The sequence below is a fragment of the Phycisphaerae bacterium genome, from assembly GCA_035384605.1.
Classification (GTDB): domain Bacteria; phylum Planctomycetota; class Phycisphaerae; order UBA1845; family PWPN01; genus JAUCQB01.
This window is the reverse complement of the sequence record DAOOIV010000007.1, coordinates 1-57,671: the sequence shown is the minus strand read 5'-3', so window position 1 is coordinate 57,671 and position 57,671 is coordinate 1. Positions and strand designations below refer to the sequence as shown.

The window sequence follows — 57,671 nt, the reverse complement described above, 5'->3', positions numbered from 1 at the left end:
ATGCGATCCAGCCGATTTGAAGATGAATGGCATAGGCAACGCCGGCCCAGATTGCCGCGCCCAGCATCGCTCCAAGGAAGCTCAACAGCGTGCCCAGCAACAGCGCGCCGCTCGACCTGACGGCCGACCCGAGTACTCCGCCGACGGCGGTCAGTGCGCCGCTTCCGCCCCCGCTGATGGCCGTATCCTGCATGCGACGTCCGGTCTTGGTGTCAAAGCCGCACGCCACACACAGTCGGGCCTTCGCAGGCATGGTCTGGCCACAGTTCGGGCACAGCTTGTATGCCGTGCCGATGTCTGCGGCCGGCTGCTGCGACGCCTCGGTCAGCAGGGAACCACCATCGTCCGACCATCCGTAAGTACCATCAATCCTGCTTTTGGTATTCCTCTGGCAGAGGCGACTCCGAAACCGGAGCGGGCTTCGGCGCCGGTTTCGCCGCAGGTTCCGATACCGGTCCCGGTTGAATCCCAACCGTGGGACTCGCGGCTGCATGACCGATGACGAACACACCCTCGCAGGCCGGACAGCGCGCCTTTCGGCCGGTTGTGTTCGCGGGCACGCGGATGTGCTTGCCACACGCCGGACAACCCACCATGACGGTCTTCTGGCTCGCCGTTGCGGGTCGGGACTCCTGCTTGGGCATCCCCGGGCTTGGATACGCGGGTGCTGCGATGCTTGCGCGACCGTCAGTTGCTGGTATGATGAAGGATCTGCTGCACTTGGGACACTTGGCCTTGTGCCCGGCAAAAGAGGCCCGCAGTCCCAGCTTTGCGCCACACTCGCACCTCACGGTGATACGCTCTGATTGCGTGTCCTCCATAGTGCAACGACCTCCGGGAAGTGAAAAACCGCGGAAGTCTTCCTCTGCCGCTATTGGGTGCAAGACGCGCCCAAGACCGATATGGCCCAGATTGCTGGCCCATGCCGCGACGCGGCCGCACGTCGAGAGGCTTCCGCAAGCACTTCATGGCATATGCTAACCGAAATAACCCTTCCTACCAAGGTGGTAATTCAATGGGTTCGAGAGAATTCTGGAGCTGCCGCTGGCCGCTTGTTTGCCGGTACCCTCTGCCCGCCGGGCCTGCTCGGTCGGACGAACCGCCCGTGGCCCCCAAGGTATGTACACGCCGAATGCCTCGCGGAACCGTGTTCGCCTTGCGTCTGACCCGTCCTTCGCGGTATCGATCGCTCGGGATTGTGAAAGAAGGGCTACAGCGTCACGGATCTGGCCGCTTATGGAAACGGTCCTCGGCGGTATGTCATTTGGGTTGGGAGAGGTAGAATTAGAACCTTACGGCCAGACATCTGTGCGACTTGCGCGCATGTTTCTTGATCGCAGAGCGCTTGGGTTGCGGTCCGCAAAAAGGCGGTCCGCCTTAGAACCTTATGGCTGGATGTCTGTGCGGCTTGCGCGCATGTTTCTGGATCGCAGTGCGCTTGGATTGCGGTCTGCAAAAAGGCGGTCCGCCTTGGGTAATTGAGCCGATCCGGCACCGGTTGACAGGAACACCCTATGCCTGACAAGAGATCGCATCGCGGCCCTCACCCGGATGATGCCCGACTGTTTGCCGAGTCCCAATGGCCGATTCTTCGAGCTGCCGTCGGAGACCTGTCTTTTCTGCTTGGCAGGGGTTATGCCGAGAAATCGGCCCTCAAACTGGTTGGCGATCACTTCGGACTGACGCAGCGGCAGAGAATCGCGGTGATGAGGTGCTCCTGCTCCGATGACGCATTGGCTACACGGAGGCAACGCGAAGTCCCGCCCGGGGCAGTGAGCGCGAGCGAATTGGCTGTTGATGGATACAACGTCCTGACAACTGTCGAAGCCGCTCTGGCCGGCGGGGTCGTCATTCAGGGACGGGACGGCTGCTACCGCGACATGGCCAGCATGCACGGGACCTTCCGCAAGGTCCGAGAAACCGGCCCGGCACTGGGCCTGATCGGCGAGACCGTAGCCGCCCTCCGGCCCCAACGCTGCCTCTGGCTGCTCGACAGCCCCGTCTCCAACTCCGGTCGACTGCGGAGCCAGATGAGGGATCTCGCGGCCAGGCGGGGGTGGACCTGGGAAATCGAACTCGTCACGAACCCTGATACCGTGCTGGCCGATTCCAGCGCCATCATCGCAACTGCCGATAGCGTCGTCCTTGACCGATGCCGTTCCTGGCTCAACCTCGCTCGCTTGGTGCTGACCTTTCACTTACCGAACGCTCGCATCATCAACCTTGCTCCGGAAAACCGCTGACGCTCGGGGCAGATCACCTTCGTTGCCATCCTGGCGGCTGCGCGGGCTTGGTCCTCATCTCCACGAGCCGAAGACGCCGCCCACAGGTCTTCGCAGAAGCTCTCGGAAGCCGCTTACCACAGATGGAGCACGTGCAGCGTCCACCGGTAGTGTCCCTGAGTCTCCAAATGAGGCTGCTCGAGAACGTAGCCGTCCTGCATGAGCAGACGGACGTTCTGGACGGACTGAACAGGAAACAGTGGTAAATCGCTGCTCTCGTCCGGGCAAACCACGGTTTGTTGTCCGCTGGCATACCAACTCTCATTGAGGCGCAGGTTCAGCCAGGGTTGACCCATCTCGTCGGCCTCCAGTTCGCCCTCCACCACGACGTTGATCGTAAAACTGCCGGTGATGGTGCACTCGTCCGCAGCCCCCGTGATCGTGCCGTTCACAGTGCCTTGGCCGGTTGCCTGCAGCGCCCCGATGTCACCGACGACGTAGATCGGCAGCGAGAAAAGGACCTGGCCGGTGACGTGGATGTCGTGGCTGTACGAGGCGTAGTCGACCGTCTGCAAATAGTCGTACTCGATGGCGAACCGGTTCGTGCACTGGTTGAGCAGGTGCGTCACGGCAGTGTGAAGATCTTGCATCAACTCCGATTCCTCGTCGAAGCCCAACAACTGAGCCTGGCCGAGGTAAGCCAGGGCTTCGCGCACGTAATCGTCGTCGCAGATGTCGATCGGTACGACATGACAACCCGGATCCAGGAAACACTCGATGGCCTCACGCAAGCGTTCCTCGGCTTCTTTGAACGAATCCTGAGCCTCGCTCTCCATGCCTTGTGACTGGAACCATTCGCCCCACTGCAACAAGCCGCCGACGTCATCAAGCGTCGATTGCCAGTGGGATGAGCCTTGCGATTGACCGGCGGCTTGGCCGGCCTGTTGCGAGGCCTCGTTACCGGACGGCGATCCGCCCAGGTAACTGCTGAAGTGCCGGATCTTCCCGGAAATCACGCCTCCGTTCACCTCCTGCTCCGAAATCGGCACGACGAAGTCCGCCTGTCGCAGATGGAACAGGAGAGCCCGCGCGTCAACCGTTCCCTCGGCCGGCGAGACCTTCAATGTGGCGGCTTTCAGCAGCATCAGACCGTCCGGTGCCAGATCAACGCCAGGAAACACGTTCTCCCCGATCGGGTTGGCCGGCGGCTCATCCAGTGGGTCGACCGAGATGTCAACAGATCCCGACAACGCGCCCGACGGTATCTCCAGGCGGATCGTGTCACCGCGGCTGTTGATGGCCTCGATCACGCCGCCCTCAGATCCGATGGTTTTGCGCACCGTCTCACCGGCGCGGTTGCCCTTACCTTCGTCAGGCGTTGTTCGGGGCAGGCAAGCTCCGCCTTGAACACAGATCACTACCGCGAGCAGGGTCAGCGACACGATGCTCCGGTGCGGATTCAAGCCGGCCATGTGCGGTCTCCTTGTCTTGAGATGAACGCCGAGACAGACGCTTCGTACTCTATCACCGGCACCGGTGTCGATCAATGTCTTCTCTCGACCGCGATATGGTCTGGCCGACTGACAGCTACACTCTGGGTCGCATTGGCCGGACGATCGACCATCCCAAGAGCAGGGCACACCGCAGCGCCGTGAACCGTCACTACCGCCGGCGCTTTTTTTCAGGAGGCAACGGAACCGGCGGCGGTTCGCGAGGCAATCAGCCTCTTCGCGTGGCCGACCAGGTGGAACGAACCGGTGATGCAGATGATATCCTCGCGAGTCACCGCTCGTTCCGCGATCTCCAGGGCTTCCTCAAGGGTATGGGCCACCTGGGCCATCTTGCCGCATCGCTCGATGTACTCGGCGGCAAGCTCCCCCGGGTCTGCGGCTCGCGGAATGCCTCCTTCGGTGAAGATCACCTTGTCGGCTCCAAGCTGGATATGGTTCAGCATGCCGCTGATGTCTTTATCAGACCGGCAGCCGAAAATGACGACCATCGAGTCGTATGGGATGTTCTGACCGATCGCCCGCATCAGTGCCTCGACGCTGGCTGCGTTGTGGGCTCCATCGACCATGATTCGAGGGTTTTCGTGGATGGTTTCCATGCGCCCCGGAAGCTTCGCCTTGGCGAGCCCTTCGATGACCGACTGATCCTCCAGCTTAAAGCCTCGCTCCTTGAGCGTCGCCATGACACTGAGCGCCAGCCCGCAGTTGATCGCCTGATGCTCTCCCATCAAGGGTACCGGCAGATGCTCGAAACGGCTGTTTGCCGTGATGAGGCTGACGCACGTATGCGGCCCAATCGGCCGTGTCGATTCGAAGCGGTAGCTGAACTCAATGTCCTTGCCGGTGAACAGCAGCGGACATTTCACCTTGGCTGCAACGCGCTGAAGAGCCGCCTTGGCCTCAGGCGCTTGGGGGGCGCTGATCGCGGGAATTCCTGGCTTGAAAATGCCGGCCTTCTCCTCGGCTATCTTGTCCAGCGTGAGCCCAAGCTGACCCATGTGATCGTAACTGATGCTCGTGATAGCGCAGACTTCCGGTCTCAGCACGTTAGTGGAGTCCAACCGCCCACCCATGCCGGTCTCAACCACCGCTATGTCGAGCTGCTGCTCAGCAAAATAGAGAAACGCCAGAGCGGTCAGGATTTCAAAATAGGTGGGTTCGTCCTTACCCAGACGGCGAACCACCGGTGCGATCCGGCCCATGAGGTGGGTCATGTCCTGCTCGCTGATCATCTTGCCGTCAATCTGGATGCGCTCTCGAACATCCAGCAAGTGCGGCGATGTATACAGCCCCACTTTGAGATTGCAATTGGAAAGCATCGCCGACAGCATCGCTGCGGTCGAGCCCTTGCCCTTGGTTCCGGCAATGTGAACCGACTTGAACTCCCGATGAGGATTGCCCAAGCCCGATAACAGCCGGGTCATCCTCGCGAGGTTGAAGTTCCGTGGTGTGTACCCCACCCGGGTCATCTTCTCGTGGTTTACCATCGAGTCCAGGAAGGTTAATGCTGACCGATAGGTTCGGATGGAGCCGGAAACTGCTTTCTTTGCCATTGTCTTTGCCGTCGTGGACCGAGCCATAGGCCGCCATACTATCAAAAAGCCCGATCCCAGTCAAATCCCTCGCTATATACCGAGCACAAAATCACAGGGCATCAATTCTCGTATCTATTTATTTGGATTGAGCTTAGAGACTTATTGCATCTTCTTGGGTTTGCTGTCGGCCTGGGGTCGGCCAACGCTGGGCATCGACACTATTCCGGGCAGGTCGGGGCCTCGTCCCAGGCTGGCCTTCAGTTCGCTTGTCAAACCTCACCCAGACCCGAGGATCAGCCGCCAATGGCTGTCGTCTAACTTGCTTTTTGACAATCGGTTACAGAGTGCGGCTCTCCTTGTTTCGCATCCGCCGTCCAAATCCGACACCTGCCTGCCGACAAGCCGCGCGAGTGACGGTAGACGCCTTGCCGAGAACTGCCGCGAATTTGCAGTCAGAGAAAGCCGAAATCACGAACCGACGTGATGCGAAAAGGGACCTTCGGCGCCGAGACTCGCCAGAGGTTTTGCACCTGTCTGACGCCAGGTGCGGCATTGCCGATGTCTAGGTCGTATATATAATTAAGCTTTTGGGGTTGACGACGCCTGTCCGGGGAGAGCTAGTGCCACCCCAACGAGCCGCGCGACAATCCGTCCTGGCGAATCTCGGTTCCGCCAATCCGGCCGATGGCACGGGCGGCAGCTCGGTCCTGTAGGCCGGCCAACCTGCCCTGGCGCGATGACCGCAACCAGGGTGAATGTGAATCTGAAGGAGTGCTGATGAAGCGCCTGCTCAAGACGTCGACGGTGTTGTGGTGTCTGCTTGCCACAGGTCTGGCGGTGGTGCGCTCGCCGCGAGCATCCGTGGCGGACACGCTCGAAGAAAACAAGCCTATCGGTACCGCAGCTCAGCAACAGCAGTGGATCGAGGGACTCGGCCTCGTTGGCTTGGGCAGGATCGACAAGGCTGCGGAGATCATCAACAGCCTCGCGACAACCGGGGTAAGCGACGAACGAGTCGCCCATGTTCGCGATTGGCTGAGCGAATACGGTGATTTTGAGAAAAGTCGCCGGGAGCGAGTCGGCAAGGACTACCACAAGTACGTTTCTTGGGCCAAGGAGGACGTCGCCGCCGGACGCCGTCACCAGGCGCTGGTGAGCATTTCGTTGGCTCACAGCGTTGCGGACAACCCGGACGACTTCCTCAAGGAGGCTTGGGTCGTCGAAGCCCTTGAAAACGCCGTCAAGGCCGCCCAGGAGTACGAGGCCAAGGGCAAGTGGTATGCGGCCGCCCGCGTCTACGTCCGGTTGCAGGATCTCTATCCCCTCAACAGGGATTACCGAAAGGCTCTGGAGCGGTGCCAGGACCATATTCGCCTGGAACTGACTTACGAACCGGAGTCGGATTGGGAGTCGGCTGTCGCAGACATCTCTAAGGACATGGCATACGATGCCTTTCTCAAGATCTCCACCGACTACCTCAAGACGCCCGATTTCCGCGAGGCCGTGCTGGGAGCCCTGCGCCAAGTGCTGCTCATGACCAAGACGCCGAAGCTGCCCAAGGTCTTCGAGAAACTCAACGACAAGGAGGCGGTGTCTGATTTCTCCACCCGCGTCGAGGCCAGACTCAGGTTTGCGGAAGCCAAAGATTCGCTCACCGTGCATGAGCTGATAGCGCATTTCGAGCGGGTTCTGGAAATCAATGAAGAGAACGGTTTGTTCCCGCAACCCGTGCTCGTTCGCGAGTTCACCTATGGAGCACTGCAACCGCTGGACAAGTTCAGCGACATGATCTGGCCGGCCGATGTGCCCGAATTCAACAAACACACGCAAGGCCGCTTCAGCGGCGTGGGCATCCAGATTCGCAAGAACGATGGCGAACCCATCCTGGTCGTCTCGCCGCTCAAAGGTTCGCCCGCATACCGGGCCGGCGTTCGCCCCGGTGATCTGATCACCAGGATCAATGGCAAGAATGCCGCCAAATACACGATCACCAGGGCGGTTCGGGAGATCACCGGTCCGGTGGGCACCACCGTGAACCTGACGGTCAAACGGCCCGGGCAGGAGCAGGAGTTCGAACTCACGCTCGAACGTCAGGAGATCAACGTTGAGTCGATCAAAGGGTTTGATCGGGATGATCACGACGCATGGAAGTACATGCTCGATGAAAACCAGAAGATTGCCTGCGTCCGCCTGACCAACTTCACGGAGAATAGCGCCGACGAGTTGAAAAAAGTCCTCACCGACCTGACCAAGCAGGGCCTGCGGGGCCTCATTTTCGACCTGCGGGACAATCCTGGCGGCCCGCTCAAGGCGGCGGTGGACGTCTCAGGCATGTTCCTGCCGCCCAACAAGCCCATCGTCTCCACAAGGGATAGAAACAGCTCCCCCTGGGAGGTCTCATCTCCCGGCGACGTCTCTTACACCGATTTCCCTATGATTGTCCTCACCAGCCGCTACAGTGCCAGCGCCTCGGAGATCGTGACCGGTGCTTTGCAGGTTCACAAGCGGGCCTTGGTCTTGGGAGAGCGAACCTATGGCAAGGGCAGTGTGCAACAGGTCTTGCCGTTGAATCGAAGCCGTATGGCTTTTCTCAAACTGACCACGCAGCTTTACTACCTGCCCGACGGCCGCTGCCTTCACAAAGATGATGACTCGGTCACGTGGGGAGTCGACCCGGACATCTCCGCGCGGGTGTTCCCCAAGGAGCGATTCAAACTCTACGAGCTCCAGCTCAAGAGAGATATTCTCAAGGGCAAGGATCAGGGCGAGCTGACCGACGACGACATCCAGAGGGTGACGTCCTACCGCAACCTCGCCGCCAGCCAACCGGGCAAGGGTGAATCCGGGAAGGGCAAAGACGATACCGGCGATGAGACTCCGACCGCAAGCTCAAAACCGGCTACCCAGGCAGAAACCGGCGAAGGCGAGGAAACGGAGGATGAAGACGACGCTGCCGAGGACTTTGTGACCCGCGAGGATCCAAACGACTACCCGGAAAGCGATCCGCAACTGGACCTCGCGCTTCTGCTGATGCGCATCCGGCTGGAGACAAACGAACCCTGGCCGAGCCGGGCGACCCAGATGGCCGCGACTCCGGCTCCCGCAAACGCCCAGCCGTAATCGCACTCGCCGCACAACCGGCGCACAAACCCCTTGCCTCTCGTCTTCGGGGCCGCTGAAATGACGGGTCCGCCTGGAAAGCCGGCTCGTAGGCAGTCGATCGAGGGCAAATGGCGGTCTCAGGCTCGTCAATGGCCGCACAAACAGTGTCGGCAAGAGACATCTGCTTGGCCTTGAAACAAATGTGTCATTCAGTTTCATTGGGCCAAGGTTTGAGTTGCTGATCGGGTCTTCTGTTGAAAGAGCGGCCATCAATCATGGGGGTCTTCTAAGGCGGCTAAGACAGGATGCTGACGGCGTTGTGGAGTGATATGATCATCGGGTGCATGGACGCCAAGTCCCTCAAGTGCGTTTTGAAACGTTGTGTGGCGGGCTTCCACGCTGTCATGACACCGGCTTCTTGGACGCGCAGCTATGCACATGCTTCCTCAGCTTCCAGGTTTTGCTGAAAACGTCGAACGGCGGGTCGACCATTCAACCCGGCCTTGCCCGGCGGCGTTGGGGAGTATGCCGGCCAGGGATGAGGATGCGGCATGAGGATTCTGCAGGTGATGCCGTGGTGCCTGTGTCCCGCAATATGCTGCGGCGCCTGCACGGCTTTTCTTCCGCAGCGAACAGCCCCACCCGAGGGCCCGATCCCGACGAGATTCACCCTCGGGAATACCGATGTCGCCGAGAGCAATCGCTGGTGGCAGGACTTTGAGAGCGAGGAACTGAACCGGTTGATCGACGTCGCCCTGCGGGAGAACCTGTCGCTCCGGCAACTCTGGGCCCGCCTCGAACAAGCGGGCTGTCAAGTGGTCATGGCGGCCTCGGGATTGTATCCCCAGGTGACGGTCGGGGCCGATGCCGCTTACAGACGCACGGTCACGAAGGTCGACAGCGAAGCGTCGTCGTTGAAGTCCCGGCTTGGAGAGACTGTGGCCAACGAAGTCTCGAAAGGTATCAGCAAGGCACTCGGCCAGGACTCAGGAGCGACTTCTTCTTCCGGCAGCGCCCCCGGCACGCAGGAACAGTCGTCGCCCTCGCGATTGATCAGGGAAACCAAGAGTTTCGGGCTGTCGCTGGCCGCCAACTATGAGGTGGACGTGTGGGGCCGTGTTGCTTCGGCTTATCGTGCCGCTCGGTTCGACTTTGCCGCCTCGCGCGAAGACTTGGAGTCGACCGCGATGACACTGGTCGCCGAAGTGGCCGAGCGATGGCTGCGAATCCTGGAGCAGCAGGAATTACAACGCTTGCTGTCGGAGCAACTGGCGACCAACAAGATCTATCTGGAGCTTGTTGAGCTTCGGTTTCGAAAGGGCCAGGTGTCAGCCCTCGATGTGTACCAGCAGCGACAGGCGGTCAGCGAGGTTGAACGTTTGCTCCCCCTTTCGGAAGCCGAGGAACAGGTGCTTCGCCACGATCTGGCCCTATTGATGGGCAAGCCGCCCACGGCCGACTTGACCGTAGGTCTCTACGATCTGGCCTCGGTGCCGGATCCGCCGGGGACGGGCATCCCGGCTGAACTGTTGGCCCGTCGACCCGATGTTCGCGGGGCCTTGTCACGACTGCATGCCGCGGATCACCGTGTGGCGTCGGCCCGGGCGGACCGCCTCCCGGCGATTCTTCTTAACGGCGGCATCGGCTACGACACGGGGGACATTGCCCACCTGTTCGACGATTGGTTCTTGAACCTTGCCGCCGCCTTGACGGCGCCTTTATTTGACGGGTTTCGCCGTCAGGCCGAGGTGGATCGGACGCTGGCCGTCGTTGAGCAACGTCTGTCCGAGTATCGGTTGGCGGTCCTCACTGCGATCAAAGAAGTGGAAGATGCTCTGATCAGAGAGCGAAAGCAGTGCGAGCACATCCAGGGACTTTCTCGACAATTGGAGGATGCGAGAAACGCCCTGCGCGAGGCATCAGGGCGGTACCAGGCCGGATTGAGCGATTACCTGCCGGTGCTGGCCGCCCTGGAAAGGACGCAATCACTGGCCCGGACGCTGGTTGTTGCCCGACGCGAGCTCTTGGTTACGCGAATCGATCTGTACCGCGCATTGGGCGGAACATGGACACAGGAGCTGGAGCCGCCTGTCCGAGCAAGCGACGAGGCCGCCGAGCCGAAGGATTCAGAATCATGACTGCCGACGACGTACGTCTTTCACACCCTCGCGAACGGGCACCGGATGATAAGCCCAAACGAGGGATTCTCCTGCGACTGATCCGCGGTCTCGCCATGTACCTTCTCCCGGTGGTCGTGATCGTCGCGGGCATCGCGGGTGCCGTTCACCTGATCAGGACGGCACCGCAGGCCCAACGCCGTACGCCGGAGAACCCCGCAGCACTTGTTCGAGTTGAAATGGTCCGGCGGGTCAGCGCGAACGCCGTTGTTCAGGCCCAGGGCACGGTCATGCCGTCCCAGGAAGTCCTGCTCCAGCCCAGGGTAAGCGGTGAAGTCACCGAACTGAGCCCCAAGTTGGTACCCGGAGGACGCTTCAAGACCGGCGAGTTCATTCTCCAGATCGACCGGCAGGACTACAAGCTCGCGGTGGAAAAGACGAAGAGCCAGGTGGCCCAGGCGGAGTATGAACTGAAGCTCGAACAGGGCCATCAGGAGATCGCCAGACGCGAATGGGAACTGCTGGATATGAAAGAACAAGCCGGCGCTCTGGACTTCGAACTGGCCTTGCGCAAGCCTCATTTGCTCAAAGCCACTGCGGCGCTCGAAGCGGCAAAAGCGGCCCTTCGCGAGGCAGAGCTGAACCTCGACCGGACGACGATCCGGGCCCCTTTCAACTGCGTCGTGAGATCGGAGAACGTCGACCTTGGCGCCCAAGTCGCGCCCCAGACCCAACTCGCGATCCTGGTCGGCACGGACCAATATTGGGTGCGGGCGGCCGTGCCCGTGGATCACCTTAGATGGGTTCTTTTTCCTGATGAACATGGCGAGGGCGGTTCAAAAGCTGCGATCCGACAGGAACTCGGTACGGGTCCTCAGGGGGAATGGTGCGGAATGGTCGTGCGATTGCTGAGCGACCTTGAACCGCAGGGCCGTATGGCACGGGTCTTGATATCAGTACCCGACCCGTTGAATTTGAACGAGATGAACAAGCGTTCGCATCCGTTGCTGATTGATGCCTACGTGAGCGTCGACATCGAAGGGCGGGAAGTGAATGATGTTTTCGCCCTGCCAAGAACCGCCCTGCGCCAAGGCCGGCAGGTCTGGATCATGAACGGCAGGAATGAACTCGAGATTCGGGACGTGGACATCGTTTGGGGAAACCGCGATACCCTGTTGGTGCGATCGGGGATGCAGGAAGGCGAGCGCCTGGTCGTCAGCGACCTGCCCGCCCCGGTGGCCGGGATGGCCTTGGCGCTGGAGGAGCCCCCCCCCGACCCAATGCCGCGGACGGCCGTGATTTCCGAGAACGTGCGGACCGCCCATGGAGCAGGCAATGCCGGATCTGCACAATAGCCTTGAACAACGCGGCGCGATCGCCTGGATGACCCGGCACTCCGTGGCCCCGAATCTGCTGATGCTCTTCATGCTGCTGGGCGGCCTGTTCATGGCTCTGCGAATCAAGCAGGAAGTCTTTCCCGAATTCGATCTCGACATGGTGATGGTGACCGTCCCCTATCCCGGTGCAAGCCCCGAGGAGGTCGAGCAGGGGATCATTCTGGCAATTGAGGAGGGCATCCGCGGAATCACCGGCGTCAAGGAAGTCACCGCCGTTGCTCGCGAAGGCTCGGGCATGGTTACCGCAGAGTTGGAGGAGAACACCGACGCCCAGCGCGTTTACCAGGAAATCCGGCAGGAGGTCGACCGCATCACCACATTTCCTGAAGATGCCGAAGAGCCCGACGTCGTCCTGATGACGCACCGGCGCGAGGTGATGGATGTCATTCTCTATGGCGATGCGGATGAATGGATCTTGCGAGAGCTGGCCGAACAGGTACGCGACCGGTTGCTGCAGGATCCGAACGTGACCCAGGTGGACCTGGAACCCGCGCGCACCTTCGAGGTCAGCATCGAGGTGCCGCAGGAAAACCTCCGGGCGTACAACCTGACCCTGCAGGCCATCGCCGAGCGGATTCGAAGCGCCTCCATCGAGCTTCCTGGCGGCAGCCTCCGAACCGATTCGGGCGAGATCCTGCTCCGGATGAAAGAGCGACGCGATTGGGCCAGGGAATTTGAGAACATCCCGATCATCACCTCCGCGGACGGAACTCAGTTGCTGGTTCGCGACCTGGCCACCGTCCGGGACACCTTCGAGGAGGAATACCGTTTCGTTACATACAACGGCAAGACGGCGGTGAACCTGGAGGTGTATCGCGTAGGCAAACAAACGCCGATCGGAGTCTCCAAGGCGGTGTGGAAGAAGCTGGAGGAGATCCGGCCCGCGCTGCCGCCGGGAGTGTACATCGACGTCCGCCGCGATGAATCGGAGATCTATCGCCAACGGCTCGATCTGCTGCTGCGAAACGGGGCCATGGGCTTGGCGCTCGTCCTGGTGTTTCTCACCATCTTCCTGGAGTACAAGTTGGCTTTCTGGGTCGCCATGGGAATTCCGATTTCGTTTCTCGGGTCCTTTCTCCTCCTGCCGGCCATGGACGTCACCATCAACATGATCTCAATGTTCGCGTTCATCATCGCTCTTGGCATCGTCGTGGACGACGCCATCGTGGTGGGGGAAAACGTCTTCGACTATCGTCAGTCGGGCATGGGACGCTTGGAAGCCGCCATCCGAGGCGCGAAGGAGGTCGGCGTCCCGGTCACCTTCAGCATCCTCACCAATATCGCTGCGTTTGCCCCATTGGCGTTCATGCCCGGGACGATGGGCAAGATATGGCGCGTCATCCCACTGGTCGTTTCGTCAGTCTTTACTATTTCTCTGCTGGAGTCCATGTTCGTCCTGCCCTCTCACCTGGCCCACACCAAGAAGGAGAACGCCACCAGCTTGGGGCAAGTCATTCACCGGGCCCAGGACCGCGTGAGCAAGCTCATATCACGCATGATTGAGAAAGGTTTCGGCCCGCTGCTGGCCGCAGTCCTGCGTTTTCGTTACCTGACGGTGAGCCTCGGGGCGGGAATCCTGGTTCTGGCTCTCGGTTACGTTGCCAGCGGGCGGATGGGCTTTGAGATGATGCCCAAGGTTGAGGCTGACGAAGCCGATGCCACGGCCATTCTGCCTTACGGTTCTCCGCTCTCGAAATTGCAGGAAGTCAGCGACCGTCTGGTCCGGTCGGCCCAGTCCGTAGCCGGCGAAAACGGCGGCGAGCGGCTCATGCGCGGAGTACGGGCCTACATTCGCGAAAACGAGATCTTCGTGACCGCTTACCTCTTGGCACCCGAAATCAGGCCGATCAGCACCGCTGAGTTCGCCCGTCTCTGGAGAGAGAAGACCGGTGTCATCGAAGGACTCCAATCGCTTCGTTTTGAATCGGACCGACGCGGACCCGGTTCCGGGGCATCGATGACCGTGGAACTGGCCCATCGTGACATCGAGGTACTGGACCGGGCAAGTGAGGAACTGGCGGCGTCTTTGGCCCATTTCGCCAACGTCAGGGACATTGACGACGGTTATACGCCCGGCAAACAACAGCTCAATTTCCGGATGCTCCCCGAGGGACGAAGTCTCGGGCTGACGGCCGCCGCCGTCGCTCGGCAACTGAGAGGGGCCTTCTACGGCGCCGAGGCCATCCGCCAGCAGCGTGGCCGCAACGAGGTCAAAGTCATGGTGCGGCTGCCGAAAGCCCAGCGCATCAGCGGATTCGACGTGGAGTCCTTCATTGTGCGGACGCCGGCTGGAGCGGATGTGCCTTTGCACCAAGTGGCCACCGTACAAGCCGGTCGGGCATACACCGCTATCAACCGGCGAGATGGACGCCGCACCGTCAGCGTCACCGCCAATGTGGTTCCGCAGAGCGAAACCGACAGGGTTCTCGAGATGCTGACCGAGACCACTCTCCCCGACTTGATGAGCAAGTATCCGGGCCTCACCTATAGCTTTGAGGGCAGACAACAAGACATGCGAGAAAGCCTGGCAAGCCTGCAAAGCGGCTTTGTCATCGCACTGATGCTGGTGTACGTGCTGCTCGGCATACCTTTCCGGAGCTACCTCCAGCCCGCAATTGTCATGATCAGCATCCCCTTCGGGATTGTCGGCGCTCTTTTAGGGCATATGATCATGGGCTATAGCCTGAGCGTCATCAGCATGATGGGTCTTGTGGCACTTTCGGGCGTGGTCGTCAACGATGCGCTGGTCCTGGTGGAGTACGCCAACCGGCAGCGGACAAAGGGTCTGAGCGCCCATGAGGCCATCCTCAGCGCCGGCGTTCGACGCTTTCGACCGATTATTCTGACAACCGTTACCACGTTCGGCGGATTGGCTCCGATGATCTTCGAAACGTCACGCCAGGCCCGATTCATGATTCCGATGGCCCTGTCCCTGGGCTACGGCATCCTCTTCGCCACGGCGATAACTCTCCTGATTATCCCTTGCCTGTATCTGATCCTGAACGATGCACAGCGGCTCATAGGTTGGAGTACGCCCGCGTCTGACGAAGAATCGACGCAGAAACTGCCGGAAATAGCTCTCCAACGCGCCGATGCGTCTCGCTGATCCGGGGCCGCTGCGGATAGTACGATACCAGCGACAGCCTGCCTCTTATTTGAGCATCAGGCGGTCTCTGTCTGTTGATGCCTCCAGGCCGCAGGAACAACTTCCCATGAGTACAGCCTCAGCGGTCCCATGCCTCGGCAATCTGTGCGCCTCTGGCGCGTGGCCGTCTTGTTTCTTTTCAGTTCAGCACTTATCTTGATAGAATTGTTGACCATTCAATAGTGCTTGCATACCATACTGCCGTTTCGGAGGCAGATATGTTGCTGTACTCTCCTTTTACCTCTTTACAGAACAGTAAGCGCCCGGCCGGTTTCTCGTTGATCGAAGTGCTGGTTGTGGTGGCAATGGTCGCTCTGCTGATGGCGATTCTGCTGCCGAGCCTGTCGGGGGCGAGGGAACTGGCACGAGCGGCGATGTGCGGGTCGAGCCTCAAGCAGATCAGCCTTGCGGCCACAGCCTATGGCCTGGAGCAAAGGGGCTGGCTCGTCGGTTCGCCTAACACCAGCGGTAACGGAGCGCCGCCCGGTTTCGCTGCCGGTGCCTACACGCCCACGGCCAGCCGTGATCACTATCCCGCCCTGCAAATCTTCGATTGGGCCAGTCCCCTTCTGAAGGAGTTCGGCACCCGCGCTCCGCGCGACTTCAAACAACGCTACACGGCTGCCGTCAGCGCGGTTCCGCAGTGCCCGACGAACCGCCGTAGAACCAGCCCGGTCAACTATCCGGAACTGACCGATCTGATCCCTGCGGACACACTTGCCCCAAGCTACGCCATGTCGCGATACTTCACCTACGTCGGCGACAAGGCGAAATCCGGCGAGACGGCCGGCACCCTCTGGTGGCATGAAGACTGCATCCCCGCGCGGTACGTGCCCAAACCGGATCTGATCAAGCAGCCGGCGGGCAAGGCCTTTCTGGCTGATGCCCACATCGTGTCCAAAACCAAAGGCGAGATCGCCAACGCCAACTGGGGCTTTTCGTCGCAGGGTGCGTGGCGGTCGCACGACGAGGGGCCAGTGACCTATCGTGGCGATTTCCTCCGAAAGGAAATGTGGCGACATCGGGGGACGATCAACATCGCCGCCTTCGACGGCCACGTCGAGCGCCAGCGCGAGGGCAGCAGCGACGCCAACAACGGCAAGGGGAGCGAGGCCCGCCGGGCGAAATGGTGGTTCCCGTCGGGCACGAAGACGGAGTTGCTTCCGTCCAAGGCTACGTGCGAGCCGGAGATCATCGTCCCGTAGTGACCCTCACCAGTCGCCGACGCTGCCGTCGGAGTAGAAGACTCGCTGGGGCAGTTCCTGCTGGAACGGGTGCTTCTTGACTTCGGCCTCGTCGATCTCGATGCCCAGACCGGGCTTGCTGCCCGGGCGGACGATGCGGCCTTTCTTTTCGACGGTGAAGCCCTCCCTGACCACGTCCTGCCGCCACGGGACGTCAAGGTGGACGGCCTCGCAGATGATGTAGCTGGGGGTGGCAAAGCCGAACTCGAGCGACGCGGCAGTGCTGACCGGGCCCTGGGGGTTGTGGGGGGCCATGGCCACGCGGTACACCTCGGCCATGGCGGCCACTCGCCGGGCCTCGCTGAGGCCGCCGACGTGGGTGATGTCCGGCTGGATGATGCTGCACGCCTTCTTCTCGAGGAGTTCGCGGAAGCCGTGCTGGCTGATCAGCCGCTCACCGGTGGCGATGGGCGTGACGACGGCCCGCTGAACCTCGGCCAGTCCGTCAACAGTCTCGGGCCAGCAGGGCTCTTCGAACCAGTAGAGGCCGTAGGGCTCCAGGGCCTTGGCAAAAAGCACGCCCATCCGCGGCGACGGCCGTGCGTGGCAATCAACCATGATGTCGATGTCATCACCGACCGCCTCGCGCATCGCCCGGACGCAGGCCTCGGCATACTTGATCGGTCGAAGGCCCTCGATCGGCATGGTCCACGGAACGGCCATGGTCTTGAACGCCGTGAAACCGTCCTCGACCGCCTTGCGGGCCAGTTCGGCGAACCGCGTCGCATCTTTCGGATCGGTTTCATAGAAGTCTTCCATCTTCCCGCCGCCCAGGTGGCAATAGGTGCGGATGTAGTCGCGAACCGGGCCACCCCAGAGCTTGTGGCAAGGCACATTGTGGATCTTCCCGACGATATCCCACAGCGCCAGGTCAATCCCGCTCATGGCCGTCGCCCGGATGATTCCATTTCCGTGCCAGAAGTGCTGACGGTACATCATCTGCCACAGGTGCTCGACACGCGTGGGGTCTTCGCCGATCAGCAGCGGCTCGATGTCCTGGATCGCGCCGACCACCGCCCGCGTGTGCCATTCCAGCGTGGCCTCGCCCCAGCCCCACAGCCCTGGCTGGTCGGTCACCACCTTGACGAATACCCAGTTCCGCATTCGAGCATTGCAGACGTGCGTTTCAATAGCAGTAATCCTCATGCGGCATCCCTCGTAGTCATTTGGGCAGTGTCTTTTTTCGGAAGAGGGCTCTTTATACCGTTCGGGCGGGCTGACGACCAGAGGCTTCTCGGTGGCTGCGGTCACAAATACCTGCTGCCGCATTCGGTATCAGGAAGATGAGCTCTCGCTTCGTCCATCCTGCCGGCGCACCGCCCCGGTCATTACTGGCAGGGCCAAGACCGGCCGGGGTTGGGTGGGCTGACGTGCAAATTGAAGGGTCGGCGGTTATAATTCTGCTTGGTTATGGCTTTGCTCGCGGATTGGCGAGGCTGACCCGGCCGCGGGCTTGCTTGCCAGCGAAGGGCCGCCCGCGAGCGGATTGGCTGGCAAGCCGGGTCCGATTTCGCGGTTTGTGTCGCCGAGTGCGTACGAGCCGTGGTAGTCGCCGGCCTTTGCCCGCTCAGAGAAGGGTGCTACAGAGCTGGCAGGTCGGGATTCCGGTTGTCGCACGAGCAAGGCACCGGCCGATAAGAAATCGTAAGTGCCGGCAAGCCAATATGTTGGCGGCGTAGCTCAGGTGGTTAGAGCGTGGGCTTCATAATCCCAAGGTCAGTGGTTCGAATCCACTCGCCGCTAGTCGTTAAATCGCGCAAGTCCTTGTACGAATTGACCTTATCATCATCAGGGACAATCCGGCCACGACGGTTTCTTGGCCTTGGACTTGGTTCGCTGCCGCCCGAACCACAGGTTCGAGATCCCGACCGCGATCGCAAATGAGAGCCTTACGGCCAGACGTGTGTGCAGATTGCGCGCATGTTTCCGGATGACGGCGCGCTTGGATTGCGGCCCGCGAAAAGGCGGTCTCCCTCAGGTGTTGGTTTGTTGGCGCCGAAGCAATCCTGTGTATGACAGGGCAAGGGCTCAGTGCAAAGGGTCTATGGGGATGTGTTGTCTCCCTGGCGACCTGCGGTTCAGGTCGATGCACTCTTTAACCGTTCAATCGCAGCGCGAACGATGGGTTCTTTTTTCAGAAGCCTGTCTGCCTCAGCCGGCGTTGTCCGGCCCATGGCCATGATCAGCGCCTTGGGGACGATTTTCGTCACGTTCGTGGATGCCTGGACATGCTGCGACGGTTTGGCGTTCATCATCCTGGGCGTGACCCGGTCGGTGCCGTAGATACTCCGCAGCAAATGTCGCTTCGCCGCCTCGGCCGAGACCCCGCTGATATGCTGAATAATGCCGATCGTTCGGTAAAACAGCTTGTTGTTGCTGATACGCAGGTCGACCATGCGGTTTTGGTAGACCTTGCCGCTGAGCACGTGGCCCCCGGTGGTCAACGCGTTCAATATCAGTTTCGTGCCGAACTCTTCGAACACCTTCGCGCCCGGGATAATCGTCTTCGGCACGTTCGGTACACAGACCGCCGCATCAACGGCAACCCGTCCCCGCGCCCGCCGGCCCACCTGCACCACTGCGGTCCGAGCACCGGCGTTGCGGCTGCGATGCAACGCCTCGCCCACCTGCCGATGGAGGTCCATGCCGAGCCCGACGACAAGATCCTTACCGCTCAGGGCGGGGAGTTTGACCTGTTTGAACTCGTCGAGCGAGATGCGATACCAGGGACCCTCGTCACTCAGGTCGTGGCCCGGTCCCAACAGCGTCCGCCAACCCCCGACAACAAAACCCCTGACGGTATCGAAATCCGCTCCGAACGTCGGCGGGCACTCGGAAGCATCCACCGTGCCCAGAATGCCCGGCGTATCGGCGCCGAGGTAGTAGATATGCCCGCCCTGTCGCAGCGCCCGACCACCCAGCTCCACGAGTCGGCCGATCGCGGCAGTCTGCTCGTACACGGCCACGCGGGTCTGCTCATAGGCTTTCAGGCACGCCGCCACGCGCTCCGGCAGCACGCCCTGCCCGCCCTGCTCGACCGCCAGGGCGAAAATAACTTCCAACAGTAATTTGGTGGCGCTGCCGCTTTTCATACGCGTTGAGCCCGTAATCGGCTCGGGGCCGACAACCGGATTCAGCAGCAGGAAGTTCCTGCGCCGCAAGACCGACTGCAAAGCACTCGCGAACGTCTTGTCCCAGTCCTCGACTTCGACATCGCGCGCCCGATCCGCCGGACTGAACCCGATCAGCACACACTTCGTGCCGCGCCGCCGCGACAGATGCAGCATCTGCGACGCCACATACGGCGCCGACAGGCCGCAGGTCACACCGATGTATAAGACGCGCCGTTTGCCTCTGACAAGCGGCTCAACATCGTCAACGGCTTTGTGCGGATCATCTTCCGCGCCTTCCTGGGCCTTGATCAGCGCCAGATTGCCCCCGGCAATGAGATAACGAACGTTGGGCGCGCGTTTGCAGCCGGCGAGAAACCGGTTGAACGTCCGTGCGGCGAACATCGCCAACCGCCCGCTCGTGCCGGCGCCGGAGATGACCACAACGGAATCCTCGCGCCCCAGCACCGGCGCGGCCCATTCGATCGTCCGGACGATCTTGGCCACGATCTCGGCGTCGCAGACTGCGGGGTAGTCGCGATAACCGCTATAGATCTGGGCATCGGCCGCCCGAAGCATACGCACAATGCCGACCGGCGAGGCCACGTCGATGTCCGTCGTCAGTTCATTGGGAGTCTCGGTGATCGAGAGCTTCTGCACGTCACGCACTCCAGCGGCCGTACGATTGGAGGGTCAGGACGCCGCTCATGAACAGCGCCCCGCCATGCCCGGTCGGCATTCCAAAGCCCCGGAACCTCATAACGGCCGTATGTCCGGAAAAAGCAGCGTCCCGGTCGAGTCATTCATGCCGGCGCGCTTCCGCGGCACCATACCGCGCCGAACCAGGCCAGACAACAACGTCCACACGTTTTCTCAGCGATCCCGCAGCCTGGTTCCTTGTCGTTGTTCCAAGAGTGTGCGGGTTTTTCGGATCGTTCCTGGCATCGGGCAGGGGCGGGGCCGCCACGCGGTTCTCTTTCTTCTGATCAGCAGAAAACCCCGCTCGATTTGCAGATGAGAAGTAACTGCCTGCCTCTCGGCGACTGTCGCAACGGTCGAGCGCAGGCTTTGCGAGGTTGTACGACGCAATCGCCACGGCCCGGCGCCCGGCCTCATGCCACGGCTTGTCCCGTGCCGCCGGCGATTCTTCCCTCAAGCGGCTCGATTCTTGTGCACGGCGACCGATATGGAGGCGACGACGTCCGGTCGGCTGGACCTGAGGTATTCGACGACCGCAATTCCCGCTCGCATGACCGCCAGGATCGGGCGAATCACCAGTCCCCAGCCCCGTGAGTAGCTGCGATACAGCCGGCCCAGATGAACCAGGTAACGGCTTTGCTGGTCCAGGTTCAGCTTGCTCTGACCGCAAGTGCGGTTTGCGAAACAGATGGGTACTTCCCGCACGTGTCGGCATCGGCATCGGCAGATCAGTTCCAAACCGATCTTGTAGCCGATGGGGTCGAGCGGGTCGGCATTCACAAGGGTGTCGCGCCGAAGCGCGAAGAAGCCGGCCATCGGATCGGTCACCCGTCCGACCAGCGGCCGGCAAAGCAACGTCGCCGCCAAGCTGTTCAGACGCCGGAATACACCCCAGCCTTCCTCCGTGTGCCCGCCAGGCATGTAGCGACTGCCGATCACGAAATCCGTCGGCGGCTGATTCAGTGCTTTCAACAGCTCGGGGATTTGCTCCGGCGGATGGCTCAGGTCGGCGTCCATTACCAGCAGGATCTGACCGCGAGCTTGACGCAACCCTTCCAGGACGGCCAGACTGAGATCCCGCGGACCGGTTCGCGTGATCAGTCTGACGGGATACCGCTCCGCCAGCTCTTGCACTGCGATATCAGTACCGTCGCGACTGTCGTCGTCGACCACCAGGATTTCGCATTCGTGGTCGGCCGATTCCATCGCCGCTGCAATGCGGGTGACCAGGGGGCGGAGGTTGGCTTCCTCACGGTAGGTGGGCACGACGATCGAAACAAGAGGGGAGTTGTCCAAAGCCTGCTCCTCGCGCCGGCTTCGCCGACGTTCCTCGCGGTAATTGCGAAGCTCCATTCATCGACATATAGTGGCACTGCGCGTCAGCGGACGCGTTACAGCAGGTGCCCTCGTGAGCCAATACACCCTACAGACTCCGTCGGTCTCCGTCCAGCGGGATCCCCCGAACCGCTTGGCGGCGATTACCTTCAGCATACTCATCAGACTTGCCGTCCTGGCCTTGGTTGTCGTGGCCACGCTCGGGGCAATCTGGGGCGGTCCCGGACTTGGCGATCACGAAGCAATCGTTGCCGAGTGCGGCCGAAACATGCGCCTGAGCGGCGACTGGATCGTGCCCACTTTCCTGGACACGCCCTGGATGCGCAAACCGCCGCTTCCTTACTGGCTTGTCGCGGGAGCCTCGTACCTGCTGCCCAACGATCCGCAACTGGATCTTCCGGTAACCACCGTGTCAGCGAGGTTGCCAACCGCCGTTTCGGCCCTGCTGACCGTCCTGCTGCTCTGGCATCTGGCTTCATCGATGTTTGGCAGGCGCGTGGGCCCGGTCACTGCGCTGGTTTCCGGTTCCAGCGTTGCTTTCCTGATGTATTCAGTCAACGCCACGGCGGAAATGCTATTGACTCTCTGCTGTACGTGGGCCCTCGTGCATTTCTGGCACGGAGTCACCACCCGCCGGGCGTGGGTCCGATTCGTTCACATGATGTTGTTCTATGTCGCCTTGGGCGCGGGGATGCTGGCCAAGGGGCCGGCGCCGATGGCGCTGACCGCCGTTCCACTGGCCGTCTGGTGGTATACCGAGCGCCCGTTGCGGCTGCTGGCGTTCCTGGGTTTGCGTGGTTGGAGACAGGTGCTGACCTGCTTCGGGCGACAGATTCCCCGGCAGACGGCCAGGGCCTTTACCCGTCTCTATCTGGTGCCCGGCCTGATCGTCTTCGCGGCCATCTTTGTCCCGTGGATGATCGCTGTGGGCAGACAGTTTCCGCATGCCTGGGACATATGGAACTGGCAATACTGGCAAAGGGCCCAGGGCTTCTACGATGACACGCGCCCTCGTGGAGCATTCTACTACGTGCCCATAATCATCGGCCTGACCTTTCCGTGGCTCTTCCTGTTGGCAGAGGCCGTCGCCGCGCCCTGGCTGAAGCGCTATGCCTGGCAGCGACGAGCGCTGTTTTTTGCAGGCTTCTGCTGGCTGATCGGGCTGGCGGTGATGTCCCTGTTGTCCTTCAAGAAGCCGTACTACATTCTTCCGGCCGTGCCGCCTCTGCTGCTGATGATGGGGCTGGTCGCCGAACGCTTCTATGCCTTCGTACCGACGACCATACCCGTGAAACTCAAGATATGGTTCGGCCGCTGGCATGACGTTGTCATTCAGGATCCGCTTCGTTTCGCCTGGATCGCTTGGGCCATCGTGGCCGTGTCGGCGATTCTCATGCTCGTTTTCGGGAATTTCTGGATGAATGCGTACATCCCGAAGGTCGCGGGGGCCCTGACGGTGATTGCGGCGGGAGCACTGGTCGTGCTGCTTTGGGCCGGCCTGTTGTATGTCTGGGGCCACGGCTGGTGGGCCTTGGCTCTGACTTCGGTGGCTACCGTCGCCGCTTTTCATTCGGCGTGGTATATCTGCGGCCCGACCCTGGCGGCCGAGAACAGCGAGCGAGTGCGTATGCTTGATGAGGCTCTCGATCAGGCCGGCGTCCCTCCCGGTGCGAGCATCTATTGGACTTACTCGCGGCCCGATGCGAGACTCAGTTTCTACTACGGCCGCCGGCCGAGATACCTCGTCACGCCCGAGGAGGTTGTCGGCTTCATAGGTGTCAACCGAACCAGGCCGGGCGTCAGGGAATTGCTCGAGGCACACGTCTTAAAAAAAGCCGAAAACCTGCTCGCTGGCGATGAAACCGTCTATCTGCTGGCTAGCTACGAGAAATACAAGAAGGCGAGAAACGAAGTCAAGAGTGTAACTTTCTACGATATTGCCCGCGCAAAATGTGATCCGGGCAACCCCGACAAGGACTGGATGGTCATCTCGAACCGACCACCGATGAAAGCGGCCTCTTTGCCGGCGTCGCAGGCGGCTCCGTAGCCCGCCTGCCGGGCCGCGGGCGAATTGCTCCGTCGCCGCACCCGGCACGGACGATTGTTATGTGTTTCTCCTGCTTCATGTTACCCTGTTTCGCACGCGGCACCCGTTGTGCCGCCGGGGAGGATCGCCGTGCCGACCGATGAAGATACCACCGTCGCCGAGCTTCGCCGCGAGATCGCCGCGTTCATCCGGGATCGCGACTGGGAGCAGTTTCATGATCCCAAGAATCTGTCCATGGCTATTGCCACCGAGGCCGCCGAACTGATGGAGCATTTCCGCTGGATCAAGAATGATCCCTCGCGCGAGTGGGTCAAAGATGCCGGGAACAAAGCCGACGTCGCTGAGGAGCTGGCTGACGTGCTGGCCTTTGTCCTGTCCTTTGCCAACACGGCGGACATCGATATCGCCACTTCGCTGCGCGCCAAAATGGCCAAAAACGCGATGAAGTATCCGGTCCGGGAATACAAGGGGAAGTACTGATACGATGCTTTTCCAGCTCCTGCTCCTGTTCACGCTCATGCCGCTGATCGAGCTGGCGGTGATGATCAAGGTCGGGGGCATCATCGGCGTCGGACCGACGATCGCGATGGTGCTGGCGGCGGGCGTACTCGGCGCTGCTCTGGCCCGGCATGAAGGTCTGCGGACGCTGCACGGCGTGCGGGCGGACCTGGAGGCGGGGCGGCTGCCGGGCGATCGGATGGTCGACGCCTTGTTGATTCTGGTTGCCGGAGTCTTGCTGGTCGCACCTGGGTTCGTGACAGATGTGATCGCCTTGCTGTTGCTGATCCCGCCGATGCGCGCCTTGGCCAGGCGTTATCTCAAGAGGCGGTTCGCCGCCGGCTTCACGATCGTTAACATGCCCGGCCCGGATTCAGGACGTCCGCCGGGGCCGGACGATCTCATCGACGTTGAGGCCCATTCACCTCAGGATTCCGAGCGGAGCTGACGCCACGGCGCCGAGTTGCCGCAGTCCCCAGCGGCCTGTAGGCCGGCCGGTTTTGCCTGTTCAGGATCGGCCGTCCAGCAGATCGATGAGTTCACGCGCGTTGGTGACCGCGTTGGCCTCGGCGTCGTTATTGAAATAGACGTAGACGTCCCTGCCTGCATTCAGCCACCGCCGGATCTGCCGGGCATCATGCCTGAGTTCATCCAGCGAGTAGCAACCGCGGTAAGACCCGGCCGGACCGTGTCGCCGTATGTACACGAAGTCAACATCGTTCGGCCGGGTGATCGGGCAACGCCCCATGTCCGCAAGGCACACCGACGCCTTGTGCCGATCCAGCACGCCGTAAACCTCGTCGACCAGCCACGTGTCGTTGCGGAATTCCACGGTCACCCGCCAGTGATGCCCCGTCGATTGGCGTCCCAACTCCTCCAGAAAGCGATCGAGCCGGCCTGCGTCGCATCGCATCCCCGGCGGCAACTGCACCAACAGCGGGCCGCGCTTCGTTCCCAGCGGCTCAACCGCTGCAAGAAAACCCCGCAATTCATCGGTGCAATCCTCCAGCTTCTTGTCATGAGTGATCCGCCGCCACAGCTTGACCGCGAACAGGAATCGGGCACCGGTGATCTCGCGCCATCGTGCGGCCATCTCGGTTTTCGGCAGACGGTAGAAAGACGCGTTCAACTCGACGGTGCTGAATTGCTCGGCATAGAATCGCAGCCATTCGCCCTGGCGGAGCCCCTTGGGGTAAAATCGCCCCTGGGCCCAGTGGGCGTAACACCAACCGCTGGTTCCGACGTGCAGTTGTGCGGCGGCCATGAAAACATCATCCCTTGGGATGCTTGCCTCGGCAAGAACAGCTTTGACCGTAACAAGATTGTTTGCGGCTCACCTGTACCGCTCCTATGATGGCAGCAAACGGAGACGGCCGGCGTGTAGACAACGGAGTCGCGCATGACATACACCTCTTACGAACGGATCAAGGCCGCCCTGGAGCATCGCGAGCCCGATCGGGTGCCGTTTGACCTCGGCGGCACCGTCCTGACGGGTATGAACACGGTGGCCTACCGCAACCTGCGAAAATACCTTGGCCTGCCGGAGGTCGAGGTGCAAACCTACGATACCAAGCAGCAGCTTGCCCGCATCGATCAGGATGTGCTCGACCGCCTCATGGTGGACGTCCGTTGCGTGGACCCGGGCCAGGCGCAAACCCCATTGGCCACCCCCGTTCGCCGCGAGGGCGACTACCACTGCTACCAGGACCAGTGGGGCATCACCTGGCGCATGCCGGTCCAGGACGGCCTTTACTTCGACATGTACAAGCATCCGCTGGCAGACGCCGAATCCGTGGCCGATCTGGAGAAGTACCCCTGGCCGGACCCGGAGGACCCGGAGCGGTTCGCCACTATGAAGCAGCGGGCCGACCGCTTCGTGCATGAAGAGAAAAAAGCGTACGTTCTCGGACGTCACGCGGCCGGTCTGTTCGAGGTTTCCTTATGGCTGCGCGGATTTGAAAACTTCCTCGTTGACATGGCCGCAAACCCCGGCTTCGCCCACGCCCTGCTGGATATCGTCACCGACTTGAAAATGCGTTACTGGAAGAAGGCCCTGGAGACCGTCGGCGAGAACGTGCTGATTGTCTCAGAGGCAGACGACATTGCCACCCAGCGGGGACCGATCATGTCGATGGCGATGTACCGGGAGTTCATCGCTCCGCGCCATCGACGGCTCTTCGAGCATATCCGCTCCAGCGCCAAATCCCGCGTTTACATCTTCTTCCATTCCTGCGGAGCGGTCAAAGACCTCATCCCGCAACTGATCGACGAAGGCATCGACATCCTCAACCCCGTGCAGGTCAGCGCCGAAGGCATGGATACCAGGGAGCTGAAGCGCCTGTATGGCCGGGACATCACCTTCTGGGGCGGTGGCGTCGACACGCAGCGAGTCCTCCCTTACGGCACACCCCGGCAGGTCCGTGACGAAGTCCGGCGGCGGATCGACGATCTGGCGCCCGGCGGTGGGTTTGTCTTCAACCCTGTTCATAACGTTCAAGGCGACGTCCCACCCGAAAACTACATGGCCATGTGGGAAACGCTATGCGAGTATGGGGTTTACGCTTCCTGACCGGTGGTGGAATGCCTGCCCGAACCGTCGGCCTTCGGGAAAGCGACGCAGCGACTCATGTCACGACCGTCCAGCGGCACCGCAACTGTCGCAGGCTGTCGAGCAGTTCGTCCGCCTGAACGATCCCGAGCTTGAGCACCGCCGGACGCTGCCCATGCAGGTAGATGTGCGCAATGGCCAGGTCACCCTTGCGCATGATCTCGATTCGGCCCTCGCCGTTGAGCGGATAGCCTTCGCATTCAGATTGCAGCTTGAAGACCAGGCGGCGATCGGTCAGCACCGACCCGGCGACCGCGGCCTGCGCCGGCGAGAAATCCCGGTCGTGGATGAAGCGCACGAAAGTCTCTCCCGGCTGGGGCTGGAACCACTGCAAGATGCCGTGTCGGATCTGCGGATCCAGGGCCCGCCAGGGGTCCTGCCGACGATCCCGTTCCTCAATAAGACGCTGGTACGCGTGCGAGCCGCGCCCGCCGTTATTGCGGAAGAAACTGACGGCCACCGACAGCGAGGCGATCCGCAGGCGGCAAACGTCGTGCGGAGGTCTGCCGCTGACATGGGTCTCCACTTCCTCGGAAGGCCGGCAATATCGACAGGCAAAGACAGGAAAAGGCAGGTCAAACGGGTGCTCCAGATGTCGGGTTCTGGGCAGTTGCCTGAGCAGTCCCGACCCCGCGGAGTTGGCGAAGCGTTCGAGATCACCCACCACTGTCTCAACGCGGTCTTTCCAGTATGTGCGTTCCTTGCCGAGCATACGCTCCGGCCAATAAAGCAGATGAACCCGCAAGTCGTTGCGCCCCGAACAGCCAACGCACTTGCGTGGGAAGGAGTCTCTCAGATCCTCACGGGTCAGAGCCGCGGCGGGAAACTCGAAATGGGCGCCGTTGTCCCTGATTCCTTCAAGGTGCACGACCTGTTGGAGGGGCTCCGGAGCGACCGACATGGGAACCGGCTTCGATGCGCTTGCCTTCGGAGCTTCCTGGTGCGTTTCCGGGCCTTGAAAGATGCCCGTCGAACCCATCACCGACCGAGAGGAGGGGTCATCCTCGGTGATCCACGCCACAATCGTGTCTTCGTCCGTCGGCTTGTCACCACCGATAATGAACTCGGCGTGACACTTCACACAACGGGCCTTCCGCCCGACCGACGTAGGAGGCACGCGGTACTTCTGTAAGCAGGATTGACAGCGAACGACTACGTGCTCGGACATGGACTCCCCCTGTGCAACAGGCGGAATCGCCTTCCAATCTTGCCTTGCCTTCGACAACTGCGGCCCGGCATCGAACGGACGCCGTGACTGCGCCGGACCTGGTCCGCCCCCACGATATGAAGTGGCGGACCTTCCTGAGCCTCTGCCTCGCTCCCCGAGTCGCTCTATAGTATACCCCATAACCGGGGAGTTGTGGCAAGGCGGCCCCGGGCTCAGGGGGCTGACTGTCGGCCGCCGAGAGACAGCCCAGAGGTTGCCCGTAGCCCGTCCCGGGCGAGGCAATCCCCTCAGGCCGGCCCCACAAGTGGTCGGGCTGGTTTTGCGGCAGGCTTGTGCCGTCGGATAGCCTGAAAGGCAGAGCAGGACACGCTGCCGACGACGGCCTCAATGGGCCTCGGATCGCTATTGTCGGCTGCCTGCAAGCGTGGATTCGATAATTGTTGATCGAGGAGCGGGCGGAGCCTCATCCTCATTTGGCAGGCTGGTTCTCCGCTGTTGTCGGTTGCTGGGTTCCCCCTTTGGGCTTGATTTGCTCCACCCTGACGTTGCGATAGAACCCTTCCTTCACAATCTTATCGCGATCCGCCTTTGCTTCGTCTTCGGTGTCGTACTTCCCCAGCGTCACGATCTGGCTGTCGATCGACCTGGCACGAACCCGCCAATTCCATATCTTCGGTTCAGCTTGCTGCCTGTTGACCATCACATCCTCGATCCCGATGCCCGTGAGCAAGCCGGCCCTCGCTGGCTGCGCTGTTAGGCTTCACGCGCTAGTATACCCGAAAACCCGCGGATTGTGAAACCCCCGAAGAAAATCACGAATCGCCGTACAGCATCAACAAGAGGAACGGCTTACCACACGGGGCAACGGCGCAGGATTCCGCTATCCCCCCTTGACCACCGTCGAACCTGAATCACCCGCTGGCCCCGTTGTCGTCGGTTTCTTGTATTCCCGGAAGATCGCTTCAAGAATGGCCTGCTCCAGAAAACCATCGCGGCCAAGATGGATCCGGCGGGTAGACTTCGATGATCCAAGCATCTGCCCGGATAGCGTGGGCGCCTCCCGGCTGTAAAGCCGCATCGCCGCGGCGGCGTTGTCGACCTGCCGCTCCTCCAGGCTGAGACGGTAACGGTCCACCTTCACTTCGAGTTCGCAATTACCCCCAGCCGGCGCCTCACGGATGTAAACATCCGCTTGACGCTGGATGGTGTGAATGTTGCTTTCCCACCAGTAGTAGGCCGGTGTCGGCTGAACGCGCCAGAGTTCAAAGCCGCTGGCCGACGTCTCCGGGTATGTGGTCATGATTCCCTGCACGCGATCCCGTCGGTCAATGTCGAAGTTGAACGTCAACAGTGCCGTTTCCACCGATTCCCACAGACGATCAACATGTTCCGGCGTCTCGGCGGACACCGTGCCGAGGGTCGGGCCGACCGGTTGTGGGGGCATCTGGCAACCGGCGACTGCCAGGAGCATGCTGACGAGTGCGATCGTGAAGAGCTTGGCTGTTTTCATGGGTGTTGATTCCATAGGGCATTCCGACAACGAAGCCCGACGGGGACATTTATAACCGCGAAAGTGATGGTTGACCAGTTGTGCCTGTCAAAGGACGCCAACAGGATCAGGTCTGCCTTCTTAAGGGCCTCGGAGATCCAACCCGTGGCCCCGGTTGGCACTTTGGACAGATGAACGTCCCACGACCGGCGACAACCAGACGCCTGATCGCCGTCTTGCAGCGCCGGCAAGGCTGGCCCTCGCGGTCGTACACCCGGTGACGCACTTGAAACCGACCCGGAGCATTGTCGGCATTGCGATAATCGCTGATGCTCGACCCGCCTGCCTTGATCGCTTGTGCCAGAACGCTCCGTATCGTTCGGTATAGACGTCGGATTTGTTCGATACTCAAACGATCTGCTCGCACGGCTGGGTGAAGTCCGGCCCGATGCAGCGACTCGTCGCAATAGATGTTGCCCACGCCCCCGAGGACCTGCTGATCAAGCAGCAGGGCTTTGATCTGTCGGCGGCGGGCCAATCGACGGGCAAATTCCTCGCAAGACACTGTGAGAGCGTCCGGGCCGACCGATGGCCGTTGCCGCCCGATCCATCCAACTCGGCTTGAATCCGCCCCCAGCAACCAGATTCCTCCGAATCGGCGGGGGTCGACGAAACGGAGTTCGACCTTACGGCCGCGAAAGCCGATTCGCAGATGCGTGTGTGGTTCGATCGGCATTTCCGGATGAACCGCTATGAGCTTCCCGGTCATCCCCAGGTGAACCATCAAGGCGACCGCTCCGTCGGTTACGATGATGATCTGCTTGCCGACCCGCTCGATGCTTTTGATCCGCCGGCCATGTAGTGCCGCACACAGCGGGATCGCCGCCCCGTGCACTACGTCGGCACGATTCAGGTGGACCTGCTCGATCGTGTAGCCTGTGATCCGCTGGCCAACGCCTCGACAAACGGTTTCGACCTCGGGTAGTTCAGGCATGGCATCATCATACCCCCAAAACCGGCGGTTCATCGACGGAAAGCCACCCAGGGCGATTATGAATCCTCGGGAAGCCTATGGACCGGGGAGTGTGTGTGGAACGGGGGCCGGGACAGTTGGCAGCGCCGCGGCAGCGGACAAAGGCTGTGTGGCCATTGCGGGAGCGCTTTCTGCCGGCGGGATTGCCGGACCCGTCGTTGGCGCTGGCAGGGGCTGCGCCGCAGACGCGGCGGGTGGCGGCGGGCCGGCCGCCGGTTGTGAAGACGGTTGTATCGACGCCGAGGCGGTTGAGGGTGGCTGCGGTGCCGGTGCAGGCCCCGTCACCGGGGACTCAGCCGGTTCAGCGGTGGCTGCGGACGGCCGGGATTCCACTACGCCAGCAGGCATTGAGGTCGTCTGTTCCGCCTGGCTGGCTGGCGGTGTCGAAGGCACCGTTTGCGGTTCAACGAGCTTCGGCGGCTCTGCGGAAGCCGGTGGCTGCGGCTCAGCGGGTTGGGCTGGCGATGGCTGGGCCGAAGTTGCGACCGGTTGTGTGGCTGGTGAAACCGGGGCAGATGCAGGTGAGACAGCCGCCGGCGGCTCGCTGACGACCGCTGCGGGCGGCGGCGCCACGGGCACCGGAACGGCCACCGGGATTGCCGTCATCGCGTTGGGCGCGGTCGAGAACGCAGGCGAAGCCGGCGGCGGAGGAGGCTCCGGCACTCCTACAGGCTGAGGTGGCGGTGGAGCCGGCACGGCCGCTGGAGCGGTGCTCGTCCCTTTGCCAAGCTGCCGATCCATCACCCGCTTCACCTCCCCCGCGATGTCCGCCAAGTATCGCTCGCGCGGAATGCCCGCTCGGTCCGCCTGCTTGGTGGCCTCAGCAACGAGTCTCTTTATGTCCGCCGGCATCAGGGGCTGCTTGAGCTGCCGGGCGCCGTCCGGCTGTGCCGTCGAGACGCAATCCATCGTCGCCTTAACGGCGTCACTGTCGAGTATGCCTTCGATGATTCCTCTTTGTAGACGGTCCAGGCTCAGCGAGAGATCCCCCAGATCCTGGTCGCTGAAGTGACCCGATTTGACCGCCTCATTTCGCACAATCTCGATCAGTACGAGATCGATGAACGGCTCTTCGGCAAGCTCCTGAAAGATCCCGCTCAACTGGGCGATGCTGACCCGCTCATTCTGGAAGTCGGCGATGAGCCCGTCCAGGCTCGCCGTGAGGCGAGTCTTCTGATCGTCCGGAAGAGAACATTGCTGCACAAGGGCCTTCAGCGGCTTGGATATCATCCATGCCAGCAAGCTGCGGCCATTCATGATTGCCAGCGTCACCAAGCCCGCGCAAACCAGCACCATCACAAAGAAAATAATCAGCAGGACCTTGAGTGCTCCGGCGCGACGCAGGCTTCCAGGGCATGAACGCATGATTGCCGACCCCATGCTCGTCGGGATGCTTGTCAGTCAGTGTATCGCGGTTGCGAAATGGCGACAACGGGCGCCGGAAGAAACAAGCCACAGGGGGCCCCTGACAGAAGCGGCGACACTCCTCGCGGCTGACCCGGTTGTCGCGAACGCAAGCCGAAAGCAGACCCCTTCAGCGGTCTTTCCCGAAGGGCAAATTGGTCGGTCGTTTTACGACTGGTTCACGGTCGGCCGATTCCTCCTTCACGGTGTTACCCCATCAAGCCCGTTTTGGCAGGCAAACCCGCTGAACGGGGTTGATCGCCCAACTTGGACCGGTCGGCATGCCCGCCCAGACTGTCACGCACCCGGCCACAGCAAATCGTGAATTCGACCGAGGCTTTCACCTTTTTCATGGTTCTTCTTGGCCGCAACCGCGAGGCAGCACCCCTTCACAATATGGCTGCTCGATGATCCGGCTCCTTGCGCGTGGGCTTCCGAAAAAGCCCCCTCAAAAGACCGTGGCGATTGCCCCCGTGTCTGTCACGACCACGCGCCCTGCCGGGCTGGATATCGGGCTTTCCTGTGCGATTCGCCCGATGATGCAGGGCATTCGCCCACGCGCGTCCTGCAATCCATTTGCCCGATAACCCGGCGGTCGGCCAACCGCCGGCCAACCTTGCCGCGCCACGTTTTTCCGGACCGGGTCGACAGTCTTTCCCTTCCTTGCCCCTGGCTGAAATGAATCGTAAATACTTAGGTACGAGCTATTTCGCCGCATGGGAAAGGACGAACCATGAGGCTCGGTGGAGCAAGACAATATGCGGCAGGCTGCCGCCGATTCTTCGCGGAATCGGAGGCCGCGACTGTGACCGAGTACGCTGTGATGCTGGCGTTCCTTATTTCGGTGATGGTCGGAGGAATCACGCTGCTCGGGGCACAAGTCAACAACCTGTTCACGTCGGCCGTGAACGCTGGCTGGTAGGGATATCCGTATGTTGCCGAACAGCCGGTCTGCGGCCCGAAACGGTTAGTCTGCCATCCAAGCGCATGCAGGAATCGCGCGGGATCGGTATCTTGCCTGTGATCTCAGACGCAAGATGCCGGCCGGTTGCGACATTTCGCACGCGCATCCCATCAGCCTTCTCAATACGAGATGACAACGATAGTGCGCCCTCCGGATGTTCGCAGCATCACAATGCCCTTCTCGGCGTCGAAATCCTTTGTCGGCTTGTCGTTGACCGTCACCGATTTGAGCGGCTGGCCGACGCGGGCGTGCAGTCTTATTGTCCCAGGCGATCGCGACGGACCGGCGATCTCCACTCTTATCTGACGCGGCGTGTCCTGTGATGTAACCTTCATGTCGATCGGACCGTACCAGCTCGCAGCCCTTTCAACGACAATCTCCTTGCCCGGCGCCAGCCAGGCCTGTGGTACGCCCGCCAGCAGGTGCAGTCCGTCACCTTGTTCCAGAATCAGCAGATGCCGCAGCCACACAATAAAGGCCGACTCATCAGGCGACTTGAAAAACGGCCCCGTCCCCACGCCATACCTCTTGATGGGATGCTCGCAGAAAGTGCGGACGTCCTCATATACGTTGGCCGCCAGACTGTTGAAAAACGCCCGGATGGCATGCTTGCTCTCGCCGCGGCGCAGATAAATCAGCGGGTTAGGCAGCAGATTCGACTGCAGCGTGATGCCGCCCCAACTGAACCACTGCTGCTCATAGTCGGTAACCGCACGCCCTCGCGCCGCACCGATGAACACGTTATCCTCGGTGTCGCGTAGAATCCATTCGGCCTCGCGAGAATCGTCCGGATACACGAAGCAGTCCATCAGGTGCACCGGTCCGTAGAGCGCATCGCGAATCCAGCCAAGGTCACGTCCCCGCAATCGGCTCCGCGTCGGTTGGTGCGGGATATACGTGCCGTCGCGCAAACGCACAACCGGAGCCCGAAGCATCGACTCGCGACAACTGTCACGAAGACAACGGCCGAAGTCCTCCGCGTCTTTCGCGATCCTCTCGGCTTCCGGGTGTTTGATCTCGGCCAGCGACTCGGCGGTAAGCTTCATCCCGCGATAAGCGTATGCGTTCACCGCGAACCACCACAACCACTCAGGTGGGTCCTCCAGATGCCCCGGCGGCAACAGCCCCTTGCCCCACAGATCATCGTCACGTCCGAGCGTGTTCGCCTCGGGGCCCGTCTTACGCTGACGCGTTACGAAATCACACGCCTGCACCATCGCATTCGCCACTTTGCCTAACCATTCCTGATCGCGAGTGTAGCGATAGTGCTCGTTCAGCATCCAGAGAACGAACCCGTGGTCGAGGTTGTAGTTGAAATGCTGGTAGTCCCCGTCCTTGGTCGGCATGCCGTGCAGCACGCCCTTTCGATCGGTGAATCGACCGTGCAGACCGCGGCTCGACTGCCCCTCGATGGCGAAATCGAGAAACCGCCGGGCCTCGTCGTGCAACCCCCGGATCTCCAGCGCTCGGATCTGGTGGCAGGATTCGTTCAGGCAGACGTTGTACGAAAACGTCGCGGCCGGCGCCAGCATCAGCCCGTTGTGCACGTCCCGGTCCGCCGTGATCAGTATGTGGCTCAACTGCGCCTTGTAGAAATCATTGAGGAGCTGGTTGGGCACCTCGACCTTCGCCGCGTTCGAGATGATGCGACGCCAGCGAACGACCTCGTGCTCGAGCATCCTGTCAAATCCCAGCCCGGCCAGTTGCTGCAACTCAGCGTCCGTGTCAATCGTCACGAAGGGAATGGCCAACACGACCGCTTCCGACGCACCCGCCGCCAGCTTCCGCCGATAGGTCAGCACCGCGTCGGGCATTTGTTCCGACTCAGGGCCGATCTTCAGACTGCCGTCGGGGGCATTGACTCTGAACCGGATCCGAGGATTCTCGTAGTTGCGCAGCTTGCCGTCTTCGTACCGGCCCTTGGCCAAGATGTTTCCGTTCTCCAAGACCATCGCCTCGTGAGGTTCGTTCCACAACTTCACGACGGCCTCAGCATCGCTCTGCCCGCTATTGGTCATCTCCAACCGCGACATGAGCACAACCGTCTCATCGCCTTGGACGTTGCCGTGCTTCTCGTCGAGGAAACCCGCAACGGACGTCTGCCTGTAATCGATGCCGTTGGCCTGCCAGCTATTGACCACGATCGGCAAATAGCCGTCCAGAAGCTGCTGCTTGACGTTGCCCTCGGTTTCATGATCGAAGGCCGGCTCACCGGAAATGAGACGGATCAACCAGCGGTTCGCCGGCCACTGCATGCGCTCGGCGTCGACGCCGCCGGATTTCAACGCGCTGCTGTCCAGCAGAAAACTGCCGTCGTAGCGGACGGCGATTTCCTGACGGGCTTCGGGCGGACCCAGCGGAAGGTACAACGGTCCACCCTCATGCTTGACCTTGCTCAAGACCGGGATTTCCCTGCGGGCCCGCTCCCAGGTCTGCTCGGGCTCGGCCGCCACGCGATCGAACACGGCCATGCCTCCCTTCAAGCCTGCCTCCACATCCGCCTGGCTGCCCCGGTGCGAGACGACAACGCCCAGCGACGGGATGCGGATGACGCCGTACTTCACCGCCTCGGCCGGCAGGAACGAGAACCCCTCCATCGAATCGCGCGAACTCCGAACCGTCACGATGGTGCGAGTCTTGCTCTCAACGTCCCCCTCGAAAAAACGGAGCGTCATGTTGGCCGGCGACGTCGCTAGGCGAGCCGTCGTCATGGTCGTCTTCTTATCCTCGGCCAGGACGTAGCCGTTGACCACGCTGACGGCCAAAGGCGCATCCAACCTGCTGGTGCCGTCCATCTCAATATCAAACGTAGCCTCGACCGTCTTGTTGGGACCGTATGCCCGCAGATACCGCACCGGCGGCAGCTCGTTCTTGCCGCAAAGAAACCTCAAACGGTATGTCCGGCGATAACGCATGTCAGGAGCTTTCTCGCCGGCTTGCTCCTCGTTATACGGAACGAACGCAAACGAGACGTCCCGATCCCCCGCCCACCAGTCGGCCTTTGCCGTGACCCACTTGCCGTGAAACGGATCATCAAGCGGAGCCCAGCCGCCGGCGGCGTCACTGGGCCAGTGATGCTGCCAGTACTGCACCGCAATGGCCTCTCGATTAGCCACGGCGTGCCGGAATTCGATGCACGTCTCGGCAATATCGCGGGGTTCATCCCACTCCAGGCCGATCATGTACTGGCCGTCCTCGCCTTTCCATGCCGTCCAGCCGTCAATACCGCGGTCGAGTTCGCGAACCTCGAGCGTCTCCGGCTTGTCGCCCGTGTATTCAACCGCCCTCGCAAACTCTCCAAGATCAATGCGCTTATCAACCACCGCAGTTCCCGCCATCATCGTGAGCACAAGCATCGCGTTCATCGGCCACCTGCTATTCCCGACAACTCCTCGTTACGGATTCCCTGACCTTGGACTGCCGGCCGCCCGGTCCCTGTGCAGCCCCACCTCACATCCGGCACCGGTCGTCCCCTGCGTTCAACTCGGATCATCCGCGCCGCCCCACGCGCGGTCAAGCCCCTCAGTCCCGGACGGAAAGTGCCGTTCTCGTCAAGACTTGCGGCTCTTCCCCCGCCTCCTGTTGCCCGGTCACGGGCCTGTACTCGGGTAGGTGGAAGGGGTATAATCTCGTCATCCTGCCAACACCTGGGAACCGGGGCAGTACCGGGGCATGCCGTTTGTTTCCGGTCAGCGAGATCCAGGAATTGCACATGGACGCGATGTCCGCATCGACATCGTTCGCAGCTTGGCGGGAGGTCGCTATTGACACGACTCCGAAAACAGGGCGTGTCGGGAGTTTCAAGAAGTGTTGATTGCAGAAAGTCTGTCACCCGAAAGCGTAGTCCTCTGCGAGACTGCCGGCAGCACCATCGAGGTGGTCAAGAAACTGGCGGCCAAGCTGGCCGGACAGCTTGGCCAGGATCGCCAGACAATTGAGGAGGCGGTGATCGCACGCGAACGGGCCCGAACCACCGCGTTCACCAACGGCGCCGCCATCCCTCACTGCCGCTTGGCCGAGCTTCACCGATTCGGCATCGCCATGATGATTCTCAAAAAACCCGTCCGCTGGGATAACCAGGGGCACGCGGTCGATATCGTTATGATGATTGCCGGTCCGTCGCAACACATCCCGGAGCAACTCCGCATCCTGGCCAACAGCGGGCAGGTGCTGGACAGCCCGGCCGTTCGAACAAAGCTCAAGCGGGCCCCTGATGCCAAGGCCGTCTGCGAGTTGATGGCCGCAGCCGAAAAGGCCGTCGAAGCTCGCCGCGCCAGAGACGGCGTGCTCCGCGAACTCCGCCGCGATCAGGCCGATAGCGCCGACTACCTCGCCGAAGTGGCCGATACATTCCAGTGGTAACTCGTCGGCTCTCCGGCCTTCGTGTCGGTATCTCGAATCGATCCGTCCGCAAAGTGAAGACGGGTGTGTCGGTGCTACTCCTCGCCAAACGCGAACGCCGAGGGACAGTGTTTGTTGAGATTGCAGCCGACGCAGTTGGGCTTTCTCGCTGAACAGACACGGCGACCGTGTTGGATCAGGGCGTGGCCGACGTAGGTCCACTCCTCGCGGGGAATGATCTGCATGAGGTCCTGCTCGATCTTGACCGCATCCTTCTCGTCCTTGCTGGTCCAGGTCAGGCCAAGCCGGTGAGCCAGCCGCCCCACATGGGTGTCCACCACCACCCCTTCGTTCTTGTGAAACCACGTGCCCAGAAGCACGTTGGCTGTCTTGCGGGCTACCCCGGGAAGCTGCGTCAATTCGTCCATCGTCTGCGGCACCTCACCCCCGAAACGCTCCACGATCATCCTGCAGGCGTTGATGATGCTCTTGGTCTTCTGGCGAAAAAATCCTGTGCGATGAACGATCCGCTCGACGTCCGCCGGGTCCGCCGATGCCAGGGCTGCCGCGTTGGGATACGCGGCGAACAGCACCGGCGTCACCTTGTTGACCATCTCATCGGTTGATTGAGCCGACAGAATCGTTGCCACCAGCAGCTCCAAGGCGCTGCCGTGCTTGAGCGCGCAGTCGGCATCCGGATAGGCCGCCTTCAACCCCGCCAGAATCCTCATCATCCGCTTGCGTCGAGTTGAGAGACTTTCGGCAGTCGGGCCACGCCCCGACTTGGCGGACCTTTTCGTGGACGCTTGCTTTCTTCCCCTTCTCCCCTTCTTGCCCTTTGCTTCTGCGCTCATGACTGTCACCCGAAATCGACCACTCGCCCGCATGCGTCGACGCGCCCAACCCGCCGCTCGATAACCGTCTGCCAGGCGAACCCGGTCGGAGCGTCAACTATCCCGATACCTTCCGCCCGCCAGACGCACGCTTTCCGCCTCTCCACAACAAACACGACCATGCGCGGCCTCGCGGCTCTCTGCTCGGATAGCATAATCACCCCCGGCGTCCGCCTCCACCAGCGACCGCGCGTCCCAACACGGCAACAGGGGTGCGCGCAAGAGCCGACAGCAACGGGGCCGCGACGGTCTCATCGAGGATGCCGCCGGCTGTTTGTCAGCCGGTCTTTTGTCAGAGAGGTCGGCAGACGGCGGAAACCGGTCTGCCTCGGTCATTCTGCCCGTGGCAAGGTGACGGTGAACGTCGTTCCGACGTTGACTTCGCTGGTCACCGAGATGGTGCCGCCCAGGTCTTCAATGATGTTGCGGGAGATGGCCAGGCCCAGGCCCAGCCCGCGGCGGTCCGGTTTGTCGGCTTCCTGCTTGGTCGAGAAGAAAGGCTCAAAAACGCGACCAAGATTCTCCGGAGAGATGCCGCAGCCGGTGTCCCGGACGTTGATCTCCACACGGTTTTCGTCGATCGGCACGGCGTCGATAGTCAATCGCCCCCGCCGCCCAAGCATCGCTTGCCGAGCATTGACCACGAGGTTGAACATCACCTGCAGCAACTGGTTTTCATCTGCCCGCACGCACAAGCCGGAATCGATCTGGATGTTCAGGCTGATGTTGTCCTTGCCAAGGTCGCGGCACAGGCAGCCCACGGCGTTATCGGCCAACTGCCGGACATTGACCGACCGGATACTCCCCGACGGCTGGCGGGCCAGGCCGATCACCCGGTCGGCCATCTGCCGCATGGCATTGGTCCGATCAAGGGTCTTGGCCAAGGCCGTTTTCATCAGTTCCACGTCACCCGTGTCCAGAGCCTGCTGGGCGTAGGCTACCACCGGCGTGAACAGATTGTTGAACTCGTGGGCGATCATCGCCGCCGTGGTGCCCAGGCTGGCCAGCTTCTGGGTCTGGCGGAGTTGGGCCTGCATGACCTCGAATTGCCGGGCCAACTCGTCGACCTGGGCTTGTAACGCATAGGCATCCTTGGCTAAAGTGCTGACTTCGGACGCAGGACGCGGAGCCGCGGCCGGTGTTGCGGGCCGTGGAGGCGGTTTCACCCCCTCCCTGGCCGGCGGAGTACGAACAGGGATTTTCTGAGGCTGTAAAGCCATGCGTTCCTCGCCCTCACGCACGAGGGTTAAGTATGTTATCGGCAAGCCTTTCCAATTGACTTGAAGGTGTCGGATGGATCTGGCAAGTCGCCTCGAGTCGTTGCTTACCCTGGCGGAAGAAATTGGGGTGGATGTCCGCGCCGAGCCGATGGGCGGCGACGGCGGAGGTCTGTGTCGCCTCAAGGGCAGGACGATCCTCTTCGTTGACACCACCGCCGACGTCGCAACCCGCTATGACCGAACCGTCGCCGCTATGGCCGCAATGCCAGAACTTGCCGACCGCTACCTGGTGCCGGAAGTCCGACAGGATATCGAGCACTACTTGGCTCACCGGTAACGCCGGAATCCGACGGCGTCTTTGAGGCGCTCAAGCATGTCAAAGATAATCGGACAGGTTCCGGCTCGCTCAATGATGCCGATCGTGCGGGTGGCGATGTCGCCGCCGATATAGGGGTAGCCGCGGCAGCCCTCCGGCCGGCTGTCGTACACCGAACAAAGGTTGCCGTTCAGAAAAGGGCACGGCCGGGCGTCGATGTGGTCGCCTTCGGCCTCGTCATGAGAGATGTATTTCGCCCGTACCTCGTCGGGCGAGAGACCCAGTCGCCCGGCCAGCCTCTCAATCTCCTCTTCGCTGACCGGTATCGCATTGTCGCGGCAGCAGGCTCCGCATTCTCGGCAGTCGATCCGCGATTCGGCCTCAAGTCCATACTGCTCGGCGATGCGGTTGACCTCCCGCTGGCGACGCCGGCTGAGCATCTTCAGGAAACTGCGGAACCGCCAGTTCTCATCCCGCCGTTTTTCGGCAAGCCGTGCAACTTGTTGCGGGTCTTTTTCCATTCGCGGTCGCCCTATCATCTTGCCGGGGCAGTCGCTGCCGGACCGATTTGCTCGCGAAGAATGTCCAGCGCCGTCTGAAGCTGACGATCGATCATCACGGTGATCTTCGCCGGTGCCGTGGCGGTCGACGTTGCAGAGGGCCTTGATGCCGGGGCCGAAGCGGTGGCCGGTGCCGTCGCCGTCGCCGGAAGACTCGGACGCCTCGTCGAATAGACCCGCACGCGAGACTCGATCATCGCTGCTCTCTCGCCCGGCGTCAGCTCGACGACCTTGTCCGGCATGATCCCCTTGTCATGAATCCGCTCGCCGCTTGGCAAATACCAGTAGCCAGTGGTCAGCTTCACGATACCGTGGCCGTTCTCGACCTCGAACAGGGTCTGAACGCTCCCCTTGCCGAAGGTCTTCTCGCCCACGACAACCGCCCGCTTGTGGTCCTTGAGAGCACCGGCGAGTATCTCCGAAGCGCTGGCCGACCCCCCGTTGACCAGCAGGGCCACTTTCAAATACGACGGATAAGTGTCCTGGCGAGAGGCCTCCCGTCGCTGCTCTGGCGTGTTGCGGCCGCGGGTGCTGACGATGATTCCTTCGTCGAGAAACCGGTCGGCGACCGGCACCACGACGTCCAGCAGCCCGCCGGGGTTGTCCCGGACGTCGATCACCAGACCCTGTATCTCATCGTAGACCAGCAGCTTCCGGACGACGACGTCAAGCTGCTTGGCCGTGTTCAACTCGAAGTTGAGAATGCGGACATAGCCGATACGGTACTCGGGATCGATCAGGTAATCCCATTCCCAGTCCTCGGTGTGGGCCCAACCGCGGACCGTCGGCACGGTGATCAGCTTTCGCTCGATCGTCTTCTCGAACTGCTGCCCCGTCGACGGCCGGAACAGCGTAAGCCGAACCGACGTGTTGGGCTCCCCCTTGATCAGTTCGACCGCCTTCTCGGCCGAAATGTCCACCGTTCTCGTGTCGTCGATCATGATGATCCGGTCGTCGGCTCGCAGGTCCGCCAGAAACGCGGGGCTGCCCTCGATCGGACTGACAATCACCAGCTCGCCGGTGTGAAGCTGATCGATCTCCACGCCGATCCCGTAAAACTGCCCTTCAATCCGCTTGCTGAACTGCTCGTACTCGGCGGAGTCAAAATAGCGGCTGTAGGGATCGAGCCGCTGCATCATCCCGTCGATCGCCCCCCTCAGCAGGGTCTTCTTGTCCACTTCCTCAACGTAATTCCTGTGGATCTGAAGGCTGACGTCGGTCAGCGGGCCGAACTGGTCGTAGAGTGCGTCCCGGCGGATCAGGGCCTCGGGCACTTTCCACAGCAGAACGGCGAGAACAGCACCGACCGCGATCCAGACGAGGTTGCGTTTGGGCATCTTGTTTGCAGGCTCCCTTGCACCGAACTGGTCGGAATTGTCGTCCCGGAGACAGCAGGTGTCAACGCTCGCGGCAGATCGCAGGCCGGTGCGCCGCTCAGTGCCCGCGCGACGCAACAACCGGTTTGCCAGAGGTTTCCGACCTGACTAAGCTCTTGTCATGAGCAAAGCCGAGACCATGCGGTCGCAAGCCAGACGCGAGTTTGACACCTGGGCCGGCAGCTACGATCGTTCGCTGCTGAACCGGTTCATGTTCAGGCCGTCCTATCTGGCTTTTCTCGAAGAACTCTACCTCTGGCGAAAAGACACCCCCGAGCCGTTCCATCTGCTGGACGTCGGCTGCGGGACGGGAACCTTTGCCGGAATGCTGGCCGCAACCGCACTGCCGGCCCGGATCGTGGGACTGGACTACTCTGCGGCCATGTGCCAGGTGGCCGCCGACAAGGCCCGACCAACCGGCCTGCAGGATCGGATCCGGTTCGTCACCGCTGACAGCGAGCATCTGCCTTTCGCGGACGGTTCCTTCGACGTCGTCACCTGCGGCAACTCCTTTCACCACTATCCGCACCAGCAGAATGTCGTCACCGAAGTCCGACGCATCCTGCGACCGGGCGGCAGGTTCATGCTTATCGACGGATTCCGCGACAACATCGTCGGCTGGGTCACCTACGACGTGATCATCGCCGCGGTCGAAAAACACGTCCACCACGCGCCCTGGTCGGTGATCGACGCCTACTTCAAAACCGCAGGCTTCCGCGAAATCCGCCGCCGCAAACTCAACTACTGGTTCCCACTGCTGCTGACCGTGGGCATGGCGTAGGAAAGGTTCCCGCGGGCCCGTGACCGTTTAGTCTCTTCCGTCGCGACTGGTGCGCGTTTTGCGCGCATGTCTCCCGATCGCCGGGTGCCATGCCCACGGCTTTGCGTGGGCATGCGCCTTTCAATCCTTACGGCCGGACATCTGTGCGGCTCGCGCGCATATTGCCGGTTTACGCCCGCTTGGCCTGCGGCCCGCAAAAAGGCGGTCCGCCTCCGGACAAGTTGCATCACGCTCTTGACGCTCGACGCCCAGCATCGACGCTTGCCGGTCCCCGGCCAACTGCACACGGTCCTGCAACCGCAGCTTGCAGACCTTCAGTTCAGCCTCGATTCGTAGATTCCCGCTCTGCAAGCCCATGCTTGCGGCCCGTCACGGGCAAGGGCAGTCACTGTTGCAGTTGGTCGGCGTGTTGCCGTAAACAGTCACGCCGCTCAGCGTTGGTGCTCCGTGGCAAGCTATGCCGCCGCCGCCCGTCGAGGTCGTGTCGGTGAGGGCGTTATAGGCCACGGTGCAGTTGGAGATCGAGCACTCGATGCCCGTCCAGATGCCGCCGCCCGCTGTGGCTGCGGTATTGTGACTGACGGTGCAGTCCTGGGCCGTACTCTTGAACAAACTGAGTCCGCCCGCCCATTGCGAGGCCTGATTTCGGGTGATCGTCGAAGCCAGGATGGTCCCTTCCGATATGCCGGCTCCGCCGCCCTGCTGCGAGGAGTTGTGCTCGACCCGGCAGAGGCTCACGAGGGGACCGCGTTCAGCATAAATGCCGCCGCCTCGATAGGATGCCTCATTGTCCTCGAAGATCGAGCTGAAAATGTGCACCTCCAAGTCACTCCCCATGCCGCCGCCGTTCTTGGCGGTGTTGAAAGCGGCGTAAACCTCGAAGATGACCGGCGGGACGGCCGTGTCTGAAAAGCTGCCCTGGGCGTAGATGCCGCCGCCATTGCCGTCAATGGCCTCGTTGTCAATCAGTTGGCAGTTGGAGACGTTCGTTTGTTCCAGATAGATGCCCCCGCCTTCGCTGTAAGAGGGATTCCCGGCGGCGCCGGCCTGGTTCTGGTAAAGGAAGCAGGAAGAAATCTGGCTGTGATCGGCGCAGATGCCGCCCCCGCGCCAGCCGGCGCTGTTGCCGGTCAGCTCTGTCTGGGAAACTTCCGTGCCGTCGCACCAGATGCCCCCGCCGTTTTCGCCGGCGGAGTTCCCGCTGACTGCGCAGCCGACGATGAAGAGAGTCTTGCCGGCCGAAACGCAGTCGGCGTAAATGGCCCCGCCGTCCTCGCCGGCCTGATTGTTGTCCAGCGTGCAATACTGAATAGACACGCCATTGCCGGCCTTGACGCCGCCACCGCTCCACTCGGCGACATTATTGATGAAAGAGCATTCACTGAACGAGGAATACTCGTCTGCAGAAACGCCGCCGCCGTATTGGGCACTGTTGCCGTCAAACACGCAACCACTGACAACGCCCTCCTTGCCGAACGAACCACCCCCGCCCCGCCAGGCCCGGTTCTGCGCAAAAGTGCAACCGGTGATCCGACACTTCTGCCCCGCGACGATACCCCCTCCCGAAGAATCCGCCATGTTGCCGGTGAATGTGCAGCCCGCCACGACCGGCACGTGCTCCTCGTCGTTGGGGGTGTTCGACAGACTGAGGGCCCCGCCCGAGGAGGTCGCCTGATTGGACTCGAATCGGCAATTCTCGAACGAGACGATGGCCCCGGTGCCCGAGACGTAAACGGCACCGCCGTAGCTGGCGTTGCACGAGCTGAAGGTACAGTTCTTGAACGAGGCGGTGGTGTCTCCGGTCAGACGGAGGGCGCCTCCCAGATCCCCCAGGCCGCGGGAGATTTGCAGGTTCTGAAAGGTGATGTGTATGTCGTCCAGCCAACCGAGCTGAGCGACGCCTTCGAGGTCGATGATGCTTGCAGACGGCCCGGCGCCCTGAATCACGATGTGGTCCCTGGGAATACTGATGTCATGGAAACCGGTGCCGGCGTGGGTGCCGGCCTCGATGTGGATGATGTCGTTGTAAGTGGCCGCATTGAGGGCATCCTGCAGCGTGGGGTAATGACTCGGTACGTACAGCGTGCGCGGCGGATTGGACGCGAAAACGGCGCGAACGGTCCTGCTGGAGGTCATGCTGATCACGCCGGTCGGGCCGTTGCCGCTGAGGGCCCCTTCCCAATGATGGAACTCGAACCCACTGTTCGGTTTCGGGGCTACGAGAACGTTGACACCGTACTGGTACACGCCGCCGCCCGGGAAGAGCATGATCTCACCGGCCTCCGGAGGAAACACCTCGGTCGTCAGCGCGTAGCTGGGTGCGCCCGATCCGGTGCCGGCGCCGGTCCAGGTGTCGCCGTAGCCTTCCGGCACGATGCCGGCCACAAACAGCTTGGAGGCGTTGACCGGCTGGTTGTGCAATTGGCTCGCGTGCACGGTTTCACCGCTGCCGCTGAGCAGATTGTAAATGGTCCAACCCGCCACTTCGTAACCCGCGTTCGGCCGAGCCGTGGCCGTGAGCGATTTCGTGAAGTCGTAAAGGTCCCAGACCAGGTCGCCGGGCGAAAGACTGGCGCTGCCCAGTTCAGCGGGATCGACGGCCGTAAGCATGCGTGCCAGCAATACCTGCCGTGTGCTGAACAGGTTGTGCGAATATTTGTAGCTCGGCAGGCCGTCGATGATCTTGAAGGTGAGATTGAAGTCGCATTCACTGCCGCGGGCCAGTTCGGCGCCGAGTACGTCATACCGGTAAGCTCCGGCCAGTTCGACATACTCCTTCCACGATAACGACGGGCCGACACAGCCGTAGAACGTCATGCCGAACTCCGGCTGTACGTAAACCTGGGCGGTGATCGGCGAGATGCCCCATTCCGGTGTGTGTGGCGTGAAAGCCGTGGATTTCTCGTTGATCAGGTCCCAGCCTTCGCCCTTGTTGTATTCGGCGCCGAGCGTGGCATCGGCGTCGAAGTCCAGTCCGGCCGTGATCGCGCCCATGTCGCCGAACTTCACCTGAGCGCCGACTTTGACCTCCAGGAACACCTGGTAGACCACCGGCACACCGGCGATCACCATCACGCCGACCGGATCGGGCCATTTCACTTTGCCGATGGTCTGCTCCTTCTTCAAGAGCTCCGAGATCTTGTAAGCTTCTATCGAGACGTCCATGCTGAGGTGGAAGCCGGTGCCTGCCGTGCATCGCAGATGCTTGAGACTGTTGTCCTCGATGCTGGCGGTGAAGCTGAAGTCGGGATCGACGTTGATCGTCAACTGGTCGAGAGTGACCTTGCCCCAGTCCTCCAGTTCGATGGAGTGGCTGTTGGTCGTAAAAGCGGCCGAGCGATCGCCGGTACGAAGAAAACGAACGTGTTTCATGTCCCCGGAACCGACGCCCGAGAAACCTTGAAGCACCGCGGTGTTCGGATCGAAGGGAACGCTGATTTCGAGACTGCCTTTGCGGATCAGATCGGCGAGCGAGGCCTGTTCGGTTTCAACGATCACCTGGCCGTCGCCGACTGTTGGCACCGACTTGACGCGAAGCAACCGTCCCTCCCCGCGGGCGGAGACGAGCAACGCCCCTGGCGCGATTCCGGTGGGAATGCCTTGGCCGGTCAGTGTGGTATGCCCTTCGTCGTCCGTGGTGACTTCAACGGTGTCCGGCAGTACCCGCACGTTCTCATTGATCTCCGTATCCGTCGCGCCGCCTCCCCCGCCTCCGTTACCGGTGGCGACGAAAACGGCTTCAATCACCAGGTTGTCGTCCACGGTAACCTGCGCGGGGTTCGCCGTGCTGGAGATGCTTCCCTGCCAGCGGTCAAACTCGTAGCCGGCCGATGCTTGGGCTGTGAGAGTGACGACCTGTCCCGCCGTGTAAGGCCCTTCAGCAGGATCAATCGTGACGGTGCCTCCTTCGGCGGGGTTCACCGTAACCGTGATCGTGTAGGTGCCGTCCGATGGATTGCCATCACCCGGACGGCAACCGGTCAGGCAAAGAAACGTGGTGACGGTCAACGTCACCGCCGCTGTGAACGAAATAAGACTGCCGAAGCGAAAGGACTGCTTTCCGATCAACCCTTTGAAACACATAACTGAGCTTTTGCAAAGTAGCATTTCGTTGGTGATTTATGGGCATTTTGACGATGACCATTGACGGCAGGACGCCTTTTCGGGTCATGGAGGATACCGCCATGCCGGCCATCGTCGACTTCCCTACGATCGTCAAGGAGGCTCTGAACGAGTTCGGTCATCTGTTCGCCAACGAGCCTGAACGGATTCATTTCGCCGAGTACCTGACCGGCCTGCTGGTGGCCGACCGCAAGAACGTTTCGGCCATCAACCGCCAGTTCGTGGTCACCACCGATCAGTCCTGTCTGAACCGGTGGCTGACCGAGGTGGACTGGGACGTCCACCGGCTGAATCAGCAGCGGCTCAAATGGCTTCAGAAAGACCCCTCCACCCGTTACAGCCCGCAAGGGGTCATTGCCCTGGATAACGTTCTGGTCGACCATGACGGCAAACTGATCGAGGACGTCGGGTACTTCTGGGACCACGCGGAGGACCGGTACAAGATCGCCCACGATTACCTCATCGCCAATTATGTGTGCACCAGCGGCAAGCATTACCCCCTCGAGTTCCGTCGCTTCGTCAAGCGGGAACAGTGTGAGAAGCAGGGCCTCCCGTTCCGCGACCACAACGTGTTCTTCCGGGAACTGGTGGACGAGGTCATCCGGCACGGTATTCCGGGCGATTTCACGTTCGACAACTGGTTCACGCATGCCGCCAACCTGAACCATATTCACCGCCGACGCCGGGGCTACGTGGGCGACCTCAAGTTCAACCGCAAGGTCGTTTTCCGAGGACAAACGATCAAGGCCGAAGCGGTGGCGGCCCTCATCGGTCCGGAGGATCGCAAGCCGGTGGATATCGGTGACCACCGGCAGTGGTATTTCACCAAGAGCATCCGTATCCCCCAGGTCGATCATCCGGTTCGGATCGTGATCTTGTGGGAAAGGCGGAACGGCGCCCACCCCCGCAAAATCCTGGTCAGCAACCGAACCTATTGGGAGGTCAGCCGTATTCTCCGCGTTTACCGGTGCCGCTGGCGAGGCACCGAGTGCTTCCATCGGGACGGCAAGCAGCATCTGGGCATGGGCGACTGTCAGCTCAGGAAGGGCCAGGGGCAGACCCGCCATTGGTACATGGTCTTCCTGGCGCACAGCGTTCTGATGCGTCAGCTGCGGCAGGGCCGTGCGCGGGACTGGGCACTCGAACGCCTGACGACCATCGGGCAAGCCTGCACCGCGGTGCTGCGACAAACGCTGAGCCAGACGATTTCCTGGGTCATCGAACGCGTGGAGGAGGGCTGGGAATGTAATAGAATCAAGGCTCATTTGGCGTTAGCCTGACTTTGCAAAAGTCCAGACATAACCAACAACTCCTCGATGCTTTGCTCTTGACGATCGTCCCAGGGAATAGGTTGGCGACGTGACGCCATTATATCGCGCCGAATCGCCGGTGTCAGTCTCTTCCTGGCCGGTGTCCGTTTTGCGCGAAGGTTTTCGGGTCACGGGGCGCTTGGCCTGCGGCCCGCAAGAAGGCGATCCGCTTCAGTTGTCTTCTCTCTTTGCTCAGCCACCGGTTTGGCATCGGTCCCGTCAATCGAAGGACCCCATGGCCCGATAAGTCACACGTAAAAAGTTTCAAACACAAAACCGCCTGCCAACAGCCCGGACGACGCCAATCCCCTGAAACCTGCCGCTTCAATGATGGCAGACTGGCTCGAAAAGGCATTGCTCGCGCGGTATCGTGCGGTGCGAACGACTCACGCTTGCCCTTCGGATCTCAATGAGGACTCGCAGATGAAATGCAGGACTCTGACGCTCTTGGCTTGGGGATGCCTGGCAGTGGCGGCCGCGCATGCAAGAACCGCCAAACAGTGGGAGCCGGTCGAATGGTGGTTCGAGAACCCTGTGCGGGACGGGAATGCCTTCCACCTGACGGCCAGGGCCACATTCCGACACAACGAGAGTCTCGAGCGAATCGAAACGGAGCTCTTTTACGCCGGGGCCGAACGTGGGTCCTCCGTTTCACCGGCACTCGCCCGGGTGTCTGGCAATACACGACGGCGAGCAAAGACCCCGACCTCAACGACCGCAAAGGCGAGCTGACCGTCGAGCCCAACCCCGGCTTGGCCGGCTTCACAGTCGCCTTCGGCAACAAGTGGGGTCGCCTGGGTCTGGACGAAGCCTTCGTTCCCCAATTCGTGAGCTACTGTGGGCCGGCGGATTACTTCAACAGGCCGGACAAGATCGACGCCGACATCAGGACCTGGTTCGAGGATCATGGGTTCAACGGTTTTCACACGTTTGTGGGCATGGCCTGGTTCGACATCAACAAAGGACAAGGCAACTACCGCGACATTCCCTCGGATGACCCCAATCCCGACCCGCGCACCTTTGAAGCCCTGGAACTGCTGATCAGCAAGGCCCATAAGAACGGCGGAGTGGTACACATCTGGATGTGGGGCGATGAGCAGCGCAAGATCACTCCGGTTCGCTGGGGAATGAACGGTTCGGTAGACCGCCGTCTTCAGCGATACATCTGCGCCCGTCTGGGCCCCTTGGTGGGCTGGTCGATGGGGTATGGATTCGACCTCCAGGAATGGGCCGGCCGGGAGCACCTGCGATTATGGCACAAGCACATGCACCAGCATCTTGGATGGCCACATCTTCTGGGCGGTCGCTCGCCGGACCTTGAGCAGATCTACGACGGCCTCGATTACTCTTCATACCAGCAGTGGCGGCCTACCTATGACACCTACGTGGAAGCCATGGAGAAACGCTCTCCCGGCAAGCCGTCCTTCATGGAGGACCGCTTCCGCGTTCGCGTCAACGTTTATCCGGAAAAGGACTACGATCTGGACATGACCCGCCGAGGCCTGTGGAATTCAACAATGGCCGGGGGCGTGGCCAACATCTGGGCCTACCTGGTCAACCCGCCCAGGGATGGAAGTTCGGCGGTCTATCCAAACAAGGAACAGATCCGCACCTACTCGCGCTTCTGGAAGAGCCGTTTTCATAAGCAGATGGTACGAAACAACGCCCGGACCGACGGCGTGTGTCTTGAGATAACTGACCGCTTCTGCGTGTTCTACAAGGAGGACGCCGACGCGATCCGCATGAACCTCGCCGGGTTGACCGAGCCTCTGGAGGCGGTGGCCCTGGACACCAAGGCCGTGTACCGCGAGATTCCCCTGACCGGACTGAAGGCGGCGCCTGACCAGGTTTTCATGGCCCCCCACAACTCAGACTGGGCTCTCGCGATCGGAAATCCCAACCCGTCCCCAAGGTAACAAGAGTTCTCATGGCCGAAGCCGGGTTCAGCGACCCCGCCGGCACTTCACAACGGGCGATGATGCTGTTTCTTCCAGCTCGCCGACTCCACGCCAAGCTCTTTTGCGAGAAACACTTATGTATCCGGACGCAAGTGCGACGGCACGGCATCAGAATGCCAGCGCCCCATGTTTTTCCTTGCACGCCGGCCCGACGCCCAGTACACTCATAAGCGTCGGTGAACTCCGGCTCCCGGGCTTACCGGTTGGGAGTGTCATTCGGCATCTCGATGAACGGCACTCCTCAGCAAAGGCCCTGGGGTCGCACATTTCGCCGCCGATGATCAAGCCGGTCGGCCAGCCTTTCGGTCAAGTCCAAGCCCCCGGCCCGAAAGGAGACGCCGATCGGGCTCGCAGGCTGTCCGCACAAAGAGGAGGGCGATCACCTGAACATGCCTCCTGGTATATAGTCGTAGGTAAACCAAGGTACTTCATCTCAACGAAAGCGAGGAGAAAGCGATGAAAATACGAGAACTGGCCACAGTTGTGGTCGCACTCGGCGTAATCACGTCCTTGGCCCCGAACGTCTGGGGGTACCTCAACAACGGCTTCGAAACCGACTACGTGTATGTCCTGCGGGATACCGGACAGGGCGGTCAGACGCGGATGTACAGAGAAAGCGACGGGGCCAATATGGGCAATCTGCTGCCGGACGGCTCCAATTGGACCACGCTGACGTTTGCTGGTTCAGGAACCAACGATGCCCGGCTGTTCGTGGCCAAGATGACCGGCGGCGACCCTGGAACGGACATCCAGATCGCAGAGGTCAACGCGCTCGGCCAGACGGTCAAATCGGTCAGTCTGAGCAGTATTCCGGGCGTGACGCTGGGGTCAGGCCTGCGGCTGGGCAACATCCGCTATAACCGCATGCACAACTCGCTGATTGTGGGCGCCAACCCGGATACCACTGTGATCGGCGTTAATGCCAAGGCCTGGGAGATTGACCTTGGGCTGAGCCAACTCCAGCACACGTATGTGGGCGCCACACTGCCAAACTCCGCAGGTGAGGAGCGCCCGGTCAACGTTGACTTCAACGAGAGGGACGGCTCGCTATACATGATCAGTCGGCATTTGGGACGCCCAACGGCCGACGGCTTGGGCAACCTGATCTCATTTAACACCATCGGGCGAGTGCTCGGCGGCACGACCAACGTTTACTCGACGCTGATCGATGGGGCCGAGTACGCCGTCGGAGATGCCGAGTACAGCCAGCCCAACAACGTAATGTTCCGGGGCACGAACAATCCCAGCGGCCGGCCAACCATTCTTATCCCTTCAAACCAGACCTCTGGCTGGGAACCTACCCTGGAGTTCTATCTCGACGAGATCGACAGCAACGGCAACTTGGTCAATCGCGGGCAACCTATCTGGGCGAAGCGCGGTTGGAACGGGCAGTTGGACGAGGTGAGCGGGACGGTCTGGTTCGGCGCTTTTCGCGGCGGCATCATGGGGCTCAATCCCGATGATACGACCTCCTACTGGGAGGGCAGTCGCTATTGGCTGGACGCGGATAGCCCCGCGCCCGAGCCGGCATCGTTGATCCTGTTGGGGCTGGGCCTGCTCGGTTTGCGGCGCAGGCGGTGAGCCATCGGTCCGTGTACGAGGAGATGTTCCTGGCACTGTCTCGGCCATTTCCAAAGGTGGCTGCGCAGCGAGTGCGCGAGCGTGAACTTCCATGAAAGGAGCGTCGAGCCATGAGACGCCGAAGCGAGTTGGCGATCATATTGAGCATGTCGGCCGTGATACTGGGACGAATCCAGGAGGCCGGCGCGGTACTGAACAACGGATTCGAAACAGACTATGTGTACGTCACGCGCGATATCGCCCAAGGCGGCCAACTCAGAGTGTATCGCGAGCTTGACGGCACGCAGGTTGCTGACCTGTTGCCGGACGGCACCAACTGGGAAACGCTCACCTTCGCCGGAACGGGTGGCGATGATGCTCGGTTGTTCGTTGCCAAGGTGGTCGACAATGACGTCCAGGTCGCCGAGATCGACTCCGCCGGCGGGACGGTTAATTCGGCCAACCTCAGCAACATCATCGGCGGAACGGTCGGGACGGCGCCTTACATGGGCAACATGCGCTACAGCTCGGTCAGCAACTCGTTGTTCATCGGCTTGAACCCCGCCCCAGCCTCAACCGGCCCCGCGGTGGCATACGAGATCGACTTGGGCCTGACCACCCGACTCCACACCTACGTGGGGCCCAATTGCCCGAGCGGTGATCCCCGGCAGGTCGGCATCGCGATCAACTCGCGCAACGGGACCCTCTACATGATCAGCCGCGGCCTGGGAGGCACGCTTCATCAGGGCGATCTGGTCGCGTTCAGTACCGCCGGGCGCCCCGTCGGGGGCACCACCTCTGCTTACACGACGCTGATCGACGGCCCAACGTATTACGCGGTCGATAACAGGTATCTCGATCCGAACAATGTCGTTTACCGCTGGCGGGAGGGAACCGGCAGCGATGACACCCTCATCATCTGCCCTAACCCGACCTCCTCCGCCCGGGCGGCTTTGGAGTTCTGGCTGGACACGACCGCTCACCCGTCCGGCAACCCGAACTACCTGGCCCTGCGCGGTACGCAGATCGCCATGCCGCGAGGCTGGAACGGACAACAGGACAACGTGACCGGAGCCATCTGGATAGCGGCCATCCGGGGCGGCTTCCATGTCATCCGCAGCGACGACTCGTCAGCTTCCTATGAGACGGGCCGCAACTGGACCGATGCCGCCAGCCCCTTCAGCCCGGCACCCCAGGCTCCGGTCATCGCGGAGGTCACGCCGGATCCGCGGATGATTCCCGCCGGCATTCCCTACGTCCAGCAATTGAGCCTTGTGGCAGGCACGCCTGCACCCACCTGGTCCATCCTTCAGGGACCTCCTGGGGCACAGGTGGATTCGACGGGCAAGGTCGCCGGCTGGACGCCGAGTGCGGGTGACATGGGCCGCACGTTCACGTTTGAGGTCCAAGCCACCAACTCCGCCGGATCCGACACCGAAACCTGGCAGGTCAAAGTCCTCCAGACCAACAACGGGTTTATCAACGACTACGTGTTCGTGGTACGAAGCCCCAACAACGGCGGGCAGCTCCGCATGTACAACAGGAGTGACGGGGTCCAGGTTGCGGATCTGCTGCCTGACGGCACGAACTGGATGACGGCCACGTTCTCCGGCAAGGGCCGCGGAGATGACGCCCGTCTCTTCGTGGCCAAGCTGGTTGGCTATCCCCCCGAGAACCCTCCGCCCGCGATGGGGAGCACCGGCACGGATATCGTTCTCGCCGAACTCGATTACTCCGGCGCGACGCTCAAGACTGCCAACCTCAGCACGATCATTGGCGGGTCGGTGGGACCGGCAGTGGCCGTGGGTAACCTCCGCTACAGCAGCGTCAGCAACACGCTGTTCTTGGGGCTCAACCCCAACGTCTACGCAAGCACCGCAGCCGTCGCCTACGAGATCGACCTGGGACTGACTGCCAGGATTCACACTTACGTTGGCCAAGCCGTGGGTGTTGATGCCGTCGATCCGGCCTTCAACGGCCGCGTGGCGGTGGCCGTCAATCAGCGCGACGGCACCTTGTACATGACCAGCCAGAACATGGGTGATGCCACGGGCGCCGGCTTGGGCGACGTGATCGCCTTCGACACGGCCGGCCGCGCTCTCGGCGGGATAACCTCCGCCTACACGGTGCTCATCGACGGACAGAGCCGCAACGCCGCCGATGCCAACTATGTCCAGCCCGGCAGTCCAATCTACCGTAAGCGCGCCGGGGGCGACGATACGCTGCTGATCCTGACCAACACCAGCCAGAACACGACCGTTCTGGAGTTCTACCTGAACACGACCTTGCACCCCAAAGACGCCGACGGCAACCTGGCTCAGCGGGTCGATAACCTGACCCCCCTGAGCGTTGGGCGCGGATGGCATGGCCAGCAGGAGCCCGGCAGCGGGGAGGTCTGGCTGGGTGCCTTCCATTACGGCTTCCACCTCATTGCGGCAGACGACGCGTGGGCCTCTTACCAGTACGCCAACCCGGGTCGGTCGTGGCTCGACGCCGCCGTGCCGCCATTCGTGCCCTGCAACGCGCCGCCCGCTGACATGGACGGCGACGGCGATGTCGATCAGGCGGACTTCGCCGTCTTTCAAGCATGTTTCACGGGAGTAGGGGCCCCCTACGGCGGTCTTTCCCAGACCTGCGCGTGCGTCGATCTGGGCGACGACAACAACGACCGTCTACCCGACCAGGACGGCGACATCGACGGGTTCGACCGCACTGCTTTCGAGAACTGTGCGAGCGGCCCGGGCATCCCGGCGAATCCGACATGTGGAGAATAGCCCTGAACAAGCCCTCGTTTGACTCAGCGCGGAGAGGTTGCCTGGCAGCACGCGGCCGGGCTCCAACCCGGATCTGCGCCGTTGTTGGCAGCGGCAGGCGGCTGGTCCTGACGCTGGCAATGTTGCTGCCCGGGCAATTAGCCTGCGCCGAGCAGGTCGGCCAATACGGTCTGTTCGAGGCGACGGTAACCAACAGCCGCAGCTACGCCAATCCCTTCACCGACACGGTGATGACCATCATGTTGACCTCGCCCTCCGGACGGCAGGTGACCATCGAAGGCTTCCATGACGGCGGACAGACCTGGCGGCTCCGATTCATGCCCGATGAAATCGGCTCGTGGAGCTATGTGGCGTCCTTCTCGGACGGTGCACCCGGCGCCAGCGGGACATTCGACTGCGTGGCCGGCAATATCCACGGGCCGATCCGGGTCAATCCGTCCAATCCGTTATGGTTTCAGCATGCCGACGCAACGCCGTTCTACATCCGGGCTTTCCACCTGTGGTTCGTGTGCCGCCTCGATTCCCGCGGAGTGTTGCACAGCACGCTGGACTACCTGAGAAGCCAGGGCTTCAACACGATTGTCGGCCCCCATGTCGCCTCCGGCGAGACCCTGCTCCCCTGGGTCGTTGGCAGCACCGTCGATTTCTCCCGATTCAACCTCACTGAATGGCAGCGACTTGATAAGGTGCTCCGCGAAATGGCGACACGGGGCATGGTCCTCATCCCTTTCAACATCATGGGAGGAACCAACGGCGTACCCAAGATTGACACCCCCGCCAACCGCGACTTGTTCCTTCGCTACTGGGTCGCCCGCTGGGGCGGGTTCTGGAATGCCACCTTCCAGCCCGTCAGCGAATGGGAGGAAGGGTATTCGGAATCCGAGGTCCTCCAGATCCTCAACCGTATCCGCCAGTTGGATGGCGGCCGACACCTCGTCAGCCTCCACTCCTTGCAGGCCGGCACGTCCACGCTTCAGCAGGCCGACGCGTACGCCTATCACACCGTCCAGGACAAGCTGTCCGAATACAATCCCAGCAAGTACACGTGGTTCGCTAATCTCTTCAACGGCGTACACAAACCCATCCTGGCCCATGAGTGCCTCTGGGAAGGTAATCTCTACCAGACCGAGGCCGGTCTCGACATGAATAACATGCGCCGCGGTGCCTGGTTCATCGCCCTGTCCGGCGGGCAGATCAACTATGCCGATGAGGTGATCCCCCCTCGCTCTTACCAGACCCGGGAGGTCCATAGCCCCCAGTTCAGCGAAATGGGTATGGCCATGTCCCCCCACGGCTGGCTCTACCCGTATCTCCGCATCCTCGGAAGCCTCATGCGCTCGCTTCCTTTCTCGCAGATGACTCTTCACCCGGAATTGGCCGGCAACGGCGTTTGCCTGGCTCAGGTTCCCCACCGGTACGTGTGCTACGCTCCCAACGGCGGCACGATCACGCTTAACCTGAGCGCCTCGTCCGGCACGCTTCAAGCCCGTTGGCTGAATCCCCGCGCAGGCGGCTTCGGGTCGCCCGTTCCCGTCCAAGGGGGACAAAACCGGACGTTTGCCGCTCCAGATGCTAATGATTGGGTGCTGTATGTCGAAGACTCCGCAGTCGCGGATACGATCGCGCCGGGAGCGCCGGCCGCTTTCACCGCAGCCGCAGGAAGGCTTCAGAACACGTTGACTTGGACCAACCCGCACGATGGCGATGTCACCGGTGTCCTCATACGATTCAGCACATCCGGTTATCCGGCCGGCCCGACCGACGGCCAGTTGCTCGCCGATGAACCCGGCGAACCCCAATGGCCCTACACAGTGCTCCATGTAGGTCTGACGCGCGGCATTACGTACTACTACTCCGCCTTCGCCCACGACTGGATGATGAACCATGGGCCGGCCGCACACGCACAGGCCATACCCGTGGGCCCCGCGGACTTTGACTGGGACGGAGACGTCGATCAGACAGACTTCGGTCACTTCCAGGCCTGTATTTCCGGATCGGGAGTCGCTCTGAGTCCCGGCTGCGAAGACGCTGATCTAGCACCCGACGGCGCCGTGGATCAGAACGATCTAAGCGTTTTCAGAACCTGCATGGGCGGATCGGACCAACCCCCGGGGTGTTGAACTCCTCGGTAGTCCTGTCGGCCTGTGTCACGGCATCGAAGGCAAGCCAACCCCGACCACGTGTGCCTCCACCATGTGCTGGTCGTCGAGAATGAGAATCCAGACCACCCCCGACCCCTCGCGGCCGAGCAGCTTCCCGAACGACCGCGAGCACTTTCCGAGTCTGTCGTGGTAATCATCACGGGCCAAGCCGTCGCGTTACCGGCATCGAGGGCCTCGACAATCATCGGGGCTTACCGTGAGGCGCGATTGCTGGATGGCTGACGGGCGTTATGATGCCGGGCGCCTGGAACCGGGGCAGGCAACAGATAGCACCCTGAGCGTGGAGATGAATCATGAGCAGACGAACCTTTGCATCAGTCGGCTTGTGCTGTTTGTTGTGGCTGGTTGCAGGTACCGCCAGGATCGACCTCGCCGCAGCGGCCGCCCTGCCGCCCAGCGCCGATGAAGAAACACAGGCCCGTACGCAACTTCGCTCCACCCCCGTTGGAGCGGTCCCCAAACGCGTCCCCCTGATCTACGGGACCGATCTGTTCCATCCGCATGATGATCCCGACGACCACTTTGATCTAGCCACTGTCTTCGCCATGCCGGAGCTGGATGTGCGGGCTATTCTCCTGGACCTCGGGAAGCGGCAGGCCGAAAAACCGGGCCGCATCCCCGTCGAACAGATGTTCAAACTGACCGGCCGAAGAGTGCCCTATGCCGTCGGCCTCAGTGAGACTCTCAAGTCGCCCCAAGACCAGGGCCTCGATCAACCCGAAGAGTATCAGGCGGCGGTCGAGCTTCTGCTGAAGACGCTGCGCGACTCACCGGAGCCAATGATCCTGCATACCACTGGCAGCGTTCGCGACGTCTGCGCCGCCTATAACCGTGACCCTGAGCTGTTTCGGCGCAAGGTAACCCGCCTGTACGTCAACATCGGCAATCTTCTCGAGAACAAGAACGAGTGGAACGTTCATCTGGACGTCCCCGCCTACGTCGGCCTTATGCGCTCCGGCCTGCCCATCTACTGGTGTCCCTGCCTGCCAATCAAGGAGAATCGCAGCACCCACTGGGCTTTCAAGCACGGACAGGTCTTGGAAGGTGTCCCGCTGCCGCTGTTGAACTACTTCGTCTACGCTCTCCAGACTGTTCGCCCCAATGAGATCGATCCCATCGACGCAATGAACATGGATCTGCGGCCCTGGCGCCACATCCTGATGGGCATGGAGCGCAACATGTGGTGCACCGGGCCCCTGATTCACACGGCCGGACGCACGGTTCACCGCGTGGGCGACCGCTGGGTGGCGGCTGCATCCCCGCCCCCGGGAGCAACGCCTGCGGACGTGTTCACGTTCGTGCCGGTGCGCGTCGAGATCAGCGACAAGGGATACACCAAGTGGGTGGAGAACGATCCAAAGCCGAACATGCATCTGTATAAGGTCACGGATCCGAAAAACCACGAGCCGGCCCTGAAAAGTTGTCTCCACGATCTGTTTGTTCGTTTTCCGGTTGTGATTCAGTCCGACCTGAAGCCCGATTAGTCTCTTCCGTCGCGACTGGTGCGCATTTTGCGCGCATGTCTCCCGATCGTCGGGTGCCATGCCCACGGCTTTGCGTGGGCATGCGGAGGTAGGACCGCTCGCCCCGGAATCCTTTCCGGGCCCTGGAGTTTGGCATTCCGCTCGGCCCGGAATCCTTTCCGGGCCGCATCCCCTGCGGAATCCTTTCCG

General features: G+C 61.5%; 39 protein-coding genes and 1 tRNA gene (1 of these 40 running past the window's edge). 21 read left to right on the top strand and 19 right to left on the bottom strand.

The features are described from left to right. Positions 1-253: the 5' portion of a hypothetical protein gene (locus PLL20_03455; GenBank protein ID HPD29025.1), read on the bottom strand. Its footprint begins 812 nt before the window's first position; 253 of the gene's 1,065 nt are visible here — the first part of the coding sequence; it begins with the start codon at positions 251-253; the stop codon falls past the left edge of the window. A gap of 1,261 nt (positions 254-1,514) precedes the next feature. Here PLL20_03455 and PLL20_03450 point away from each other — a divergent pair. Beyond that, positions 1,515-2,243 carry a DUF434 domain-containing protein gene (locus PLL20_03450; protein ID HPD29024.1) on the top strand — a complete coding sequence of 243 codons (729 nt, stop codon included), beginning with the start codon at positions 1,515-1,517 and terminating at the stop codon, positions 2,241-2,243. A gap of 113 nt (positions 2,244-2,356) precedes the next feature. On the opposite strand, the gene PLL20_03445 is transcribed toward PLL20_03450, so the two are convergent. Together PLL20_03445 and PLL20_03440 are read right to left on the bottom strand one after the other, a co-directional pair. Then, complete coding sequence (locus PLL20_03445) at positions 2,357-3,694, bottom strand: hypothetical protein (protein ID HPD29023.1); 1,338 nt, start codon at positions 3,692-3,694, stop codon at positions 2,357-2,359. A 209-nt stretch (positions 3,695-3,903) separates the two neighbouring features. Then, on the bottom strand, positions 3,904-5,283 hold the full coding sequence (locus PLL20_03440) for a folylpolyglutamate synthase/dihydrofolate synthase family protein (protein HPD29022.1): 1,380 nt from the start codon (positions 5,281-5,283) through the stop codon (positions 3,904-3,906). Between the two features lie 759 nt (positions 5,284-6,042). Here PLL20_03440 and PLL20_03435 point away from each other — a divergent pair. From PLL20_03435 to PLL20_03415, 5 genes are all read left to right on the top strand, one after another. Then, the gene (locus tag PLL20_03435; GenBank protein ID HPD29021.1) at positions 6,043-8,385 is read left to right on the top strand and encodes a S41 family peptidase; all 2,343 of its coding nucleotides are present in this window, start codon (positions 6,043-6,045) and stop codon (positions 8,383-8,385) included. A 533-nt stretch (positions 8,386-8,918) separates the two neighbouring features. Continuing rightward, the gene (locus PLL20_03430) at positions 8,919-10,505 is read left to right on the top strand and encodes a TolC family protein (GenBank protein HPD29020.1); all 1,587 of its coding nucleotides are present in this window, start codon (positions 8,919-8,921) and stop codon (positions 10,503-10,505) included. Next, positions 10,502-11,839, top strand: a complete 1,338-nt coding sequence (locus PLL20_03425; protein HPD29019.1) for an efflux RND transporter periplasmic adaptor subunit — start codon at positions 10,502-10,504, stop codon at positions 11,837-11,839. The genes PLL20_03430 and PLL20_03425 overlap by 4 nt, the downstream gene beginning before the upstream one ends. Then, positions 11,820-14,987 carry an efflux RND transporter permease subunit gene (locus PLL20_03420; GenBank protein ID HPD29018.1) on the top strand — a complete coding sequence of 1,056 codons (3,168 nt, stop codon included), beginning with the start codon at positions 11,820-11,822 and terminating at the stop codon, positions 14,985-14,987. The genes PLL20_03425 and PLL20_03420 overlap by 20 nt, the downstream gene beginning before the upstream one ends. 257 nt (positions 14,988-15,244) lie before the next feature. Continuing rightward, a complete protein-coding gene (locus PLL20_03415) occupies positions 15,245-16,231 on the top strand; it encodes a prepilin-type N-terminal cleavage/methylation domain-containing protein (GenBank protein ID HPD29017.1) in 987 nt (328 codons plus the stop codon). Between the two features lie 6 nt (positions 16,232-16,237). On the opposite strand, the gene dgoD is transcribed toward PLL20_03415, so the two are convergent. Beyond that, positions 16,238-17,416 carry a galactonate dehydratase gene (dgoD, locus tag PLL20_03410; GenBank protein ID HPD29016.1) on the bottom strand — a complete coding sequence of 393 codons (1,179 nt, stop codon included), beginning with the start codon at positions 17,414-17,416 and terminating at the stop codon, positions 16,238-16,240. A 523-nt stretch (positions 17,417-17,939) separates the two neighbouring features. Between dgoD and PLL20_03405 the strand changes: the two genes are divergently transcribed. Next, positions 17,940-18,013: transfer RNA gene (locus tag PLL20_03405), tRNA-Met, on the top strand. A 335-nt stretch (positions 18,014-18,348) separates the two neighbouring features. Here PLL20_03405 and PLL20_03400 read toward each other — a convergent pair. After that, complete coding sequence (locus tag PLL20_03400) at positions 18,349-20,040, bottom strand: hypothetical protein (protein ID HPD29015.1); 1,692 nt, start codon at positions 20,038-20,040, stop codon at positions 18,349-18,351. 492 nt (positions 20,041-20,532) lie between these two features. After that, entirely contained in the window at positions 20,533-21,432 is a 900-nt protein-coding gene (locus PLL20_03395) for a polyprenol monophosphomannose synthase (GenBank protein HPD29014.1), read from the bottom strand. 55 nt (positions 21,433-21,487) lie between these two features. Between PLL20_03395 and PLL20_03390 the strand changes: the two genes are divergently transcribed. The 3 genes from PLL20_03390 to PLL20_03380 all read left to right on the top strand — a co-directional run bounded on the left by PLL20_03390 (position 21,488) and on the right by PLL20_03380 (position 24,407). Next, positions 21,488-23,461, top strand: a complete 1,974-nt coding sequence (locus PLL20_03390) for a glycosyltransferase family 39 protein (GenBank protein HPD29013.1) — start codon at positions 21,488-21,490, stop codon at positions 23,459-23,461. A gap of 129 nt (positions 23,462-23,590) precedes the next feature. Continuing rightward, a complete protein-coding gene (locus tag PLL20_03385; GenBank protein HPD29012.1) occupies positions 23,591-23,941 on the top strand; it encodes a nucleotide pyrophosphohydrolase in 351 nt (116 codons plus the stop codon). 4 nt (positions 23,942-23,945) lie between these two features. Then, complete coding sequence (locus tag PLL20_03380; protein HPD29011.1) at positions 23,946-24,407, top strand: FxsA family protein; 462 nt, start codon at positions 23,946-23,948, stop codon at positions 24,405-24,407. Between the two features lie 60 nt (positions 24,408-24,467). Here the strand turns inward: PLL20_03380 and PLL20_03375 are convergent, their stop codons facing one another. Then, positions 24,468-25,223 carry a DUF72 domain-containing protein gene (locus tag PLL20_03375; protein ID HPD29010.1) on the bottom strand — a complete coding sequence of 252 codons (756 nt, stop codon included), beginning with the start codon at positions 25,221-25,223 and terminating at the stop codon, positions 24,468-24,470. A 135-nt stretch (positions 25,224-25,358) separates the two neighbouring features. Here PLL20_03375 and PLL20_03370 point away from each other — a divergent pair, with 135 nt between their 5' ends. Continuing rightward, complete coding sequence (locus PLL20_03370) at positions 25,359-26,528, top strand: uroporphyrinogen decarboxylase family protein (protein ID HPD29009.1); 1,170 nt, start codon at positions 25,359-25,361, stop codon at positions 26,526-26,528. A 55-nt stretch (positions 26,529-26,583) separates the two neighbouring features. Here the strand turns inward: PLL20_03370 and PLL20_03365 are convergent, their stop codons facing one another. From PLL20_03365 to PLL20_03345, 5 genes are all read right to left on the bottom strand, one after another. Continuing rightward, positions 26,584-27,648: a hypothetical protein gene (locus PLL20_03365; GenBank protein HPD29008.1), complete on the bottom strand. Its 1,065-nt coding sequence runs from the start codon at positions 27,646-27,648 to the stop codon at positions 26,584-26,586. A 556-nt stretch (positions 27,649-28,204) separates the two neighbouring features. After that, positions 28,205-28,465, bottom strand: a complete 261-nt coding sequence (locus PLL20_03360) for a hypothetical protein (GenBank protein ID HPD29007.1) — start codon at positions 28,463-28,465, stop codon at positions 28,205-28,207. Positions 28,466-28,615: 150 nt separating this feature from the next. Beyond that, positions 28,616-29,245, bottom strand: a complete 630-nt coding sequence (locus PLL20_03355; protein ID HPD29006.1) for a hypothetical protein — start codon at positions 29,243-29,245, stop codon at positions 28,616-28,618. A gap of 106 nt (positions 29,246-29,351) precedes the next feature. Continuing rightward, positions 29,352-30,218, bottom strand: coding sequence for a bifunctional DNA-formamidopyrimidine glycosylase/DNA-(apurinic or apyrimidinic site) lyase (gene mutM, locus PLL20_03350; GenBank protein HPD29005.1), 867 nt, complete (start codon positions 30,216-30,218; stop codon positions 29,352-29,354). Positions 30,219-30,293: 75 nt separating this feature from the next. Further along, positions 30,294-31,622, bottom strand: coding sequence for a hypothetical protein (locus PLL20_03345; GenBank protein ID HPD29004.1), 1,329 nt, complete (start codon positions 31,620-31,622; stop codon positions 30,294-30,296). A 772-nt stretch (positions 31,623-32,394) separates the two neighbouring features. Between PLL20_03345 and PLL20_03340 the strand changes: the two genes are divergently transcribed. Next, positions 32,395-32,583, top strand: coding sequence for a Flp family type IVb pilin (locus PLL20_03340; protein HPD29003.1), 189 nt, complete (start codon positions 32,395-32,397; stop codon positions 32,581-32,583). 161 nt (positions 32,584-32,744) lie between these two features. Here the strand turns inward: PLL20_03340 and PLL20_03335 are convergent, their stop codons facing one another. Continuing rightward, entirely contained in the window at positions 32,745-35,990 is a 3,246-nt protein-coding gene (locus PLL20_03335; protein HPD29002.1) for a hypothetical protein, read from the bottom strand. Positions 35,991-36,432: 442 nt separating this feature from the next. On the opposite strand from PLL20_03335, the gene PLL20_03330 reads away from it, so the two are divergent. Further along, positions 36,433-36,987 carry a PTS sugar transporter subunit IIA gene (locus PLL20_03330; GenBank protein HPD29001.1) on the top strand — a complete coding sequence of 185 codons (555 nt, stop codon included), beginning with the start codon at positions 36,433-36,435 and terminating at the stop codon, positions 36,985-36,987. Between the two features lie 74 nt (positions 36,988-37,061). Here PLL20_03330 and nth read toward each other — a convergent pair whose 3' ends face one another. Beyond that, on the bottom strand, positions 37,062-37,700 hold the full coding sequence (gene nth, locus PLL20_03325; protein HPD29000.1) for an endonuclease III: 639 nt from the start codon (positions 37,698-37,700) through the stop codon (positions 37,062-37,064). A gap of 491 nt (positions 37,701-38,191) precedes the next feature. After that, positions 38,192-39,079: an ATP-binding protein gene (locus tag PLL20_03320; GenBank protein HPD28999.1), complete on the bottom strand. Its 888-nt coding sequence runs from the start codon at positions 39,077-39,079 to the stop codon at positions 38,192-38,194. Between the two features lie 73 nt (positions 39,080-39,152). Between PLL20_03320 and PLL20_03315 the strand changes: the two genes are divergently transcribed. Further along, positions 39,153-39,416 carry a hypothetical protein gene (locus PLL20_03315; GenBank protein ID HPD28998.1) on the top strand — a complete coding sequence of 88 codons (264 nt, stop codon included), beginning with the start codon at positions 39,153-39,155 and terminating at the stop codon, positions 39,414-39,416. Here PLL20_03315 and PLL20_03310 read toward each other — a convergent pair. Together PLL20_03310 and PLL20_03305 are read right to left on the bottom strand one after the other, a co-directional pair. Beyond that, the gene (locus PLL20_03310) at positions 39,407-39,916 is read right to left on the bottom strand and encodes a YkgJ family cysteine cluster protein (GenBank protein ID HPD28997.1); all 510 of its coding nucleotides are present in this window, start codon (positions 39,914-39,916) and stop codon (positions 39,407-39,409) included. The two genes, PLL20_03315 and PLL20_03310, sit on opposite strands and share 10 nt — an antisense overlap. Before the next feature lie 14 nt (positions 39,917-39,930). Continuing rightward, positions 39,931-41,292: a S41 family peptidase gene (locus PLL20_03305; protein ID HPD28996.1), complete on the bottom strand. Its 1,362-nt coding sequence runs from the start codon at positions 41,290-41,292 to the stop codon at positions 39,931-39,933. 160 nt (positions 41,293-41,452) lie between these two features. Here PLL20_03305 and PLL20_03300 point away from each other — a divergent pair, with 160 nt between their 5' ends. After that, positions 41,453-42,112 carry a class I SAM-dependent methyltransferase gene (locus PLL20_03300; GenBank protein HPD28995.1) on the top strand — a complete coding sequence of 220 codons (660 nt, stop codon included), beginning with the start codon at positions 41,453-41,455 and terminating at the stop codon, positions 42,110-42,112. Between the two features lie 369 nt (positions 42,113-42,481). Here PLL20_03300 and PLL20_03295 read toward each other — a convergent pair whose 3' ends face one another. Further along, positions 42,482-46,195, bottom strand: a complete 3,714-nt coding sequence (locus PLL20_03295; protein ID HPD28994.1) for a hypothetical protein — start codon at positions 46,193-46,195, stop codon at positions 42,482-42,484. Positions 46,196-46,296: 101 nt separating this feature from the next. On the opposite strand from PLL20_03295, the gene PLL20_03290 reads away from it, so the two are divergent. The 5 genes from PLL20_03290 to PLL20_03270 all read left to right on the top strand — a co-directional run bounded on the left by PLL20_03290 (position 46,297) and on the right by PLL20_03270 (position 55,956). Beyond that, on the top strand, positions 46,297-47,514 hold the full coding sequence (locus tag PLL20_03290) for an IS701 family transposase (protein ID HPD28993.1): 1,218 nt from the start codon (positions 46,297-46,299) through the stop codon (positions 47,512-47,514). A gap of 545 nt (positions 47,515-48,059) precedes the next feature. Further along, positions 48,060-49,460: a hypothetical protein gene (locus PLL20_03285; GenBank protein HPD28992.1), complete on the top strand. Its 1,401-nt coding sequence runs from the start codon at positions 48,060-48,062 to the stop codon at positions 49,458-49,460. Between the two features lie 498 nt (positions 49,461-49,958). Then, positions 49,959-51,083: a PEP-CTERM sorting domain-containing protein gene (locus PLL20_03280; GenBank protein HPD28991.1), complete on the top strand. Its 1,125-nt coding sequence runs from the start codon at positions 49,959-49,961 to the stop codon at positions 51,081-51,083. A 110-nt stretch (positions 51,084-51,193) separates the two neighbouring features. Beyond that, positions 51,194-53,836 (top strand): hypothetical protein, encoded by a 2,643-nt coding sequence (locus PLL20_03275; protein ID HPD28990.1) that lies wholly within the window; start codon positions 51,194-51,196, stop codon positions 53,834-53,836. Then, positions 53,824-55,956 carry a DUF5060 domain-containing protein gene (locus PLL20_03270; protein HPD28989.1) on the top strand — a complete coding sequence of 711 codons (2,133 nt, stop codon included), beginning with the start codon at positions 53,824-53,826 and terminating at the stop codon, positions 55,954-55,956. The genes PLL20_03275 and PLL20_03270 overlap by 13 nt, the downstream gene beginning before the upstream one ends. A gap of 27 nt (positions 55,957-55,983) precedes the next feature. Here PLL20_03270 and PLL20_03265 read toward each other — a convergent pair whose 3' ends face one another. Continuing rightward, the gene (locus PLL20_03265) at positions 55,984-56,145 is read right to left on the bottom strand and encodes a hypothetical protein (protein HPD28988.1); all 162 of its coding nucleotides are present in this window, start codon (positions 56,143-56,145) and stop codon (positions 55,984-55,986) included. 146 nt (positions 56,146-56,291) lie between these two features. Here PLL20_03265 and PLL20_03260 point away from each other — a divergent pair, with 146 nt between their 5' ends. After that, complete coding sequence (locus tag PLL20_03260) at positions 56,292-57,482, top strand: hypothetical protein (GenBank protein ID HPD28987.1); 1,191 nt, start codon at positions 56,292-56,294, stop codon at positions 57,480-57,482. Positions 57,483-57,671: the final 189 nt, after the last annotated feature.

Excerpts from the sequence above, each read along its gene's own strand:
- PLL20_03310 (HPD28997.1), bottom strand. The coding sequence starts at position 39,916 with ATGGAAAAAGACCCGCAACAAGTTGCACGGCTTGCCGAAAAACGGCGG.
- PLL20_03285 (HPD28992.1), top strand. The coding sequence starts at position 48,060 with ATGGTGGTTCGAGAACCCTGTGCGGGACGGGAATGCCTTCCACCTGAC.
- dgoD (HPD29016.1), bottom strand. The coding sequence starts at position 17,416 with ATGAGGATTACTGCTATTGAAACGCACGTCTGCAATGCTCGAATGCGG.
- PLL20_03320 (HPD28999.1), bottom strand. The coding sequence starts at position 39,079 with ATGGCTTTACAGCCTCAGAAAATCCCTGTTCGTACTCCGCCGGCCAGG.
- PLL20_03450 (HPD29024.1), top strand. The coding sequence starts at position 1,515 with ATGCCTGACAAGAGATCGCATCGCGGCCCTCACCCGGATGATGCCCGA.
- PLL20_03435 (HPD29021.1), top strand. The coding sequence starts at position 6,043 with ATGAAGCGCCTGCTCAAGACGTCGACGGTGTTGTGGTGTCTGCTTGCC.
- PLL20_03425 (HPD29019.1), top strand. The coding sequence starts at position 10,502 with ATGACTGCCGACGACGTACGTCTTTCACACCCTCGCGAACGGGCACCG.
- PLL20_03260 (HPD28987.1), top strand. The coding sequence starts at position 56,292 with ATGAGCAGACGAACCTTTGCATCAGTCGGCTTGTGCTGTTTGTTGTGG.
- PLL20_03315 (HPD28998.1), top strand. The coding sequence starts at position 39,153 with ATGGATCTGGCAAGTCGCCTCGAGTCGTTGCTTACCCTGGCGGAAGAA.
- PLL20_03445 (HPD29023.1), bottom strand. The coding sequence starts at position 3,694 with ATGGCCGGCTTGAATCCGCACCGGAGCATCGTGTCGCTGACCCTGCTC.
- PLL20_03345 (HPD29004.1), bottom strand. The coding sequence starts at position 31,622 with ATGCGTTCATGCCCTGGAAGCCTGCGTCGCGCCGGAGCACTCAAGGTC.
- mutM (HPD29005.1), bottom strand. The coding sequence starts at position 30,218 with ATGCCTGAACTACCCGAGGTCGAAACCGTTTGTCGAGGCGTTGGCCAG.
- PLL20_03355 (HPD29006.1), bottom strand. The coding sequence starts at position 29,245 with ATGAAAACAGCCAAGCTCTTCACGATCGCACTCGTCAGCATGCTCCTG.
- PLL20_03375 (HPD29010.1), bottom strand. The coding sequence starts at position 25,223 with ATGGCCGCCGCACAACTGCACGTCGGAACCAGCGGTTGGTGTTACGCC.
- PLL20_03305 (HPD28996.1), bottom strand. The coding sequence starts at position 41,292 with ATGCCCAAACGCAACCTCGTCTGGATCGCGGTCGGTGCTGTTCTCGCC.
- PLL20_03440 (HPD29022.1), bottom strand. The coding sequence starts at position 5,283 with ATGGCAAAGAAAGCAGTTTCCGGCTCCATCCGAACCTATCGGTCAGCA.
- PLL20_03335 (HPD29002.1), bottom strand. The coding sequence starts at position 35,990 with ATGAACGCGATGCTTGTGCTCACGATGATGGCGGGAACTGCGGTGGTT.
- nth (HPD29000.1), bottom strand. The coding sequence starts at position 37,700 with ATGATGAGGATTCTGGCGGGGTTGAAGGCGGCCTATCCGGATGCCGAC.
- PLL20_03300 (HPD28995.1), top strand. The coding sequence starts at position 41,453 with ATGAGCAAAGCCGAGACCATGCGGTCGCAAGCCAGACGCGAGTTTGAC.
- PLL20_03395 (HPD29014.1), bottom strand. The coding sequence starts at position 21,432 with ATGGAGCTTCGCAATTACCGCGAGGAACGTCGGCGAAGCCGGCGCGAG.
- PLL20_03370 (HPD29009.1), top strand. The coding sequence starts at position 25,359 with ATGACATACACCTCTTACGAACGGATCAAGGCCGCCCTGGAGCATCGC.
- PLL20_03415 (HPD29017.1), top strand. The coding sequence starts at position 15,245 with ATGTTGCTGTACTCTCCTTTTACCTCTTTACAGAACAGTAAGCGCCCG.
- PLL20_03430 (HPD29020.1), top strand. The coding sequence starts at position 8,919 with ATGAGGATTCTGCAGGTGATGCCGTGGTGCCTGTGTCCCGCAATATGC.
- PLL20_03295 (HPD28994.1), bottom strand. The coding sequence starts at position 46,195 with ATGTGTTTCAAAGGGTTGATCGGAAAGCAGTCCTTTCGCTTCGGCAGT.
- PLL20_03380 (HPD29011.1), top strand. The coding sequence starts at position 23,946 with ATGCTTTTCCAGCTCCTGCTCCTGTTCACGCTCATGCCGCTGATCGAG.
- PLL20_03280 (HPD28991.1), top strand. The coding sequence starts at position 49,959 with ATGAAAATACGAGAACTGGCCACAGTTGTGGTCGCACTCGGCGTAATC.
- PLL20_03270 (HPD28989.1), top strand. The coding sequence starts at position 53,824 with ATGTGGAGAATAGCCCTGAACAAGCCCTCGTTTGACTCAGCGCGGAGA.
- PLL20_03340 (HPD29003.1), top strand. The coding sequence starts at position 32,395 with ATGAGGCTCGGTGGAGCAAGACAATATGCGGCAGGCTGCCGCCGATTC.
- PLL20_03420 (HPD29018.1), top strand. The coding sequence starts at position 11,820 with ATGCCGGATCTGCACAATAGCCTTGAACAACGCGGCGCGATCGCCTGG.
- PLL20_03290 (HPD28993.1), top strand. The coding sequence starts at position 46,297 with ATGCCGGCCATCGTCGACTTCCCTACGATCGTCAAGGAGGCTCTGAAC.
- PLL20_03275 (HPD28990.1), top strand. The coding sequence starts at position 51,194 with ATGAGACGCCGAAGCGAGTTGGCGATCATATTGAGCATGTCGGCCGTG.